The sequence below is a fragment of the Desulforamulus profundi genome (assembly GCF_002607855.1).
The window spans coordinates 1-57671 of sequence record NZ_AWQQ01000095.1; the positions used below are offsets into that span (position 1 = coordinate 1).

The following is a 57671-nucleotide window of genomic DNA, read 5'->3' on the forward strand; positions in this document are numbered from 1 at the left end:
ACGGTCCAGCCACTGGAGGTTTTCTTCTCCAGATATACTGTAGTGGTGATTTTACTAACATTGGTGTAAGTTTGGGTGGTACCAGATGCACCTATACTACTTCCATTCAGTGTGTACAGGCTGGAACAGTCAAATAGGTATTTGTAAGCCATCGGCGTTACTTTCACCTATATTACTCTTTTCCTCTTGTGCCATAACGGGTTGCCCTATAGTTAGGAACATCAACCCTACTAGTAGAATTGCAAGCGACTTGATTCTTTTGAACATTAAAGCTACCCCCTTAAATTATTTTTCAATACCTAGATACGGAAGGTAGCTTTTTTGGTTTCAAAAAATTTGTTATTTCCCAAAAAAGATACTCCCTGCTGAGGAGGTTTGAAAGAATTTTTTATTTAATAGATATCCTGTGGATCTATTGGCAATTTCCAACTAAATGTAGTATTCCTTCATAAAAACCAGGTCTTTTTCAACAGTAAGGGTAACTTTTTATAGTTTTTTCTCACTCACTTCGGGTGGTAACAGCTTCCTACACTACCCCATGACGGAGGAGAAACAGTACCTTCTTACCGTCATTGGCGATAGTTTGAAACATGGTTATTTACCGAAATTGGCAATGAACTGGTTACCGCCATTCAGCGTGGTTTGCTACAATATGACCTAAGATAATTATATCCAAACTGATAAGTTTCTAATATAAAAGCACTAGACAAAACTATAATCTATATGATATTATTCTTGTATCTAATTGCACTGCATATAAATCTACAGTACAAACTGAGCAGGCGATGAACTTATAAGTAAGTTCATGGGGCTGGGCCTAACTAGGCAGCGGGTAAATATAACTCGTGGGACAGTAATATGTTCCACGGGTTTTTTTGTACCTATTTTTGGACATATCTGAAGAGTGCAATGCCATAGAGCTATCTTTAATATATAAGAGAAAGTTGAGGTAACTTTTATGACAGATCAAAAAATCACTGAGTTGAAGGGGCTGACAACCTCAGAGGCAAAAAAACTTCAGGAGCAGTTTGGAAAGAATGAGCTAGTACCTGAAAAGAAAGAAAATATATTTCATAAGATTTTTCATGTCATCACCGAACCAATGTTCTTGTTGCTGATAATAGCAGCAGGGGTTTACTTTGTTCTTGGAGAACCTAAGGACGGAGCAATTATGTTAGTGTTTGTAGTTGGAATAATAAGCATCGAGGCAATACAAGAATGGAAAACGGATAAAACACTAAAGGCATTAAAAGATTTATCGGCACCACACGTTAAGGTTCTACGTGATGGAGAAGAAAAAACTATAAATAGTTCTGACTTGGTTCCTGGGGATATCATGTATATTGCCGAGGGTGTTAAGATACCAGCAGATGGAACGGTTGTAAGAGCAAGTACTTTATGTGTTGATGAATCGTCTCTTACAGGAGAGTCCCTTGGTGTCTGGAAATTAACTAGTGAGAACTATATTAATGAGAATAATGATTATTGGCGACGTGACTATTGCTATGCTGGAACTCTTGTTACTCAAGGAACTGGAACAATTTTGGTTGATAAAATTGGACTATCAACTGAATATGGAAAGATTGGTAAGGAAATTGCGCTTGCCCCTGTGGGAGATACACCACTTCAGAAACAGACAGGTAGACTTGTAAAGCTGTGTGGTACGATTGCAGCGGTTCTGTTTGTTTTGGTAGGGGTTGTAACGTTCTTCAATATCCCTGATCACGCTATTAAAAGCAGAATAATTGAAAGCATCTTATCAGGTATAACTCTTGCAATGGCAATGATACCAGAGGAGTTTCCCGTTATTTTGACAGTTTTTTTATCAATGGGAGCATGGAGACTGGCTAAAAAACAATCTCTTGTAAGGAGACTTCCATCGGTTGAGACTTTGGGTGCAGTTTCTGTGCTCTGTGTCGATAAAACAGGTACTATAACACTTAATAAGATGGCTGTTAGAGAAACCTATAGCAAATCGGGAGATGAAATATATATATCCAAGATAATGGGTATGGGATGTAAATCGGATGCATACGATCCAATGGAAAAAGCTATGATAGCCCGCTGTGAAGAATTGGGTATATCAAAGGATATTCTTTTTGGTGGACAATTGTTAAAAGAGTATGCCTTCACAGATGAAACTAAAATGATGGGGAATGTGTGGAGAAACGGCAATGATATTGTAGTTGCTGCAAAAGGTTCTCCAGAAAGAATTCTAACATTATGCAACCTTTCCTCTGAAGAAAGACAAATTGCAGAAGCTAAAATCTACGAAATGTCAAAACAAGGCCTTCGCGTTATAGCGGTTGGCCAGATGAGCATTAAAGTTGAAAATGAAATTCCAGATACTCTCACAGACTGTAGACTGGAGCTTTTGGGAATGGTAGGTCTTGCAGATCCACCAAGAGAGTCAGTAAAAGAAGATATTAATACCTGTACAAAAGCTGGAGTTCGAGTTGTTATGATTACTGGGGACAACGGAATTACAGCGAGTTCTATAGCAAAACAAATCAACATGCCTAATAGCGATCACATAATAACGGGTGATGAACTCAGTGAAATGAGTGATGACGAACTGAGAGAAAAAGTGAAAGATGTTAGTATATTTTCACGTGTTCTTCCTGAACACAAGATGCGGATTGTCAAAGCATTTAAAGAAAATGGTGAAGTTGTAGCTATGACCGGAGATGGTGTCAACGATGCACCAGCACTAAAATATGCTGATATTGGAATAGCAATGGGTAAACGTGGTTCCGAAGTTTCAAGGGAAGCAGCTGATTTGATACTTCTGGACGATAATTTTTCAACCATTGTGGATACCATCAAGGACGGCAGGCGAATATATGACAACATTAAAAAGGCGGTTGGTTATGTATTTACTATTCATATTCCAATAGCATTTGCTTCATTACTAGCACCTTTAATGGGAATAAGTCCCACAAGCCTTTTGCTACTTCCATTGCATGTAGTTTTACTTGAACTTGTAATTGATCCGACGTGTTCAATTGTTTTAGAGCGACAGCCAGCAGAACGCGATATTATGCAAAGACCGCCACGAAATCCAAAAGAAAAGCTCTTAACGGCTAAAATGCTATCTAAGAGTGTCATGCAAGGATTAGTGATCTTCGGGGCATCTTTTGCAACATACTACAATTTTATAAATATGTATCCAGAAAATGCGCCACTGGCGAGAACTATGGGATTAAGCATTATATTCCTATCCAATGTACTGCTTGTTCAAGTAAACAGTTCAAATACAGATTTTGCAATAAAAACTTTTATCAGACAGATAAAGGATAGAGTAATGTGGGCAGTTATTATTGGCACGTTAGCAGGTCTGTTAGTTATGCTCTACACGCCTCTTAGTGGATTTTTGAAATTGACATCTTTATCATCAAGGCAACTGCTACTTTCGGCAGGAATTTCATGTATAGCAGTATTGTGGTATGAGTTGGTTAAAGTGGCTAAACTCGTGATTCTGAGCAAGAATAAATAATGAATAAGTAGGAACATAAAACAATATAGAAGAAAGGGGCGTAAATTTATGAGTTTCTTTTCAAAGTCTTCAAAGAAAAGTCATTACAAAAATGGTAATCATGGTAGCACCCACTATCAGAAAAAAGGTATTCTAGGTGGTATCTTTGATATGTTAGCATCTGGAAGTCATTCGGGTGGCCAATATAATGACTATAGAAATCAAAACAATGATTCAAGACAGAGTCAAGCTATTCCAAACCAAGGTTCATTACAATGTAGCAAGTGTAGTAGAAATATTCCAGCGGGTTCAAAGTTCTGTCTGAATTGCGGTGAGCAGGTCAACGTGGAATTGTATTGCCAAAATTGTGGTGGAAAAATGCCACCCAATGCTAAATTCTGTAACAATTGCGGAAATAAATTGAATGGTTGAGCTGATACAATGCTTTAGAAACTTAAAGTATCGTGGGAAAAAATATGGGGAATATACAATTGAAGAGGTAGCTGGTGAAGGAAGATATGGCATGTGTTTTCATGCTAAAAATGACCTTCAAAAAAACGTTGTTCTTAAAAGATTCAAACCTAGCATCTTTGCACGTAATTCAACTAATAATGAACATGAAGCAGTGATTCTTTCAAAGCTCAGGGATTCTAGAATTCCTGAGCTTCTTGGGGTTATAAATGAGAAATCATTCTATGCGTTTGTATTAGAGTTGAAACCGGGGACGACATTGAAAGATATGATATTCATACATAATCATAAATTTTCAGATGAGGAAATATACGCTATTGGTATCAAATTGATTCAAATTATTATGTATTTGCATGAGAATGGTATTGTTCATAGGGATATACGGATTCCCAATGTCCTCATCGATCAAGAAGATGTATACCTCATTGATTTCGGATTAGCTCGCTTTGAGGATGGCAACGCTTATAGGTATGATATGGATTACTCATATTTGGGAGACTTGCTTCTCTACCTGATCTATTCCTCTTTTCAAAAGAAAGATAAGAACAGACAACCGTGGTATGAGGAATTGCCATTAAAAAGGATCAAAAGCAATTTTTAATGAGATTATTGGGCCTTGATGTTATATATTCAAGTCTGACCGAGATTGAGGCGGATTTTATCAATGCTTTTGATATTACAAGGGGTTATTATAGCCAGAAGCAAACTCAAGCTTGATTTAATGATAAAAGGATGGATAAGGTTGAAAATTTTAATTGTTGAAGATGAAATAAATATAGCGGAATTTATTAAACTGGAACTCGAACACGAAGGGTATGAAACAGACATTGCATATGATGGTAGGGAAGCACTGAATAAAGTAAAAAAATGCCTATTTGATATTATTTTACTTGATGTTATGATTCCATATATTAATGGAGTCGATATCTGCAAAAAAGTGAGAGAGTTTTCAAATATACCAATTATTATGCTTACTGCAAAGAGTGACCTTACTGATAAAGTGTTAGGATTAGACAGTGGTGCAAATGACTATATTACAAAACCTTTCCGAATTGAAGAACTTTTTGCTCGAATTCGTGTGGTGACAAGAAATCAAACTCAAAACTTAAATAAATTATCCGTTGGAAAGCTTACTATATGTACAAATAGCTATCAAGTATTTCTAGAGGAGAAAGAAATAAGCTTGACTAAAAAAGAGTATGATTTGCTTTATCAGCTAATTCTAAACAAAAACATCGTAATGAGTCGTGAAAAGCTTTTACAAAATGTATGGGATGAGAATTATTACGGTGATAGCAATGTTGTTGATGTCACAATTAAACACTTAAGGACTAAAATATTCGATGATAAGGGCATAATTATCAATACCATCCGTGGTATAGGCTATGTCATAAAGGATGTGAAAGATTGAATTTAGTGAAGAATTTCTCAATAACTAAACGTATGACATTTGTTTTTGCATTTATTTTCTCAATAACATTATTTTGCTTAAGTGCATGTGTTTTGTATAGTGTTGAGTTATATCAATTCTTTTCTGCGCATAATGATATTGAAACTACAAAAAAATACATACTCACTGATAATATTAAACTATCAGATATAGAAAATGGTGAAGCGCTTTATTCTAGAAAGGATATTTTAGTTGAAATTAGGAACAAAGATGGCATATTGTTTAAGACCACTGCATTTGTTGACGGTATAGAACACTCAGTGATTCCATATGATCGGATTGCAGTAAAAGAACTTGAGGATGAAGATTTTTTAATTGAAAAGACCAAATGTATCATTCAGGATATCACATATGACGCCGTAATAATTAAAGATTTACATGATGAAAAAGTCTTTCTAAAAATTTTATTCAGTATTTTAGCTTTGGTAGATCTCGTTGGGATAATGATTGCGTTGATATCAGGGTACATTTTTGCCAAGAAGGCTTTGAAACCTATTGATATTATTATAAAAACCTCAAGAAATATTTCTTATAAAGGATTGTCAGAAAGAATCCCTTTGCCAGAAAGTCGAGATGAACTTTATGAACTTTCATTAGTGCTGAATAATATGGCAGATAAACTTGAATGCATATTTAATAAACAAGCTCAATTTGTATCAGATGCTTCTCATGAGCTAAAGACACCATTAGCTGCAATTATAGGACATGCAAGTCTAATTTCAAGATGGGGAAAAGATGATCGAGAGGTATTAGAAAAGTCAATATTAGCTATAACAACAGAAGCTGAATATATGGAAAATTTAATTACGAAGCTGTTATATTTAGCAAAATTGGACAATGAAAAAGCAGTGATGATTGAGCCGTTTAATTTGTCGGAATTAATAGCTACAATTTACAAGGATGTTTCTATGTGTAATGAAAATTTCGAAATTATATGTACATGTGAACCTAATGTACAAATCAATACTGACAAGGCGATGACAAAGCAGCTGATTCTCATATTACTGGATAATGCATTGAAATTCACAGATTCAAATGGCACGATAGCGATTAACTGCATTAGTAACGATGATAAAGTTGTTTTAGATATTATTGATTCAGGTTGTGGAATGTGTGAGAATGAGCTTGCATTTATATTTGATCGTTTTTACACAAATGACAAAGCAAGAAATAGGACTTCTAGTGGCAATGGTCTTGGATTATCAATTGCTAAAGAAATTTGTGAACTGTTAAGTTTAGAAATCAGCGTTTCCTCAATACTTAATGAAGGTAGTAAATTTCAATTAATTTTCCCCAAATTTTAATCTGTTTTTCATTTAAAAAAATTACACTTAGATCATTAAATTGATGGAGGGTGATTTTATGAAAACAGAATTTGATCAAAAGAACATTGTTAAATTTATAGTTCTTGTATGTACGGGTGTACTATTAATGACAATTGCTTGGAATTATGGACCATGGATTATTGAGAATGCAAAGCAACCAGAAAAGATTAGAGATTATCTACTTTCTTTTGGAAACTTTGGTTTTCTAATCTATGTTTTGATCCAAGCATTGCATGTACTTGTGGTAGTAATACCAGGGGATTTGTTTAATATTTGTGGAGGGTACATTTACGGAACACCAATTGGATTTGTTCTATCAATTGTAGGCATTATGTTAGGCTCAATAACAGCATTTTACTTATCAAGATTTTTGGGATACGATTTTATCGCTAAATTTGTAGAAAAGGAGAAAATTGATAAAATCAGTAAAATGATAAATTCAACGCAGGGGATGATAGGAACATTCATAATTTGCTTAATTCCTTTTATTCCAAAAGATCTAATGATGTATATAGCTGGATTAACACCAATAAAACCGTCTAGATTATTTATTATTTATGGAATTTCCAGAATTCCGGGTACTATTATATGGGTAAGTGTTGGTGCAAATATGTATTCGAAAGACACATTTGGAATTGCAATAACATTAGTTGGATTAATTGTTTTTGCGTCATTGACATACATCCTTCGGAAAATATATAAACGTAAAAGCGAAGAGTTTTTCTGGAGTATTATTTGATTGTGATGTAGTTCGTGCAGCTTGACTTTTGAGTCATTGGTTATTTGATTATAGATTATAAATAAGAATAAATGGAGATATTTGATGACAATTGAGATAATTAAAGCCATCCTATTAGGTATTGTTGAAGGAATAACAGAGTGGTTACCAATTAGCAGTACGGGTCACATGATATTGGTTGAAGAATTTATACAGTTAAATATGTCTGAAGCGTTCAAAGAGATGTTTTTCGTTGTAATTCAACTGGGTGCTATACTGGCTGTTGCACTTCTCTATTTTAATAAACTAAATCCATTTAGTTCAACAAAAACTGAACAAGAGAAAATCAATACATTTAATATATGGTATAAAGTTTTGATTGGCATTATCCCTGCAGGCGTTATAGGTGTAGTGTTTGGAGATTGGCTAAATGATAACTTGTACAATTATCAAACGGTAACTATTACATTAATTTTGTACGGTGTATTATTTATAGTAATTGAAAATCGAAATAGGAACAAAGTTAGCAAAATAGAGGATTTTGATACTTTAAGTTTTAAGACAGCATTCTTAATTGGGTGTTTTCAAGTCCTTTCTCTTGTCCCAGGAACATCTAGATCAGGTGCGACAATTCTTGGGGGGATAATTTTAGGTACATCTAGAAGCATTGCTGCAGAATTTTCGTTTTTTCTATCAATTCCAGTTATGTTTGGTGCAAGTTTATTGAAGATTGTTAAGTTTGGTTTTAACTTTTCAACCACTGAGTTCATAGTCTTAGTGACTGGTATGCTAACAGCATTTTTAGTGTCAATTATTGCAATTCAAATCTTACTAAAATATATAAAAATCATGATTTTAAAGTCTTTGGATGGTATAGAATTGTGTTAGGAGCAATCGTACTATTATATTTTGGTTTCAAGTAAATTTGTGTTGAATTTGAGGGGAAGTGTGAAAATGCACTTGTATCGAGATAAAATATTTCCAATGATGATGAAGAAAAATATTGGGAAGAAATCAATTTTAGAACTTCGGAAAAAGATATTATCTGATGCTAAAGGAGAGATATTGGAAATTGGTATTGGTGAGGGAACAAATCTTACATTATACCCCGAGCATGTAGATCAGATAACTGCAGTAGACAACTACATTAGAAAAATTGACAGCTCGAATATCAATGTAAATTTAATATTTGCAAGTGCAGATTTTCTACCGTTTGATGATAACTCGTTTGATACTGTTGTATCAACATTTGTACTTTGTAGCGTAGAAAATTTAAGAAAGGTTCTTGCAGAGATTTACCGTGTATTGAAACCTGGTGGGCAATTTGTTTTTTTAGAACATGGAAAAGCTAAAGATAAATTGACGAGTATGATTCAAAATATGTTCAACCCGTTCTACAACATATTTGCTTATGGCTGTAATATTAATAGACAGTATAAATATGAAATGGTTCAGTGTGGTTTTCAACTGTTAAAATTTGAATGCGAGAAGGCTGATATATATCCACGAGTGTTGACTGGTTATGTATATACAGGTAAAGTAAATAAACCGGAGAAAATGGAGAAATTTGATGAATAGATTTATACTTTCAATATCTATGCATAAAAGCAAAAAATGTTTTTGTGAGAAATATGGTCACGATTGGTTTGATAATTTCAGAAAATTATCCTTCAGGTATTTTGATGATATTGTTCCAAATATCCCGAACATAGGGGAAAGTGTTTTTTCAATGAATTATAAGTTTGCACCTATTTATATTGCATGGTATAAAGCGTTGGAACAGCTCAAACTTGAGCCAAGTGAAATAGACAAAGAAATTTGGTTGCTAAATGAAAATTTTATGAAAATATTTCCCCAATTTCTATTAAAAATGAGTGGGAAAATATATGTAGATAGCTTTCGAAGTAAAGCAGCTAGACATATTGAACGGCAGAAACAAGGGAAGTTGCATCTATATGATTGGAAAATTAGTTTTAGAAACATAAATGATAACTGTTTTGAAATAGATATCATTGAATGCGCATTTAAAAAGCTGTCCAAAGACTTTAACGTTCCACAGTTGTTACCTGGGATTTGCCGAATGGATTATTTAATGGCAAATCTTATGGGTAATGGATTTACAAGAAGTAAAACGCTTGGTGATGGGGATGACTGTTGTAACTGCAGCTACTCAAAGATTGGTTATTGTGAATGGTCACCAGAAAAGGGGTTCGTAGAAAGAAAGTAAAGTGTATGAAAAATGTCTGATTGCAACTTCACTAAGCTCATTTATATAATTCGTTAAAAACTAGAGTATGACCTTTTATCTTAGGCATCTCTGAGAATTTCAATACAATTAATAATTGTGCCGAATAAATCTTTTAAGTTAGGTACAATTGTTTAAAGGTTTTATTGTGCACAATTTTTACTGACTGTAAAAGTTGTAGCAACACGATGGTATGCCGAACAAATTTGATGCTCTTTTGATCCTAAAAGAGTGGCGTCAGGTTTTCAAAAAATCGGATCTTAGTAATCCGTTTTCGAGAAAAACAACCCTCCGCCAAGGCACCAGTGGGTCTTCACGACATCAGTTTTGTCTACTCAAGCATACAGAGACGGTTTGTCTGCTTGAAAGGCCATAAAGTCTTGCAAATAAAGGGTTAGGACAGTATCTTACCAATCGTGAGTGGTGAGACCCTTGAGGATATAAAAAAGATGACATAAGGAATAAGACTCAGAAATTTCAATGCTTTATGATGAATTATCGAGGGTTAATTGAAGAGTTAATAAAACCGTGGCTGCTTGTCACGGTTTTATGTTCGTCCGGCATGTTTACTGAGCCGATGGGTTGAAAGAAACCCTGTCACCTAACCAGCGGGAAGACAACCCGTAAGCAAGGGCGTCACTGGCCAACGGTGGGGTCTGAAGGAAGCTGAAGGGGGAATCTGGAACATAGCGCAAGCGAACCGAGGTTGGCTCGTCAGGTGGGTAACCTTGCATAAAGTGGGAAAGCCCGAAAGCTGGATAACCTGAGGAGTTAAGACGGATGCGTTCAGATTCAGGCAGGTAAACTTAACCGGAGAAGCCCGGCATCATCCTTAGAGAGGGTAGGCCCAAACAAGTGGAAACACAAGTGCGGGACGAAGTGATGTGGGGTGGCAGATGACTCCGTAGTAGTGACAAACTCTCGGCCAATGAAAGCTGGTAACAGACCGGAGGGCAAAACGGGAGGACACTGCACCTAGTTGCAGTGGGGTACAGCAAGCCAAAAGCGGCTGTACTTGCGAAGGGAGAAAGATAAATCAAAGAATGCAACCAAAGTAGACAAAGGATGGGAAGAGAAGACAACTTTGGCTGGAAAGCCAAAGGGAACGGCTGAACCGGGGGTGACGAACCTGCTGGGCAGTACGTCCGCTCAGCCGGAGTAGAGTGACTGGAGAGGTAAGATTGCCAGAGAGCTAGAGACGCCTGAAAAGCACATGAAGGAACCGGCGCGAAATCCTGGACTACAGAGGAAGCATAGCGAAATGGGGTGAAGTGATTGAAGAAATGGTATAGCCTAATAGACAAAGTATACCGGATGGACAACCTGGAAAAAGCATACAAAGCCGTTAAAGCCAACAATGGCGCCCCCGGAGTAGACGGGGAGACCGTGGAAGCCTTCGGCCAAAACCTGCAAGAAAGGTTAAGCCAACTTCAACACGAACTCAAAACCGGCATTTACGAACCCCAACCGGTGCTGCGGGTAGAAATACCCAAAGCGGACGGCAGTAAACGCCCGCTGGGTATACCCACAGTAAGGGACCGGATAGTCCAACAAGCCCTCCTAAACATCCTACAACCAATCTTTGAACCCGACTTTCACCCGTCAAGCTATGGATACAGACCTGGGCGCTCCTGTCACCAGGCAGTAGCCAAGGCAGAGATGTTCATAAACAAATATGGACTGAATCATGTTGTAGACATGGACCTATCCAAATGCTTTGACCGGCTGGACCATGAACTAATCCTGGAAGGAGTCAACCGTAAAATCAGTGACGGAAGCATCCTGAAACTGATAAAGAAATTTCTGACTGTTGGAGTAATGAAAGACGGAGCATGGGAAGAAACAGACTTGGGGAGCCCGCAAGGCGGAGTTATCTCTCCCCTATTGACAAATATCTACCTGGACAGATTCGACCAGGAGATGAAGAAACGTGGCATAAGAATCGTCCGCTACGCGGACGATATACTGCTCTTTGCCCGGACCTACCAAGAAGCAAAGAAATATCAGCAGATAGCTACAGAGTTCCTGGAAAAGGAATTAAAACTAGTAGTCAACAGGGAAAAGACCCACCTAACTGACAACAAAAAGGGTGTAACCTACCTTGGCTTCGTAATCTACTCCAAGCACGTGACAATTAGCCCCAAGAAACTGAAAAGTTTCAAGGAAAAGATACGGGAGATGACTCCCAGAAATCACGGAATGAACGTAGAGGAAATGGTCAAACTCCTAAATCCCGTATTGCGGGGATGGGCAAACTACTTCCGGATAGCCAACTGTAAGGGAATATTCAAAGACTGATGGGATGGATAAGGCGCCGGCTGCGAATGAAGAAAATGAAGGAATGGAAAACCTGGAAGGGACTGCACAAGATGCTAAGAAGACGCGGTTACAAGGGTAAATTTGAGAAAATTTCCATGACCACATGGAAAAACTCAGCCAGTCCTTTAATAAGCATGGCGTTGCCCAATAGCTGGTTTGATGAACTAGGGTTAATAAACCTGGAAAAATACAATGTCGGCATTTTGCATCACTATAGGTAATAGTGACTGAGATTTATCAGGAGCCGTATACGAGGCCCGTACGTACGGTTCTGTGAGAAGGATAAAAGCCGAAGCAAATTACTTCGGCTTTACCTTACTCGGTTATTTGTAAGGGTTTATTTGTGAGGTTTAGTTTTCATATTGCGAATAGAACGTGTGTTTGGTATGATATATTTATGGAAGGAGATGGTAGTATGGAAAGAAAGATAAACGTTCAAGGAAATGAAATCAACATATTAAATTCCAATAGTGTGGAAGATTATATTTGCATTACTGATATGGCTCGCTATAAAAATCCAGAACGGACAGGGTTTGTTATTCAAAACTGGATGCGTAACCGTAATACTATCGAATTCCTGGGTATTTGGGAACAACTCAATAACCCAAATTTTAAACACCTCGAATTCGATGCCTTTAGAATGGCTGCCGGACTCAACAGTTTCATATTAACCCCAAAACAGTGGATTGAACAAACCAATGCTATCGGCATAATTTCAAAGCAAGGTCGTTATGGAGGAACTTACGCACATCAGGATATTGCTTTCGAATTTGCATCATGGATTTCGGTTGAATTTAAGTTGTACCTGATAAAAGAATTCCAGCGTCTAAAAGCTGAAGAACAAAGACAATTGGGTTGGGACATCAAACGAAATCTTGCCAAAATAAATTATCGTATACATACCGATGCAATCAAAGAGAATTTAATTCCACCTGAATTAACTCCTCGTCAGATTACCAATGTATATGCCAGTGAAGCAGATGTATTAAATGTCGCCCTTTTTGGCATGACCGCAAAACAATGGCGTGACAGCAATTCTGATTTAAAAGGAAATATCCGGGATTACGCAAATGTTTCACAGTTGGTTTGCCTCTCAAATTTGGAGAATTTAAATGCCGTTTTTATCAGTGAAGGAATGCCCCAGGCCGAAAGGTTGGTAAAGTTAAATTCCATTGCTATAAATCAAATGAAAATCCTTATTGAAGATCACAGAATATTGGCTTTGGAGGAAAAAACGGGTCAGAAAGAGGAATAATTAACTTGCTTTGAGAAGTATGTCAACTATCCGGAAAAACCAGACACCTACAACATAGTTCAAACCTGTCCCCTGGTCCTTGAACAGCGGAATAGCTGAGTTTGTGTAAAAATAGGTTTGGTGGTGTTATTTTGTAAAATCAGACTACTCATAACAATCATTATATACCACAATTTTATCTTAAAAACTGGAGCAAAGACGGTAATAGTATCTTTGTTTACAGTTTACTTGTACCTGATTCCAGAATCCCTTATTGGAATCATAGAAAAATAAAATCTACCGCTGTTTGGAATGATTTTTATACGCGAAATGAGGGAGAAAAGGAAATCGACGATTTTGAAAAATGGTTTGACCGAGAATTTGAAGCACCTGTAAAAATGGTTCTTGATAATCTATTAAAAGGTCATAGCTTGGATGAAGCTGAATCAAAAAAGCTCGCCCGCTTTATTGGCGCTCAATATATGAGGACACCCGCACGTCTTAATAATTTAATGGCACGGTGGCGCACAGAAATGCCTGTATTATTTGAAGATGTCTTGCAAAAAGCATCAAAAAAACTAGAAGTAAATCCTCAGATTATTAACAGTCAACCACAAGTATCTGAAGAAGCTAAATTTTTACCAATCAAAGTAACGGTTGTTAAAGATATGAACAAGGTAAAAGTTGATTCGTTAATAGGTAAAGGAATGTATCTATTTGCATTAAAGCATCTACTTACGAAAATGGTAAGTGTTCTGGAAAAACATAAATGGTACGTTATTCATGCCGCAAATGGAGTATCATTTCCAACCTCCGATGACCCAGTAATATGCTTGAATTTCAATAGTGAGCATAATTATGACTTCAAGGGTGGATGGGGCAAGAAAAACGGCAATATTATTATGCCAATTTCGCCCACTCGCTTACTGATAACTCAAATTGGCAGTAATATGCCTTTAGCACGATTAGACCATTCAGAGCATTGGAGTAAGTTTTTTCGTAAAATTATTATTGAACATGTGCATCGTTATGTATATGCAATAGAACCGCAAAAGGGAATGCTTGCTATCAATCCCAGGAGGATTGATGCAGCTCTGTTTGAAAAAGAGAAGAGCATAATGGCTGGTTGGCATGAAGAACAAATGGAAGCGGAGGCTCAACTAATATAGATTGCTAAACTGAGAAATAGAGTGATAATTGAAAATTTTAAGTGGCAAATTCAGCACCCAAAAGATACAGTAATGAGTAAAGGAGAATCAGGATGCTTAAACAGGAAGGTACAGTTCAAAGATCTGATTTGAATCTGCGAATTGAATATATTGGGCTTGAAACAGAGATTTATCAAACAGACACATACAAGTTTGCAATTTATTGTGCCAATTATAAAGGTGATTTTGAAGAATTGTCAAAGCATTTTAACTATTCGATAAGACAAGTTGGAACAAATGTAGTTTTAACCAATCGCCGGCCAACGGATTTTCTATATAGAATAGATAGCATTCCTTTATCGGACGTAGTAAACGGCTTTAGAGCAACCTGCGTGACTGAAGGCGATTTGGACAACTTTATCCGAAGCAAATTCTATGACATAGATATTTCAAGGATTACGATTCCTAAAAAAGGAATTGATTTTGAAATCCTGATTGAGGTCTCCAAGGAGACCGAAGAGTCCCAAATGGAAAAAATGAGGGGATTTCTCTTGGACGTAGACTTGGGCACTGACAAAATAATAGTTAAATATAAAAACGATAATAACAATAAACAACTGGAAGAGGATTTTCCAAAGATAAATGCAGAGAGCCAGGGAATTAAACAATATGAAAACAGCTTTAAAGTCATGCATTTGAGCCTGCATAAGGAACTTCCGTTTACGATTGCAGAAGCTGACTTTTGGTTTGAGCGTGCAGAAGATATATATACAGGAAAAGCAACAAGAAATGACTTGCCTTTTTATCGAGGAGACTCTTTAAAGTGCTTTCTCGACTTTTCTGTATTTGATAATATCGATCTACGTAATGTCTTATTGCTGTACGATACTGTTTATATAGCTCTTCCCATCGAAGAACGCTTGGCTAGGTTTTTGGAACAGCAAAGCATTACTCCCGCAGAATTGATTGACCTTGTAGATATGGGTAAAGTCGTTTTACTTTTGCCTAACCTGGAAACCAGATATGACAAAAAACTTCTTTTGGAAGTATATAAACGAAATCCTGCTGCTATTGTGGGCAGGCGCGGTATCAATACATTATTGGCATCTTACCTGGCAGAAACAAAATATCAATATGAAAGGCGTTTGCCGGGTATATACAAAATCGCATCGGATATTTACATGAAAGGTGTAGAACAGAGAGAGTCTGGCGTACAAAATATAGCACGTTTAATAGCTTGGCCGATTACGGCAGCTGCAGATAGTTTTCGATATCTAAATCAAAGCAGCCCGATGGCGGTGAGCAACTTTGGCATTAACAATGTGATTTATGATAACATAATTAAAAATGATGATCAGGATAAAATATCGTTCGAATTTACTGTAAATTCATTAAGCACACACATTGCTGCAGCACTCAAAGCCACATATTTTCCATTTCAGCAGCACGGTGAAGATGGATCGAAATATTCTGACGCAGGAGTCTCAAATATCCTGGGAGACTTTTTAAAACTTTATTGGTATGACGCGGATAATATACAGAATCACTAGCGTTGCATAAAACTTTCGCATAAATTAAAAGGTAATAATTGGAAGATATAATTGTATAATTTTGTAATTATTTGGGTGTATACACCAATTAACCCATTTTACTTTATGCTAAAGGAACAACCACTTAAGAGGTAGTCCTTTAATCCACATTTTTACAAATGATGTAATTCCTAGGCTATTATCGGGTCGTAAGTTAAATCATCCAGGTGGTCTGCTTCACCTTGTAGTACCTGTTCTACTGTAAAGTTGTAGATTTTTTATGGTCTATCCACCGTCGTCCTCTTGAACTGCGACCTGACTTGAGGTGGAGTTTTCGTACAAACTCGCTGAATTCTACGTAAAGACATGTGTGAAGCAACATTTTAATTTTTAGTAATGGGCCTTCATAACCTGTTTTTATTTTAAGCAACATCATCAAGCAGTAGGTAATCAGTGCTATCAATAATTGGTTTTCCACAGCCTGTTGGCTTAAACCATAAAAATGTTTTACACAGAAATGTTGTTTGATCCACTTAAAGAATAATTCTATCTGCCAGCGGTAGCGATATATGTCGCTTAGTTCTTCGGCACTTAACTCAAAGTCGTTGGTAATGATAATTACAGGCTTACCTTCGGTATCCTCTGTTTCTATTAGTCGCAAGGGATGTTGCATTTTGGTTGTGCCGTCTTTGCCTAGGATTACCTTGTGGTCTTTTTTGATTAGGCTATCCGGGTTTGTTGGAAATTCCTCTAATGTTTCAACTATTGCGTTACTTTTTAAACGGCTAACAAATCTGGTGCCGTTATTACAATAACTGTCGAATTTTTTGTAATCCAGGTAGCCACGGTCAAAGACGTTAAGGGCATCTTTTGCTACAACCAAGGCATCCATTTGTGTTTTGTCAGCAGGTTTGGCCGGTTTAATTATGGCTTTGTCAGGTAGAACCCCTTGTTCAAACAGCTGGATACGGAGGTGTAGTTTAACTCCACTTTTAGTTTTTCTGAACTCTGCCCAGCGGTATCGGGATAGACAAAGGCTTATAGTTGAGGAGTCTATCAGATAAATACGACCTAGTTCCTGCCTTATTGATTTAAAACCGATTTCAATACCAAACTGATAGACTATATCAGAAAACAGAGACTGAACTAATTCAGGCGATAAATCTCTTAACTTACGGGACAACTGTGACGCACTGATTGAATTTATACCTACTGCCGCACTGAAATTATCATCGTTCAAACTGTTACTGATATGGCGCAGACCTTCAAGTTGCTCTAACTGAGCATACGCAACCAATTGGATTAGTTTAACAACGGTTAGCTTTTTCGCGTAAGCATCTACTTCCGATTCTTTGACATTGCTTAAAAATTTTTCGTTATAAATTGCTTGAAACAGTTGATTATATGTGGATTTATTGGTATCCTTGTCCATGCGATGTCTCCTTATTTTTGAGATTATGGACAGGACTACCTGTTATACCTCAATTATAAGGAGATTTTAATCATTTTTACAGGATATTGCTGGAAAAACAATGATTTATTGGTTTTTTTCTAGAATTTTAGATATTGACATTTTGGAAATTTATTTATGCAACGCTAGTGAAAAAGCTTTTTAAATATAGACATAGTAGCCCCCTAAGAGGTTTGGTAAATTTTATGTAATATTTCTACACATTGCGATTAGATTCCTCTCATTAATACAAGTGCAGATAATGTCGCAATAAGGCGATAGATTTTTAAAACCAAAACCACCTTCTTTTTATCTAGTAATTAAAGGAGGTGATTTATGTTTTAGCTAGCTAGAATTCAATATATAAAAAATATTTAAAAATTGGATGGTTTACTATGTTTAAAAAAAGTAAAAAAATCATAAGTATTATCTTAACTATCTGTTTTATTTTTTCTATGTGCATACAATCCACCTATGCTGCATCCCCTCAAAGTGAACCTGAAACCTTGACAATGGATGGAAAAACCATAACCGTACAGACTCTAGTTGACAATGATACTATCAGAAAAGTGATTGCTGTTGAAGATAACAAAAAATCCTATACATCAACATATAACAAGAAAACAACAGACTTAAAAGTAGAGGAAACTGATTTAGCAACACAAACTACTAAGGTTATTGCAAATACAAATGTTACAAAAGCTTTAAAAGATGCTAAAAATCAAAACATTATAATTGATTCTCAAGGTAACATAACAGCTACAGCTACAGTTATTGCTAGAAATACAGGACAATTTTGGCCCACAAGTTATACGTATTGGTCAGATAAAAATGGCTTATAATTAACAGTAAACGTGCTGGTAAATATGCAACAGAAACTTCTAGCAATAGTTCCGATTTACTTAGTTTTAAATCATCTGTTGACTCGCAGTGTAACTACGAAGTAGCAGCAGCCTCTGCTACAGGAGCTGCAATTTGTGCTGCAGCTGTTGCAGCGGTTACTGCACCTACCGGGCTGGTGCATTTGTAGCAGCCATAACTGCCCTAGGTGGAGTCGGAGCAGCTGGATATAGTTTATATTCGGCTTGGCAACAAAAAAATAATTGTGACTTTTATTATTCAAGAGTGAGATAAATATAACATGAAAATATACTTTTTATTGGCTCCGGTATTTATAACAATCTGTATATGTTATACCATGTATCACTATTCCATGTTTAATCCTGATAAAAAATACCGGCATTAATATTGTGTATATTAACTATTCTTTTTAACTTAGCTTTTTTCGGAGTTGTAATTTATACTTTATTTAGAAATAGCTGAAGTAAAGATTATTGTTTATTTCTCTAAAAAACTAAGAATAATTCTACCAATGATACGTCGTTTGTTATAGAGAATTATTTAAAGCCCTAGGTGTTATACCTAGGGCCTAACTTTGCTGAATGTCTTGGCCATTTTTACAGGATTGCTCAAATACAGTAACCTGCTCTGAGAAGGTGGCTCCGAAGTTATAAACAAGTTTCCTATATTAATACCATCTACTTTAAGGGTGTTGTAAGTTATTAACAGCTTCGCTGTTGTCATTGGCATCGTTGTTTATGAATTACCCATTTCTAATGGCAATAATAGATTTTCTCTTGCTCACTGCTCAACCCAGATGACAGTTAAATAGGCTCATCTTCCATGCTCTTGCGTACAATATCAGCATCAATGGTGGGACTGTCAGCTTCTATGGCTGCAATGATTGCATAGCGGCAAATGTTGTTGATGCGCCGGGGAACCCCCTTTGAGAACTGATAAATAAACTGGATAGCCTCTTCTGTGAATACCTGCCGATCCAGCCCGGCTACACGCAGATGGTGGAAAATGTAGGGACTGATCTCCTCTTCACCAAGGGTAGGTAGTTTGTATTGTACTGTGATACGCTGGCGGATACATTCAAGAATCTGCAAGCGTAGGGTTTCTGTAAGTTGAGGTTGCCCAATCAGAAGTACAGTTAAGGGAGAATAGGAGTCCGCCTGGTAGTTTAACACAAAACGCAATTCGCCCAGCATCTGAACTGAGAGTTCATGGGCCTCATCTATTGCCACTATGTGTTTTACACCTTTCTGGCTCCATTCCAACATTGATTGGCTTACCAGGCGCTTGTTTTCTGACATTCCCCGTCGGGGTTGGACATTGATTTGGTAAAGTAAGTTTTTGTAGAATTCTCCTGGTGTCAGCTCTGAATGGGCAATGTAGATAAATCGGTACCTAGATGCATCTAGGTTATGCATGGTGGCCCGTAGAGCTGTGGATTTACCTGAGCCCACATGCCCTGTAACGACAGCCAAACTGCCAGTTTCAATAGCATGGCGCAGACGAGCCAAAAGTTCTTGGTGCCCCCGGGAGATAAAGATTTCTGAAGCCGGCAAGTTTCTTGAGAAAGGCTCACGTTCAAAGGAGTAGTAAGGGCTATTCACCTAGCTTCACCCCCATAACCCTGGCAAAGGAAACTCCAGCTTTAGTTTTGGCCTGTGCTGCATGTTCAGCAGCAATAGCTTCCATTGCTTGGTTTAAGGCCTGATTAGAAACTTCCTGACGTTCCTGTACCCGTTTTTCGGTGAAGTTTTTCATGAGATAAGGCTTTGCTTCACAGCAAAATTCCCCCTCTGAGTAAATTAACATATGGTTCAAGTTGTAGGGGTTGTAGCGCACCTCCACGTTTTTGCCCATCAAGTTTTCCGCCACTTCATACTGGTTACCGTAGATTTTGATGGTGGCAAGGGAGGTAACTTGGCGGCCTTCTCTCCACAAGAAGGCTTCCCTTGCGGTTTCTGGTTCCACTTGCCGAGATAAAATTTTTCCTTCGGTAACGGCCTGCTCCATTGCTTGGGCTGGACTGATTTTTAAACTACCATGACGGCRGGTATGATATCGTTGTTCTACCCAAGCTATTAAGAACCGGTTAACCTCAGCTAGGTTTTGAACTTTCCCGGATTCCATTTGACTTCGTAGTAGGGGCTCAAATTTTTCAGCTACTGTTCTAAACCAACGTTCTATTCGTCCGCGCCCTTGGGGACGGTAGGGTTTGCTATGGTGGATTTGAAAGCCTAATTCCGCAGCTATTCTTTTCAGGTGTTTGGATTGGAAAATCCTGGCATTATCACAATAAAAACGTTCGGGTAAACCATGTGTCAGAATCGCTTTAAGAAGGGTATCCTCCAGGCAAGGTCGGTTTTCGTGATAATAGAATTCTGACTTGATAATTATTCGGGTATGGGCGTCCATAATGGCAACTAGTCTAAGCCGTCGCTTTTTGTTCTGCACTGGATCAAAGAGAAGTGGCCCATCCCATATATCACATATCCACAGTTGGTGGGCACCCTCCACAGTGAGTAGGTGATAACGCTTGAGGGGTTGGCGTTTCAAGGCTGGTCGATCTTTTCCTAGTCGTCGAAAGTGACGGTTAAGGGTACTGACGCTTATGCTTTCTGCACCGGGTATTTGGTTTGTTTTCAATACATCGATGATACTGTCGGCTGATAACTCGGGCTTTGTTAACCGCAACTGAATGGCTTCATTCAGGGCTTCTTGTGGGAATGCTTTTAAACTGTTCTTTTCGGGTCTTACCTGTGGCTTTAAAGCTTCCAGACCACCTTGCCGGTAGCAAGCAACATAACGTTCAAGGGTACGCTGCCCTACTGTTATGAGGTCTTGATTCTCTCCCACATGAAACATTGATGCCAGATCTCGAATTAATGCAGTTTTTACTCCCCTGGGCAATTCTCTGGTTACCACTGGAGCAATGATGTTAAATCTCCACAGGGCAGTCCGGGTTCGGTCATCTTCTGTCCAAATTTTCATGGCCATTCCTCCGTTTCCTTCATTTTTAGGAAGTATACATGTACTAACCCAATCATGAAGGAAATCACAGAAAATGGCGATAACCAGGGTTTGTTGGAAAAACGCCTTGCAAAAGCAATTATCATGGGGACCGGTCAACTATTTCCCTGCTGTATCTACAGCGACCAACGGCCCCGCCCCAGACGATTAAATCTCCGTTTCTTAGCACATTACATAAACCCATCAGCCTGAAAAGGCGTGGGAATAAAGTTAACTCTGCATATCGATACAGCCATGCTAGGAGTTCCTTAACCACTTCCGGAGCTAATACAGAAGAAAAGGGTAGTAATTCACAGGCCAGATATTGCAAAAGCTTGGGGATTATCCGGGGAGCTATGAAGAGAGCCTGATTCAGCACCCTTTTTATCCACCGACTGATAGATCGTGGGTCATAACCAAGTTCTTCAGCCATTTCCTTAATGGGCTTCCCGTTCAAGTTTTCAACTACTACTAGTTCGTGAGTATCTATTAACTCGGGTTGATAGGGTAAGATAAACTCCGGCCAGATGCTGATGGACTCTTTACAATCCGGGCAATACAACCGAAACATGGGCATAGACAACTTGTTTACATGATCTGGAGTTACAAATCTCCACCAGCCAGTGTGCCAGTGAGGTTTGTGGGCTGGGTCACGTAAACATTTTATCTCTTTTGGCAAAAATTCTTTTGGATTCTCTAAATAACTGTTGATATCTGGGCAATAAATTGTTATTCTCATTTTAAGTTGTGGCTTTCTAGTCACCACGTATTAGGCAGCATGGGGTGAGCCGCCAAAACTCTGTTCCCCATGCTGCGTCCATGATCACAAAAGCCGCCTCCTGCTTGGATTATGAAGCATGAGACGGCTTTTCAGCATTAGTTGTCGTTTTTCCTGCATATCTACATAATTTTTCATCCATGCCATTGGCACTTATTCCTTTGTTGCCATTCTGCGTGGGTGGTAACAAACTGATGTTAAACGATAACACTGTATCCAAGCTGCATGAGATGCGACTTAGTGTCATGGCACAGGCATTCCGTGAGCAGTTAAAAGACAGCTCCTTCCATGAATTATCGTTTGAAGAGCGGCTAGGTCTGCTTGTTGACGCGGAGTGGGCGGTACGTAAGAATARCCGGATGGCCCGGCTCATCAAAAAGGCCGATTATGCTATCAGTGGCGCGTGCGTCGAGGACATTGAGTACCACCCGGACCGAAAGCTTGACAAGGCACAGATAATCAGACTGGCTACCTGCAACTACATCCAGGAATATCACAATGTAGTCATTCTCGGGGCGACAGGAAGTGGCAAAACCTACCTCTCTAATGCCTTCGGAATGGCGGCCAGCCGTAACTTCTACACCGTGAAATATGTGAGATTACCAGATCTGCTGAGCGAGTTGGCAATCGCCCGCGGCGAAGGAACCTACCGCAAGGTTATCAAGCAGTACAAGCAAGTGAAATTATTGATTTTAGATGAGTGGCTGCTATTTCCTCTCAAAGAGAGTGAAGCGCGGGATCTGCTTGAAATCGTCGAGGCAAGGCATAAAAAAGCCTCCACCATTTTCTGCTCCCAATTTGATGTTGCCGGCTGGCATCTTAAAATCGGTGAGCCGACGCTTGCAGACGCTATCTGCGACAGAATAGTCCACGACTCTTACAGAATTATGATTGAAGGAGACTCCATGCGCAAGAGAAAGGTATTATGGAATAGATCTGTCTTTTGGGGAACTGGTGTCGGGGCAACCGGCACCAGGATTCCAAATTAAGATACTATCCTCTAGCTACCGTGATCAGTTGTAACGAAACCTATGCCCAATATCAGCGGAAGGTGCACAACGTCAAACGGTTAACGTGCACTCGCGCACCGAAATATTCAGCTTCGTCGGTTCTTCACTTTCGTTCAGCTTCATGGCACTCACCTGACTAATATATTAGCCTTTTCCTTTTGCGCTCAGCACCACAACTTTTGGTTGCAGCACCCAAAGGCGGTTTGAAATCTTCACCTGAATGCCGATTTCGAGGGGCCCACCCTCATCTCTTACAAAGCACGAAGCGATTGCTTGTTCCCCCCTTTCTAGGCAATCACTTCTTCAGGACACACTTTGACGCTTACTTTTTATGCAAAAGATTAAAAAAACGTGGCTGACGCCACGGTGATGAGAAAGGAATAAATATGGTTATATTATGAGATTTTTTAGTACTAAGGCTGGGTTTTCCGCTTTTTCTTTATACGAGGGCATTTTTTCAGTCAAAATCCGCTTTATTTTATCTTCATTTTGCATCATGTTTTCAAACATTGAGAGTAAACTGTAATCATTTTTGAAGCTTTGAAGCGGCAAAACGTAATCTCCAAGTCCCAAATCTGCTGCGATACCTTTTGACTTTACCGAATAACCCATAACAATCGCTGGGATGCAGGAAGAATAGGCGGCTATGGACGCATGTGTTCGTGCAAATACACCGAAACGGCACTTTGATATGATATATTTATACTCCGCTGCGCTAAATTTCTCGCTGATTAAACAGATCCTCTCTTTGTCGGCAGTCGGGTTATAAATATCCTGCAATAGCTTAAAATCATTATCTGCAGGCATCGTAACATGAGGAATCAACGCCACATTCATATCCGTATTTTTAATAATTGATTGAATCAGATTTTCAATATTCCTTAGAATAATTCCGCCAATGTTCTCTCTGCGAAGAATCAGCGGGCTTATATTCACCGCAACGGTATTGCCTGGAATAAAATGATCCGGAAGATTGCTCTCCTTTGCCTCCAATAGAAACGCGATGTCAGAACATGGGATGACATTATCGAGTCCCTTAGCTTTTAAAGCATTGAAAGTCCAAGATTCTCTGGCTGTAATCATGTGGTGGGTTCTTAAGGTGCCGATCATTTCATTGCTGATCATTGACGGTTCTATGGAACAGCTCCATAATATGCTTAAGGCTCCGCGCTCAAGGGCAGTTTCGTGTATGATCTTCCACTTCCGCCAATTATCATAACAATAGTTGTCGCCGCCGACAGACAGGCAAATTGTATCTTTGGTTATTTTATCAAGCGTGGATTTGTAGATCAGTCCGTCATATTTTCCTTTTTGCAAGGAATTCTTATCCAATTCAAGATAATCGGGATCACGTTCGCAGTATTCATCTGCCGGCATGTCGAACTCCAGATCCTGATCTTTGAAATGGGTTGACAGAATGATTTTACTGCCCGAATAGAGCTTATGAAGCAATTTGACCGTGCATTTTATAATTGCTTCCGCGCCGTGGTTGTATGCGCCGCCGTGTCCATACAGCAAAAACTGTTTCATTGCGTCAACCTCTTTCTTAACTCTATGAAATCCGTATCATTGGGCAGAATCTCGTCCCAGTCTGCAAGTTCATCCTCGCCTCATCGGTTCGGGATAAATCAATGAGCAGCGAAATCTGTAATTTCTTGAAATAAATATAATCGTCCGTATATTCCAGCTTGGCCGACAGGTTCAGCCCAAGTATCAAAAATGCCTCTATGTACTCGACAGGGATATCTGTTCCTTGCGCTATCTTATCCTCAATTTGTCTCAGCGCTTTTTCCTCTTCCTGCTGCAGGATTGAAAAAACGATATCACGAAAAAATATCAAAAATCCGGCATCCAATCCGGCTAGCAACGGCGACTTGGAAGTGCTTGAAACGATCTGCGCATCAGCGATTCCCATTTCCATCCGCCTATCCTTTATTTTTGCCAGCAGCAGGAACACCCCGCTGTCCTGCCAGCCGCCGATCTGAGTGGGATAAATGCCCATCGTTGCAAGCATTTCGGCGGCGAGTTCCATTCCCGTTCCGCTGCGAACCTCCTCCTGCGAGAGTATCCACTGCGCAACCTGACCGAACAGCATTTTTTTCTGCTCCTCCGCGCCACCCGTCCATTGGGCAAGTTTTTGCGTTTGCTGGCTTTGGAAAATATCTTGCAGCCGGTATAGTTTGTCTGTAACGCTCAACTGCGCATTTAGCAGGACCTTCATTGTGTCCTGGATTGCATTGAGATATACATGGAACAGAAAATTTAAGTTTTCATGACTGACCGCACCGCACTTTGAAAGTAAAAAATCACAAGCATTATCAAAAAGTATCGGATCGGAGGCTATGCGTTTGTCGTCGAACTGTTGAGAAACAGATTTCGGATACATATAGTATTTGTGCAGAGATTCAGCCAAAACTCCAACACGACTGGCATTGCGAAAAGCTTCCACAGCAAAAAGAGTGTCGCTTCCATAGATAATGCTTTTTTATTTTCAAAATTACACCTGCGAAGCACGGACAGAGAATACATTTTGCCCCATACTGTTCGCATAAACTGATGATACAGAGGGAAATGCTCATTGAATCCGTCGCCTTCCACAATGAGGTTTTGCTCGAGTTTTCTCGTTCCGAGAAATCGGTTTGTCGGTGCGTCGATAAAGTCATGTCCGCAGGCGGCAACTTCCAGGTTATGTTCCTCTATGAACACGAGTATTTTTTTAAAGAAGTCCGGGGCATATTCATCGTCAGCATCGAGATTACAGAACCACCCGCCATCATTTCCGTAATTATTCAGTAACAATGGTAAAAAACGTTTAATTAGAAAATGTATATCATTCCGTTCATTGGAAAACGGGATAATTCGCCTGTCGTAAAGAGCATATCTTTCAATTATCTCCATTGTTTTATCGTTGGAGCCATTATTACAGATCCAACAAATGAAATCGTCATGGGTTTGAGATAATATACTTTCAATTGACCTGTGCAGGACCTTTTCAGCATTATAAGCTTGAATATATACGAATACGCACTTTTCCATAACTATCTCCTTACATCTGTTCTGCGGGAGCAAATCTTTCAAAATTGTCGCAAAATCCATTGCAATAGTCACAGGCTGCAAAAAACTTACGATTGAAGAAGTTCTTTACTTGTTCTTTTTTTGTTCTTTTGACAACAGATCATCGAATAAGTCAATCCTATCAATATGAGCATTGACAAGATTTAAACTTTCACATCTTTTGCAAACTGCGCAAATATACATTTTTCCGTCTACGATAAGAAATCGCTGAAATTTTTCGGAAAATATGCACCGTTTATAAACACTTTTGTTTTCATCTTCTGTCCGATGCCTTTTGGATAAATCGGACATATCAATCCAACCGTTATAATAAGCGTCCTCACCATAGTATTTTCTGACTATATGTTTTATACCGAACGTATTTAAGGCGTCAGTAATTTGTTGCACACTTTTCGATAATGCCGGCCCGTAATTATCCACGATAATGCCGACTTTATTTGAACGGCTCAAACTTTTTAAGGTCCTCTCATCCGGCACGATAGTTCCGTTGGTTATTATATCTAATATCCCAATTCTTTCATTATAAGAAGAAGCTAAGAAATTTACCAATTCAGCCAGTTACGGATGTAATAGCGGTTCACCGCCGCTGAGTGTAAATTTCTCGACATAATCCACAACTTCAAAATATTTAATGACACTCTTTGCTAAATCATCGTAACCCCAATGAGGCGTGGGAGAATAATATGGCGAGTATGCACCACACAGTTTGCATCTTAAATTACATCTGTGTGTGATAGTTAATTCTGTTCGTTCGCATTTTATTATGTCATTCATAGGAAACCCCCTTAAATACCTTATAATTGCTCCGCAGGAGCATAGCGTTTAGAATCCTCACAAAAGCCGTTGCAATACTCGCAGGCGGAAAAAAATCTCCGATTGTAAAAATTTTGTATTTGTTTTCTCTTCTCCTCAATCGGCTCCGAATCGCTTGAAAAATCCACATATTCGCTTGGATTATCCGGTATAATTCCCAAACTCTCACAACGTTTATAGACGCCGCAAATGTATGCTTTCCCATCAAAAATAACAAAGCACCGAAACGGTCCCGGATAGGCGCAGCGTTTATAAATATTTTCTGTTTCGTCGGCGGTCCTGTTCTTTTTTGACAAGTCCAACAAATCAACCCATCCGCCAAAATGAGCATCTTCGCCGTAATATTTTCTGACACGGTGCTTGATGCCGGCCTCATTGAAATCCTCGACAATCTGAGGTACTTTTGCTGACAGCTCCGGCCCGTAATTGTCTACCAAAATGTCGATTTTGCCCGAACGGCTCAAACTGTTCAAAAGTCGCTTATCAGGCGCAACCGCGCCATTGGTTATAATCTCCAGCGTTCCTATTCTATCAATATATTTAATTATGAAATCCATGATATCCGGCAACTGTGGATGCAGCAGCGGCTCACCGCCGTTAATGGTGAATTTATCAACGTTATCGACAACCTCAAAATATCTCCTGACACTCTCTATTAAAGACTCAAGGGAATAGTGAGTCGGCACAGTGTAATAAGGCGCACTTACAGCGCACAGCTTGCATTTTAAATTGCACCTGAATGTGACCACCAAAGTAGTATTCGAGAGATGCAGTGTTTGTTCCATTTGGATATCCTCCTTGCGGTCTTTCATAATTGTTCTGCGGGCGTGTACCGCTCTGCATCCACACAGAATCCATTACAATACGAGCAGACAGATAGCCGTCTGCGATTTCTCAGGCTTATTAGCTGAGCCTTTATATCTGTTGCAGATAAAGTATCGTCCATTAAGTCAACATACTCGCTTGGATCATCGGATACAAAATCTAATAACTGTTTATTGATATAGCACATATGTGCCGTTCCGTTGATAATGAAAATGTGGTTTTTAAAAGTTGTGGTATACATACAGCGGGCAAATAGTTCCTCATTTTCTTTTTCGGTTCTTTGTTTGTCTGAAAAATCAGAGATATCAAGCCAACCGCCGTAATGCGCGTCTTCGCCGTAATATTTTCTGACGCGATGTTTGATACCATACTTTTTAAATGCATCAACAATCTGTGGGACCTTCGTAGACAGTTCCGGTCCGTAATCATCCACCATTATATCGACCTTATCAGAGAATCTAAGGCTCTGCAGCAGCCGCTCACCGGGAACAACCGTGCCGTTGGTAATAATTTCAAACAATTCGATTTGATTAATATAAGCCGCAAAGAAATCCACCATTTCAGGAAGCTGCGGATGTAAGAGAGGTTCACCGCCGCTGATTGTAAACAGCCTGACATGATCAATACTATTAAAAAAGCGCTCAACACCTCTTGTTATTTGCTCGTAGGGATAATGGCAGGGCGACGGATGAATCGGCGCATAAGTAGCGCACAATTTGCACTTCAATGTGCATTTTGATGTAATCAGTGCGGTTAGATTCATTTTATTTGATGTGTCTTCCATTTTTATAACCATCCCTTTCGCTTCGCTCAAGGCTCAAAACGCTATGAAAATTGTTGCCTGTGCGTTATCCTTTAATTGGTCGTGCAAGTAAACTACAGAGCACGGGGAGGTGAGTGCTGTTGTTTTTAATTCTCTTGAGCATTTTCAGATTTATTCTCCCGTCGTTTTCATATTTTCCATAACATCAGTAAATCGATCATTGAGCATATTCTTCCAAAATATATCTCTCATTTCGCTTTGCTTGGCGCAATTCAGCAAACAAGTGTTAAAGGGCACTAATTCCGCCAGCATATGTTTTTCATAATGCAAGTATGGTTTAATTCTGTCAAAGACCTTTTGGCCTCTTTCGGAATGAAGCATTAGCATAGATACGCCACAGTCCGTGTCGTCGCTGCTTTCCCGCAGTCTTATTCCCCAAAAGTCCCCGAGCGTAATATCAACAGGGCGCTTAACCCCCTTGAATTCGCACTGTCCGCAGCTTGGCCGCATATACAGGTTCAAGTCTTTTTTAATGTATCCAAACATGAACGGGTCTGTATCGCGTCCTCCGAGATACTCCTGCCCATCCTCGAAAATTATTTTTGTACAAAACCTATTCCAACCGAAAGTTTTGTTTTTAAACCAGACCAGTTTGATGCGTGAGCCGTATTCCGATTCCAGATCATCAAGATATTTCAAATACACCATCGGCGAATTAACACCGCGGCAGATAAAGTCACACAGGATTAGGTTGTCATACGGTTTTTGCAGAAAGACTTTCAATCCGGCGCATTGACAAGGCGTACCGACAAATAAAACAGGATTGCCTTTTTTGAGCACCGCTTCGATCTGCCTATAAATATCTTTCGTTTCGCTCTGCACATATTTCGATTGACGCAATAGGGCAATATCCTCACTTCGGTCAATCATGGCGTGTTCAACCAAATGCCTGTCATTGTATCTTGCTCCGGCAACATAGCCATTTTGCTGCAGCACAGCTTTTGCAAGTTCCGTGAAAATCCCGCCGGAGGTGCTGTTGTATCGCGTTTCCTCGTCAATGGTCCAGGCGGCGTAAACCTGTGGGGCTTCTTGATTCTCCGGTATTGTTGGCGGATTAATAACAGGGCAGCAGGTTACGCAATTTCCGCAGTTATTGCATGCTGAAGAGTCAACAGATGGATATGGAAAGCCTTCTTCATCAGCTTTCATAGTGACACTTCCGCCAGGGCAGGCATTCACACATGCACCGCAGCCTGTACAGCGGCTTTTTTCAATGTATTCAACCGTCTGCGTAACGATCACTTCCAATCAACATTTTCTTTCATCACTTTCGCAGGATTTCCCGCCGCAACGCACCCTGGCGGCACATCACGAGTCACGACAGCACCGGCAGCTATTATCGCACCGTCTCCAATCGTAACGCCTTTTAAGATAATTGCACCCGCGCCGATCCAAACATGGTTTCCTATTAAAACAGGAGCGGTCGGGTTCATTTGGTTACCCTGCTCGTCGATAATTCTATGGTGGTCGCTGTCGTAGATGAGGACCCCGCGCGCAATGGCGGCGCCGTCTCCGATTGTGATACGGTTCGCACAGGCAATCACACAATCCGAATTGATATAGCCGTTTCCCAGCGTTAATACCCCGCCGGGAAAAACCTCAATGCTCGAACCATAAAATACCTTGAAATTACCGTTGACAATTAAACCGGATTCGGCATGCATCTTCAAATAGGTTTCGGCATTTGAGCCTGTCCTCAGATTATGTCCCATACTGAGATGGGCATTCAACTCTATTGAAGCGGTAGGGTGCAAATCAAAAATGACCCTTCCCGAAGTTGAAATGTGGTCTTTTTGCATGCCTTTGATTATTTTACATACTTCTCCATCCATTCTTTTTCAAACCCCTCAGTATAAATGCCATTATAAAACTCATTCCAGTGCTCGCGCAATTCCCGTCGCATAAACGCAAGCGGCTCGTCACAGGTCGTCAGCCCATACCTGTGAATTTTCTCTACCATGGAGATCATATACGACCATTCGCTGTAAAGAGCCAAATCTGCTAGCTGCGGCAGTATTCCGCTGATATACTCGGTCCGCTCCCGGAACGCCTCAAGGTATTCGCGGAGCTGAACAGGATTGAGCAGGTGGTGTTTGGTCGCCGCGCTTGAGTTGTTCCCCGGGTGCCGGTAGAAGGTATATTTCGGAACACCGTGTGCCGCGACTGTTTTCGCATTGGCAAAATAACGGTAGGTTGTCGAAATGTCGTCATAGCTACCCGTATTTGAGAAGCGGATTTTATCGAACAACTCACGCATGATCAGCTTTGTCGGCATAGCGGCATTGTAACGTATGCGGCGCAGATAAGCATCGGCCGATTGTACCGCGTCCATGATAAAAAGCTCGTCATAGGCGTAAATGTGATTGGGCGATACCGCGCCGTTTTCTTCTTTATTCGAGCCGCACACGGCAATATCCGCACCGTGTGTCTTTGCAAGTTCGTATAAGAACTCCAGAAAATCCGGCTCGGCGTAATCGTCATCGTCAATGAAGGCGATGTACTCACCTGTGGCGGCATCCAGCCCCGTATTACGTCCGCTTCCGATGTTACCGCGTTGGCGGTGGATCACATGGATTCGTGAATCTTGCGCGGCATATTCGTCGGCAATCGTACCGCTTGTATCGGTGGACCCATTGTCGACAATGATAAACTCAAAGTCGTTCAGTGTTTGATTCAGAATGCTCTCAACCGCTCTTCCGACGAGTTCCTGGCGGTTGTATGTAAGCATGATTACGCTGATTTTCGGCCGCTGCAAATCTCAAACCCTCTCTTTATACTGCGTAAAGTACGGTGTCAAATATTCCGTCGGCGCACTGTCTCAAAGTGAATTGATAGCTTGGATCAATTTCAGAGATCAGTTTCGGCGGTTCATAGATATCTTCCGGCTTGTGATATACGCAAACCGCAAGTTTGGGGTGCTTCTGTCTTATGACGTTTTCTGCGCCGATAAGAGCTTCTTTTTCCGCCCCCTCTATGTCCATCTTGATAAATGTGGGCAGCTCATCACTGGGTTTGCCCTCAAAAAAACTGTCAATCGATGTAACGGGCACCGAAACGGTGCGAACTCCCGTTACAAAGGTTGAACCGGCATTTCCGCCGTCGCTGAAGAATTTAAGCTCCGTGTCACAGATCCATAACCCCTTGCCAATCACATCAATATTTTCATATTTTTGGAGGTTGCGAATCGCTTTTTCGCGAGCTGATTCATCAGGCTCAAAAGAATAGATATGGCGATATCCTCCCGTGTTTTCGATTTTTGTCTGCTTGATAAATTCCTCCGCCGTGTCGCCGATGTAAGCACCGCCGTCAACAAAGACCTCGTTTGCTCCGAGGCTGATGATTCCCGGTTCGAAATAGATCGGCGCAGCCGAAGTTTGGGAAAGTTCGGCTGCGGTAAGATACATCCTTATTCTGTCTATCAAGAGCTTTTTTGAAGTATCGTCTAAAAAATGGTACGCCCATTCGTATCCCGCAAGGTGGTCGCGGACGAAATCCAATGGGTGTATAAAACTAATTTCTGATGATGTGGACTGGTAAATCCTTGTTTCGGGGAATCCCAGAGAGTTCAGCTTTCTTTTAATTTCATCCGCAAATATATAGGAACAGATAATTACATTCGCATCCGGATATTCTTCCTTCAGTTGATTCGGCGAGATAATTTCTAATCCGGTGTCACCATATATGCCCGTCTTATAGGTATCGCATACAGCTGCGATTTTAATATCAAAATCCTTGCATACCGATACAACAGAATTCCGCAGCCATAGAGGACAAGGGGATTTTTGGAAAAAATCTCTTTTCGGTCCGCAAGCGCTCTAAAAGGGTTTTCGGCAAAATAAGCCGCTTCGATTTTTTCAAATTCTTTTTTGAAGTTGTCCATACTCAGTCATTCCACACTTTCCACAATGCATTTCCCTGTCCCCAGAGATTTTCAAGCAAATATTTATCTCTCTGCGTGTCCATACACTGCCAGAATCCATAGTGCTTGTACACACCGAGCTTGCCCTCGGTGCTTAATCTTTTAAGAGGCTCTCTCTCCAATACCGTCATATCGTTATCGATATAGCTGAAAAGCTCCGGCTCCATTACCATGAAGCCTGCATTGACCCAGCCGCCGTCCTCCTGCCCTTTCTCCCTGAAGCCGATCACCGTTTCATCGCTGCTGTCTATATCAAGTACTCCGAAACGTCCGCCGGGCTGTATTGCCGAGAGCGTAACAGTCTTGCCCGACTTATTGTGTTTTTCTATAAGTGCAGGCAAATCTATATTGCTTACGCCGTCACCGTACGTCATCAAAAAAGGATCATTGCCGATGTACTTTTGAATACGCTTAATGCGCCCTCCTGTTTGTGTATTGAGCCCCGTATCAACAACGGTAACTCTCCATGGCTCCGCAACATTATTATGTATAGTCATATAGTTGTTGTCAGAAAAGTCGAATGTGATATCTGACCTGTGCAGATAGTAATTGGCAAAATATTCTTTGATAATATACCCTTTATATCCGCAGCAGATAATAAAATCATTAAATCCAAAACTGGAATAATATTTCATAATATGCCATAGTATCGGCGCATCTCCGATTTCAATCATCGGCTTTGGCTTTAAATGGCTTTCTTCACTGATTCTTGTACCCAGCCGCCGGCCAGAATAACAACTTTCATAATACTTCCACCTCATCTAATATCCTGCAGGAAACCGGCATCTTTTAGCCGACAGTTCATATATCGACAAAAACCGGCAATACTTTATTTGAAATAATTGTAATCACTAGCGTTGCATAAATAAATTTCCAAAATGTCAATATCTAAAATTCTAGAAAAAAACTAATAAATCATTGTTTTTCCAGCAACTCCGTATCCAGTTGTTTGAACAAGGGGTTCTACCTGACAAAGCCATAATTAAACCGGCCAAACCTGCTGACAAATTAATTTATGCGAAAGTTTTATGCAACGCTAGTGTCATGCAGCAGTCCTTTTTAACCAATACCTCAATATTTTCCTTGAACTTCTTTTTATAAAACTCCAGTTCCATCGTGGTCAACCTCTGCCTCCTCTTTCAAGCCTCCAGATTCAAAATATTCTTCATTTTCCAATATCTCGTAAAACCGCTCAGGCAAGCTGTACTATCCACATGGCCGGTGCACCAGCGTAAGAACTGGTATATTTCCCCTTTCCGATAACCGTGTTCAAAAGCACTAACAAAATATTGGACGGCGCTATAGTAGTCCCATAACTTATAATAACAATAAGCAACCGCAGAGAGTACCTTGGCCTTCTGTTCAATTGCAAGGCCACTGTCTGACAACTGTTCCAGATAATGAGTTAAAGCCAAATGGTATTCTTTATGTCGTAGAATAAATCCCCTATATAGCCGGTAATATCAACTACAAAATGACGCTTTGCTTCAATCAATGCCGTCAGTGAATCCGGACCAGCCAACAAAAGCACCCGTTCCAGTATTTCAAGATAAGGTGGTATGTCTTCACTTGCCAGGATAACAGACCTACCCAGATAAAGGTCAGCTATTTTTTGTAAGGATGCTGGCACGTGTTGATATATACTGTTTATAAGGCTTTCTTTACCGCTTAATATTGCTGTTGAAAACGCCAGTGTAGCAAAGAGGCGGCGGGTGTCCCCGCCATTATCATTAAGGTAGCAATCTAGGGCAACCTGGGAAGTCCTTTCATATTGACCGTTGGCGGCCAGCATATACAACACCCAGTAATCTTGCTTCTGGAACTTTTTCAGCCGGAGGTTTGTGTAATAGGCAAGGACCAGTGGTAACCGGTGATTATCTGCTAATTGATAGACCAAAAAATCAATTTCTTTCTCCAGTTCGATGTTATAAATTCTGTTGAGTAAAGCAATAATGTCCCGGGGCTTTTCCTGCCGCAACAGAAATAACAAACGGTTTAAATAATCCGCATTTTATTTTTCGAACTTCAATGATTCCAGGTAATGCCGCACTGCCTGTGCATCGTCGTTGCGGTTTTCGGCAATAATGCCTATGTAATAATAAACGTAATGCATTAGGGACAGAACATAGTTTATTTCTATGTCATCATAAGCAGCCTGCAGTTCGATAGTTTTTTATAATAGCCTTAGGCTGAATCAAGCTATTTAAGTTTAATAAAAAATTAGCCATATAAAAAGCAAAAGACAGTTTTGAAAAATTTTTATATGGCAATTTCAATTTCGCTAAGGATTTAATTTCTATCCGCGCCCTAGCGCGGCAAAGAGTCTAATTGCCCTAGAGCAGCAAGTTTTTCTTTATAATATTTTTTAACATTATCAGCATCAAGTTTAGCAAACTGAATTGCTAAAAAGTACATGTCTTTAATAGAATTATCTTTATATATTTGCCTTAAAAAGTCAATGATTGACTGTTGGTTTTCATATTTAATTAATATCATCATTAATTTCTGAAATGCTACTTCATTATAGATATCCTGTTTTAAAAATTTTACGTAGTAATAAACAGCCTTATTAAGGTCTTTCTTTTCATAGTAATATATATCACCCAACTTTTGATATATATTTTGATAATCATTTATGTTTATATTTGAAACATACTTTAAACCATCCTCAAAATTTTTACTCAAGAATCCCTCTAATTGCTGAACAACCTCGTCAATGTCGCCTTTTTGTAAAAGGCACTCCGCCAACAATAGGTAACCATCAGGAAAATTCGGATGCTTATTTATACATTCATAACACATATCTATAAGCAGGTTAATATCATCTCTATTTAACTTCAAACTAGCTTTAATATAATTTATATAAGCAGATGCCTCTTTGCCCAATATAGTTATGCCATATTCCAGAGCTTTTCTTGAGTGATGCAACACCTTTTCATAGTCTTCCATCGCAAGATATTGAAGTGATAAATAGAAATGAGTATTTCCGTCGTTTGGTCTTTCTTCAAGGTCTCTTAGTAAAAGAGATAAGTTTCGTTCATTTTTATTTTTTTTATCATATACAATTTTATTGTAGCCTGTATGGAAAATCTCAATGATATCTGTACAATCTACAATAGTAAATTGGCCTTTTTTTCGCAAGTATTCATGAATCCTACCTTGATATCGTATCTCCGGTCTATTTCTAAAAATTCTAATAACTGCAAATTTGTCTTTTACTTCCCCTGAAGACAATAAAATATTGTAACCATTTATCATAAAGGCATCTGCCTTACCGTTTTCCTCGTCAATAGTTTTTCTTATATTTTTCAGACTTCGTTCACTGAAGTATTCATCGGCATCTAAGAAGATAATCCATTCCTTGCTTGCTTTGGAAATCGCAAAATTTCTGGCAGCTGCAAAATCATCTTGCCAGGTATAGTTATAGACTTTGTCTGTGTATTTCCTGGCAATTTCTATCGTATTGTCCGTTGACCCGGTATCTACAATGATTAATTCATCTAGGATTGGCAACATACTCTTAATACATCTTTCTAGGGTTTCAGCTTCATCTTTGACAATTAAACAACCTGATATCTTCTCTTTTTTCATTGAAATCACCTGTCTTTATAGTAAAAGGCGGGATATATATGAATCCCGCCTTTTACTGAATTTATTAGCGAAGCAGTTGTAATACACCCTGGGGTTGCTGGTTTGCCTGGGCCAGCATAGCTTGAGCAGCCTGGGTAAGGATGTTGTTTTTGGTGTACTCCATCATTTCCTTGGCCATATCTACATCGCGGATACGAGATTCTGCAGCAGACAGGTTTTCACTGGAGGTACCCAGGTTATTAATGGTGTGCTCTAAGCGGTTTTGGAAGGCGCCCAACTTCGCACGTTCACTTGAAACGTCACGAAGAGCTTGTTCAACCGCTGAGACAGAGGCTTCTGCTCCTTTTTGAGTAGCAATATTGACCGTATCAACTTTCAGTGCCTTGGCACTCATATCACTGACATCAACGCTAATAGTCTGAGTTGAGTTTGCACCAATTTGGAAAGCAAAGGACTTATCCGCGTCAGCAGCTACAGCCTTACGGGCAACAATGGCTACGCTGTCGCCTGCCGAAATAGAGTTGGCACTAAAGGTCAATGTAACACCGGTTGCGACAGTAAGTGAGGTGGCGGTGTTAGCAATGGTACTAGAAGTAATAGTATTTCCTGCCTCGTCAGTGATTGAGTAGTTAAAGGTGCCGGCTGTGGCTGTTTCACTACCAACCTTGAATAAATAAGTTTTATCAGCCGCAATAGTAGAATCACTGGATACGGTATATTCGTTGGTATTGGAAGCAAGAATTTCTGCGCTGAAAGACTTAGCTACAATATTGGCCTTGGAGCATCAAGCAACTTCTGGTTGTTAAACTCAGTAGTATTGGAGATTCTGTCAATTTCTTTAATTAACTGGCTTACTTCTTTTTGAAGTTCATTACGATCGGTATTGGTGTTGCTGTCAGAGGAAGCCTGAACAGCCAGTTCGCGCATACGCTGGAGAATGGAGTGGGTTTCATTCAGGGCACCTTCAGCGGTCTGGATCAGAGAGATACCGTCCTGAGCGTTGCGGGAGGCTTGATCTAAACCACGGATTTGGCCACGCATTTTTTCCGAGATGGCCAGACCGGCAGCATCGTCACCGGCACGGTTGATGCGCAGACCCGAAGACAGTTTTTCCAGAGACTTGGAAGCATTAATGTTGTTAGCGGACAGAGAACGATAGGTGTTCAGAGCCGCTATGTTGTGGTTAATTCTCATTTGTTTTCCTCCTTGAAATGTTTTGTTCACCGCAGTCCCTTGCGGTGATAGGTTTTAGGTTAAATCCCGTCGGCCGCCGGGATTCCTTTCCACTTTTATTATCGGTAATTCGGAGATAAAGTTTAGGGGACAACGATAAAATTTTATCAGTCGAGCATTGGAATCATTCTTTCTTTGCTGGCAAGACCTACTTAGTTGTTTTGTTTTTCTGCAACCACAGTCCAGCATCCGGCTGCACTTTGGGGGCCAGGTCCGGTGGTGCAGAGTTTTTTTAAGACGTTCCAGTATTTCATCCAGTGTAGCTAAGGCTCTTTCCAGACGGCTTATGTGAAAAGCGAGTTCTTCTTTTTTTGTTTCCATATCTCAATGCCTTCTTTTAAGGCAATGCGTACAAAGTCAGGGGCAAGGTTGGAGAAGTCAACTAAATCAACGTGCGGGGATTGGCATTTCCTCTAATTGTTCCTTTAAACCTGACAGAATGTGGGCGGGAATTTTTTTTTCGGTATAATACCCAATATCATAATCTGACTTTGGGTGTGCTGTCTTGGTCGCTGTTTATATTATACCACAATACACTACCATCCAATGGAGCTGATTTATACCAATTCTGAAAACCATCAAGATTCAAAAGAAGAACCGTCCCTGTGAGTCTATAGTAACATTTTTTTCTGCTTTTTTCTCCCTGCAGCCAGCAGCGTTGTCCTAAACAAAAACCGCTCTTTATTGAAAGCGGTTTGTAACTTGCAATTTTAATGGCCGGACAATATTGCCCTCAGGCATAATCGTCCAGGTGCCGTCCCTTTGTTTTTTCCTGCGGCTCGTCGGTTTTTACCAGCAGGGCCAGGGCTTCCTCCGGGGTTAGGTCCCGGGTCTGGCCCTTGGTCCTGTCTTTCACCCTTACCCTGGTCACTTTGCCCTGTTTGATTATTGCAAATTCCAGGGCCTGGTTTAATAAATGGGCCAGGTGGTTCAGCTGTTCCACCGCCCGGTTGAGGTCACGGTGGAGCAGGTTCTGGGCCATGTCCCGGGCCTGCATCACCGCGGGGTCCGGCAGGGGCTTGCTCCTGGCCGCGGCGTCCCCCTGCCGGGCGATTGCATCCTGGGCCGCCAGGGACTGCAGCCCGCCGGCGCCGATTTTCATAAGCCAGCACCTCCTCGGGGAGTTGGCCTGCGGCAGCTACCGGCTTCCAGGCGCTGTCTCTACTTCAGGTACTGCAGCAGGCTGACGTTAAGTAGGTTGGATGCTGTCATTAAGGAAGCTTGGTGAACCAGTTGGTTTTGGGCCACTTCTACCGTTAATTTGGCTATGTCGGCTCCTTGGATATCTACTAGAATACCCTTAAGTTTTATTTCCTGGTCCTCCAGTTGTTCTTTCACCGCTTCCAGGTGGCGGGTGCGGGCACCTACCCCTACACGATGTTTAAGAATAGTATCGTGCGCGTCATCCAATTCAGACAGGGTTTTATTTAGCGAATCTACATCGCCATTGCGTAAATCTGCAGAGAGCCTTCGCAATACTTCAAAGGGCCCACCGGCAACTTTAACCATTTTTTGGCCGTTATTCATAGGGTCATCAATTAAATTGGCAGGGTTATAAGGGTTTGTTAGTTTTCCAAAAACCCCGCCGCCGGGTGCACTAGCGCTGCCTCCAAACAGAATGGTATGGCCTGTGTTAGCACCATCAGCAAAGATGCTAAAGGTTTCTTGTTTATGTTCAGCCCTTTGCTCGCCGCCGAAGATGGCAGTATGACCGGTATTGGTACCTGACGCCAAGACTTTAAATTCGGATACTCCTCCGACGGTAATTAACCGAATGTGATTGTTCCCGTCATCCCCAACAATTATTTTATTAGAACCAAATTGGTTATCACATTCTGTTTGAATAGCGGTTTTTATATCTTGAAAAGTCGTTAAGGTATATGAGGATAAATTAATGTCCTTCTTAACTCCGTTTAATTCTATGCTGAATATCTTATCCTCCGGCGCAAATGCTCCCCCGCCGCTGCTAAGGTCTGCCGTTCCATATAATGCATCCAGTGGTTCCGCAGTTAATTTGAGGTTCCCTTTACCGTCATCCTTAACATCTACCAGCCCCGGACCAATCTTGTTGTTTAATGCGGATTGAATTGCATCCTTTACCTGACTTAATGTATAGCTGCCACCCGTTAATCTTTGTGCAATGTCGGGATCTGATGTTAAATCAATTGTGGTTTTAATGCCGTTAATCTCTACCCCAAATACTTTCTCACTATCTGAATTGAAAATAACTCCCCTGGATAAATCTGCATGTCCAATGAGAGTATTATCCGCTGCACCGGCAGCTACCACTTCATAACTGTAACCAAAAATAATTTCCCTGCTTATTAGTTGAGTGTTTCCCCGGTAATAAACATCTCCAGTCTTAGGATCCCGGTAAAAGGGCGGCTGACCGTTCTTCGTCCCTGCAAAGAGGTACTTCCCTCCCAGCGAACTATTTGACAGATCTACCAGGGAATCCACTTGTCTGTCGATCTGGTTAGCAATGGCATTCATATCTTCTTGTGTTAAGGTACCGTTCGCTCCCTGCAGAGCCAAAATTTTGGCATCCTGTAATGTTTTACCGACAGTGTTTATGGCAGAATCACTTTGATTGAGATACCCTAAACCATCCTGAATATTTCGCAGGTATTGCTCATTACCAATGAGAGTAGCATTTACTGCCATTAACTGACTTATTTGACTGGGGTTATCCGAGGGTCTGTTGATGGTCTTACCCGTAGAGATATGTTCTTGCGATTTAGCAGACCTTTGCAAATTGTTCTGGATATAATTACGCAGGTTGTGCGCCATTAGCATGTTGGAAATCCGCAGCATGTAAACTCAGCCTCCTAAATCATCGTATACGGTTGATTAAATAATCCAGCATTTCATCCTGTAGGGCTATCATTCTGGCACAGGCTTGATAGCCGTATTGGAATTGAATTACTTTTGTAAGTTCCTCATCAACCGACACACCGGAAACCGATTGTCTGAGGGCTTCCACCTGCTGGCCGATGGCCTGCTGGTTTTCCAGCATTTTATCATGGTGGTCGACAGCGGCGCCTACCTGAGCCACAATCCCTTGGAAATATTTTTCGAAGGTTGTGTTGAGCACGGTGGTGCTTATAACTGTAATATCTGGGTCATCTTTTATGGCGTTTCCTCCGAAAAGAACATCATTGCCCTTTTTGGAGGCGATCTCAAATTTTCCGTCCCCTTTTTTCAAAGAGAAACTTAGACGGGCATCTTCGTTAAGGCCAACTCTAATCTCATCTTTACCAAATTTTTTATCCAATGCGTTTTGGATAGCAGCCTTTATTTCTTCAGGAGAATAAAGGGTAGATACCGTTAAGCCACTATCTAATCCAAGGTCGATATCTTTGCTGGTGCCATCCGGTAACGTAACGGTAAACTTCATCTGGTCATTGTTGGTAAAGGTGATTCCCTGGCGTAGACTTATCTGGCCGTCAAGAGTATTAATAGGCGTACTGCGCAACCGGGCAACTGCTAAGGCGTTTTCACCAATAATCTTTTCCGGATCGGCTTTTATTACTTCATTCAGTGTAATATCTGCCGCGCTTGTTCCTTGAAAAAATGCCGGTGGAGGATAAACATCTCCCGGCCTGGGTACTCCCGCCGCCCGGTTAATATTTTCGATAATGGAAGCGGCCAGGCGATCTAACTTGAGGGATACCGCCTCATTTTCCAGCCTGGCGGATTCTTGCCCAAGGATACTCCCTTTACCGGCTCCTTCGGGCGCTTTGCTGTAGTAATCAGCCAGGGCTGTGAGATTGATAACATCCATCCCATCCACCGACAGGTGGTTTTCGTTTCCTAATGCACCAGCACCTGTAACAAGGTTTACTTTGGAAGCGACAACTTTGTCGTAGCCGTCATTTTTCAGTAGGATAGCTGCGGACTCGATAAATCTTACTTCAATCATCCCGTTATCCTGGGTTGTCACATTAATGTGGCCGTATTTAGCCAGTTGATCCAGCAAATTGTCACGCTCGTCCAAAAGGTCGTTGGGTTGTGCCCCGTTTCGTATGACGTGAATAATGGTATTTGACAGGTCCGCTATCTTTGTGACCAATTGGTTAACTTGATCTACCTCATACTGAAGGGAACCGTTAATACTTTCATTAATGGTGGCCAGTTGGCTGTGCATCTGTCTGAAAATGGCAGCCAGCTCGTCACCGGATTCCTTGACTGCTTTTTTAACGCCAGGATCCTGGGGGTTGTTATTGAGATCTTGCCAGTCATTAAAAAAATTAAGCAGGGTTGCCTGCAATCCACGGCCATCGGGCTCCAGGAATACGGTTTCCATTCTCTTGGCCATATCCAGTTTCTTTTCCCAGTAGCCTTCATAGCTGCCGGAATGACGCGACTGGACATCCAGATAGTAGTCACGAATGCGTCGTACTTCCGTTACGTCAGAACCGGTGCCTAATTGACCGGGCAGCATTTTGGTTGAAAGGTCGGGTCTGGCCCAGGGGGTTGTAGGAGTTATAACGGCCTCCTGTCTGGAGTAACCGGGTGTACTGGCGTTGGCAATGTTGTGTCCGGTTACGTCTAAAGCTTTACGGTGCACCATGGTTCCCCGCTTAGCAATTTCTAATCCAAACCACGTTCCTGGCATATGAACGAACCACCTTTTATTCGCTATTAGCTAATCGATGTTTGCTTTTTACTTAAAGTTTATACAGTCTTATTCAGCAGTGAAGCGGATTGCTGGTTGGCAGCAGTCTTACCTGCGGGATTGTAAGTTGACTGAGCAGGTTTCATAACTTTTAAAAGAACGTCATTAAAGTTTAGAGCCTGCTTTGCAAGAATCTTGCTGAGTTGAACCATGTCATTGATTGTGTTGGTTGTTTCCCGCAGGGATTGAGCAGCTGTATGTAAATCCTTTGATAGCTGTTCAGGTGCGTAGGAAATGGTTTCACTTAAAGTAGCACCTTTGGGCAACTGGAGCTTTTGCTCCAAGGTATATTGTATTTCTTCCCTCTTCTTATCCAGAAATTTTGCCCCGGCTGAAACGTTTTCCAATTCTTTAACTGCCTCTTTAATGGCCTCGATATCGTTGTTCCGCAAGGCAAGATTATGCTTTTCCGTGGCCTTCAGCATTTCAGCCAGCTTGTCATTTAGCTCATTCAACACCTGCAGCAGGTTAAAAAATAAAGACTCCATCTGCACCATCCTTTAAACCTTTTTGTCCAGGAGCCTCTCTTGAAGAATGCCATCTGCAATTTTATCGGTATCCGGCTTGTAAGTACCGGCTTGGATGTCTTTTTTAATGCGGTTCACCAGGTCTTCCCGAACTTCCGGCAGGTTTTTCAGGGCAGCCTCAATTTCTTTTTTAAACCTGGCTTCGCCGGAAAGCTGCACGGAATCACCTGCGGGCCAGTCCGCCTTGTTTAACTTGCTTTTTTTATCCGCCTGGTTCCGGTCGTAGGCCTTGAGCACTTCTCCGGCGGGTTTAAATCCTGATATTTTCATCTCGATCACCTGCATTTTCTCTCTACTGGTTTATATATCGGCAGGCCAAGGCCTTTTCTTTATACTATTTTTTAAAATACTGCCTGAATTTCCCGGGCAATTTGCGGCAGGGGCACGATTTTTTTAGCTGCTCCCAGGTCCACTGCTGCTTTGGGCATGCCGTAGACCACACAGGTGCTTTCGTGTTCGGCGATGGTGGGGCCGCCCTGTTCTTTAACGGCCAGCATGCCCTGGGCGCCGTCCCGGCCCATGCCGGTGAGGAGCACGCCGAGGGTGCGGCAGCCGTAGACTTCGGCGGCGGATTTCATGACCCAGTCCACCGAGGGGCGGAAGCCGCCGGGCGGCAGGGGGGCTCCCTGGTTGCTCAGGGTAACGACGGCGCCGTTGCCCCGGGGCTTAAAATTCAAGTCATAGCCCGCAGGGGCCACCAGGACCTGGCCGGGTTTTATTTCGTCGCCTTCTGCGGCATGGCGCACCGCAATGACGCTTTTTTTGTCCAGGTGTTCTGCCATGGATTTAGAGAAACCCACCGGGATGTGCTGGACAATCACCACGCCGGCGGGCAAATCCGCAGGCAGATAGGGAATGATTTGCTGCAGGGCGGCGGGGCCGCCGGTGGAGCAGCCGATGACCACCAGGTCGATTTTGCCGCAAGCCTGTTTTCTTGGCGCGATAGCCGGCCTGCGGGGCGGTGCTGCGGGTTTGGCCGGTGCCAATGGCGGCGGCGCCGGTGGAAGGACAGTGGCTTTCACCACCCGGCGCAGGGAGACCCTGGCGGCTACCTTTATTTTGGCCTTCAGGTCCTCCACCATTTTCGGCAGTTCGGCGGAGGCGCCCGGTTTGGGCACAAAATCCACCGCTCCGGCGGACAGGGCATCCATGGTGGCCCTGGCACCCTCGTGGGTGTGGGCACTGAGCATCACTGCAGGTGTGGGACATTCCACCATCATGCGGCGCAGGGTAGCGATACCGTCCAGTTTGGGCATTTCCACGTCCAGGGTGACAACATCCGGTCTGAGGGCTTTGATTTGCTGCAGGGCTTCTAAACCATCCGCTGCGGTGCCAACAACTTTAATGTCCTTGTCTTCCTCCAGCAGACGGCTGATCAGCCGCCGCATGAGGGAGGAATCGTCTACGACAAGGACTTTAACCGGCAGCATAGGCTGCCTCCTCGGCACCCAGCTTTTTCACCAGTCCCCGCACATCGGCAATCAGAGCCACTTTGCCGTCGCCCAGGATGCAGGCGCCGGAGAGGCCCTGTACCTGACCGAGGTAATCGCCCAGGGACTTGATGACGATTTCCTGCTCACCCAGCAGTTTATCCACTACCACCGCGATTCTCTTGTCACCGGAACCCAGGATCACCACAAACATTTTGGTAGCTTCCACACAGTCCGGGCAGTTGAACAGCCGGCCGAGTCTTGCCAGGGGGAGGATTTTATCCCGCACCACAATGACTTCGTTGTTGCCAATGCGGCGTACATCTTTGTCGGTAATGCGAATTGTTTCGGACACGTTGGTTAAGGGGAAAGCATAGACCTGCTTGCCCAGGGTAACCATCAGGGCCCGGATGATGGCCAGGGTCAGGGGCAGGCGGATGGTGATGGTGGTACCGGCGCCGGGTTTGGTATCCAGTTCTACGGTGCCGTTGATTTGCTCGATGGCGGTGTTCACCACATCCATACCTACGCCGCGGCCGGATAAATCACTGACTTCATTATTTTTAGTGGAAAAGCCCGCTCTAAAAATCAGCTGCAGGGCCTCACGGTCACTCATGCGATCCACCGTTTCCCGATCGACAAACCCCATTTCCACGGCCTTGTTTCTGATTTTATTGGCATCGATGCCCCGGCCGTCGTCCTGCACGGTGATGACGATATGGCTTTCGGCATAGGAGGCCTTCAGCAGCAGGGTACCCGTGGCAGGCTTGCCGGCTGCCAGACGCTCTTCAGGGGTTTCCATACCATGGTCGATGGAGTTGCGAATCAGGTGGATGAGGGGGTCTCCGATCACCTCGATGACGTTACGGTCAAGCTCGGTTTCCTTACCTTCAACCACGAAGTCAATTTCCTTGTTTAACTTCTGGGCGGTATCCCGCACCATGCGGGGGAACCGGTTAAACAACTGGGCCACCGGCAGCATGCGGGCCTTCATGATTTGTTCCTGCAGGTCCCCGGTTACCTGGCCCAGGTGGTTGGAAATTTCGTTAATGGACTCCACCAGATCATCAGAACCAAAGCGGGATTCAAAAATCTCAGCAAAACGGTTCAGGCGGGTACGGTCAATGACCAATTCACCCACCAGGTTCATTAAATTGTCCAGCTTATTTACGTCCACCCTGACGGTTTTGACGGCTTTCTTATCGGAATATTCCTGTTTGAACGCATTATTTTCCTGGATGGCAGGCTGGGCCCCCGGGGCTTCTTTGGCCTTGGTCTGCCCGTTCATGTTTTCTGCGTTGCTCAGAATCAGCGGTTGAACTTCAGCCTCGGTTACTTCCGAAATGGTAATCATTAAATTCTTGATGCTGTCGGGGTCTTCTTTGGTGATCAACACCACCTGGAAGCCGACATCGTATTTGCCTTCCTGAATGTCCTCCGCAGAAGGCTCACTTTTGATGATATCGCCCACCTGCTGAAGGGTTTCAAAAACCAGGAAGGCCCGCACGTTTTTCATTTGGCAGTCCCGGTCGATATCCACGGCCACTTTAAAACACTGGTAGCCCCTTAATTCTGCTTCCCGAATCACATTTTCTTCTACATCACCTATTTCCAGCCACTGGCGGGAAGCCAGGGTACTCTCGGCGGGAGCCTTTGGGACCGGCGCCTCATTCATTGCCGAATTTTGTACCGGGACTTCGCCGGCTGCACCGCCGCCTTCAACAAAGTCTTTGATCTTGGCCACCACTGAAGAGGTATCCACGGCCGGTCCGTCCCCGGTGACTTCCTCCTTTAAGGCCTTCAGGGTATCCAGGGCCTCAAACAGCACATTAACCATGGCGGAGGTTACATGTATTTCGCTATGGCGGATCTTGTCAAAAAGGTTTTCCATTTCGTGGGTAAGGTTGGCCATGTTTTGGTAACCCATGATGCCGGAGGAACCCTTTATGGTATGGGCGGCACGGAAGATCTCCTGGATGATGTCGGGATTTTCCTCATCCCGTTCCAGGGCCAGCAAACCATCGTTAATCACTTGAATTTTTTCTTCCAGCTCGTCTATAAATACGCCAATTTCAAGATCTGAAAACATGTTCTGTCCCTCCTAGGCTTGGTTCCCAGCAATATTGGGCTGCAGCAGCTGATCCTTTTCTTCTTCCATAAGAATTTTGTTCTGATCCAAAAGGATAATTAGTCTTTCTTCCAAAATGGCGATGCCCCTCAGGTAAGCCGCATCGATACCGTTAACCATCGGCGGGGGAGGCTCAATGGCGCTGACGGGAATCCGCAGCACTTCCTGCACGGAATCCACAATCATGCCGATGGTTTGTCCGGACACCTCAACAATGATAATACGGCTGGCCTGAGTTCTTTCGTTTTGACCCAAGCCAAAAAGCACGCTGAGACCGATCACCGGGATGATGCGTCCCCGCAGGTCAATAACACCCTCCACAAAATGAGGGCTACGGGGTACTTTGGTGATACTTTCCATGCGGATAATTTCATAAACAGAGTTGATATCTATGCCGTAGACCTGCTCCATCAATTGAAAAACTACGATTTGTTCTTCCTGGCTGCTTTGCATGATGTTTGCCATGTCCGATCACTCCTTATTGAGTCGCTTGGTTTACAATAGGTTTATCAACGGCCTCCGGTTCCACTTCCTGGAACTTAGTTCTTAATACCACAATATCAACCCGCCTGTTCTGCTGGCGGTTTGTATCCGAATCATTTGGCCTTCTGGGCCGGTACTCCCCGTAGCCGGTGGCGGAAAGCCTGTCCGGGGGAATATCGCTGAACTCAATTAACCGGTGAACCACGCTGGCCGAACGGGCCAGGGACAGTTCCCAGTTGGAAGGGAACTTGCTGGTGCGGATAGGCAGATTGTCGGTGTGTCCTTCCACCCGGATGTAATTTGGGGTCTGCCGCAGGATCGCCCCAACTTTATCGACGATATCCCTGGAGGAGGGATTAAGTTCCGCAACCCCCAGAGGGAACAGCACCACATCCTGAAAGCTAACCACAACGCCCCTTTCCTCAATGGACACCGTCACTTTTCCGGATAATCCGTTTTGATCGACGTACTCCTGGATTTGCCGCTTAATCTTCTCCATGTTTTGTTGTTCCAGGTTTTCCATTACGGTATCCAGTTCTTTACTTTCGCTGGCACCGGGAACCATGGAGGGTCCGCCGCTTTCCATGATGCTCTGGCTGCCACCCATGGTTTTGGCCAGGGAGGAAGCGATGGCGTAATATTTGTTAGCATCAATCTTACTGAGGGTGTACATGACCACAAAGAAGATTAATAGCAGGGTAATTAAATCCGCGTAGGTAATCAACCACCGTTCGTGGTTTTCCTTTTGAGGTTCTTCGCGTTTTTTCATTACGCTTCACCTTCATCCGCTTGGGGCTTAATTTGCCCCGGTTTAATAAAGGCGTTGAGTCTTTCCCGAATGATGGTGGGGTTGTAACCGGCCTGCAGGGCAAGGATGCCCTCGATCATCATCTCACGCAGGAGCAGTTCCTTTTTGCTCAGGTTCTTTAATTTGGCACCAATGGGAAGCCAGAAGACGTTGGCAGAGGATACACCGTACAGGGTAGCGATAAAGGCCATAGCTATGGCCGGACCCAGGCTGTCCGGGTCGGATAGGTTGCCCAGCACGTGTACCAGGCCCATGACGGTGCCGATAATGCCCATGGTGGGGGCATAACCGCCCGCCGATTCAAAAATATGTACGCCCACCTGGTGTCTTTCATAGGAGGCATAAACTTCCGTTTCTAAAATACTGCGCACCATCTCCGGGTCAGTGCCGTCAACCACCAACTGCATGGCTTTCCGGAGAAAGGGGTCTTCAATGGTATCCAACTGACTGTCGAGATAAAGTAAGCCTTCCCGGCGGGCCTTCTCGGCCAGTTCCACAATCAGGTTGATGGTTTCGGTAAAATCCGGGAGTTTTTTGGTTATGGCTGTTTTGATTAAATTAGGTATGGAAAGAACTTCGCTGGTGGAAAAGGCGATTACCGTTGCCCCCACAGTGCCGCCAATTACAATGATGAAAGCAGTAGGAGCCACAAGGCACTGGCATGTCCGCCTTCTAAAAGAAAACCGGCAATCAAACAGGTGACTGCAAACAGAATCCCTGCTGGGGTCATTATTTCCAAAGGAAGTCACATCCTCAACGAAAAATAGAATTATTACCTAAATTACGACTTATTACCTATAAAATCCTGCAAATGAGCTTTATTTTAAGAAAAAGTAGTCTAAACTTAATAAATTCGTATTAATACCGTCACACACGCGACATCGGAGAAATTTTAACCCCCTTCTTTATATAATATGTGGTAGTATTTAGTGGTAGTATTATAGTGGATCATCCTGGATGGAAAGGGTTGGTAGTCATGAAGATTTCTCTTGTTCCCACTGCCGCAGATATCAGCAGGGATGTCCTTACTAATAAATCGGCAGTTATGTTCGACATCTTAAGGGCCAGTTCTACAGTTTCCACAGCTCTGGCCAACGGTTGTAAAGAAGTGATTCCGGTGGTGGAGGTGGACGACGCCTTTGCCCTGGCAAAAACCTTACCGGAAAACACCTTTTTATTGGGCGGTGAGAGGGGGGCCGTAAAGGTGCCGGGGTTTCACCTGGGCAATTCCCCCCTGGAATATAATGTAGGCACTGTCGGGAACAAAACGGTTATTTTAACCACCACCAACGGCACGCAGGCCACCCGGCGCGCTGCTGAGGGCAGCGGGCAGGTTTTTATCGGCAGTTTGCTGAATGTCTCTGCCGTAGCGAAGAAACTTATGGAAATGGAACAGGATATCGTACTTGTCTGTGCCGGGACCAGGGGGAAATTTTCGCTGGAAGACACGCTGGCGGCAGGCATGGTTGCCAGGGAACTGGTGAGGCTCTGGCAATTGAAGGGTCAGATCTCCCCTGCCCTGACAGAGAACTTGCCGATTAACGGTGAGTTTTACCTGGACGAGACACCTATGGTTTCAGGCAATGGCCTGGTATTGGAGGATGCTGCGGTGGCGGCGCTGCGGCTGGCTGAATACTATGAAAACAACCCGTTACGGGCCCTTTATGACTCCCTGCACGGCCAAAAACTGGCTCAAATTGGTCTGGCCGCCGACCTGGCCTACTGCGCCCAGGTGGATCTTTTTGATGTAGTGCCTGTATATAGGGACGGAAAAATTGGAATAGACTAGACAGGTTTGAACTTATAACTGGTGGAGGTTGAATATATTACCTTATATGAAAGAGACCTTTCGCAGTATATATGGATTGAAAGTTTGGGGGAAATTAGATAATATAAAGAAGAAAAGTATTGGAGCATGTGTGGCAGGCTTCTTGGTTGCCGACCGGAAGCCTGTTTTTATTGATGAGGTGATAACCTTGAAAACCTGGTATGTTGAAGATGCCGGCGGTGGCTGCCAGGCCTTTGGGGAAGTGGTGGTGCTGGTTTGCGAGGAGACCGGAGAGGTTTACTCCGCCCGGGTCCCCGTGACCTGGACCAATAAATTGGGCTGGGAAGAACTGGTTTGTCATTTAATGACGGATTTGATGGATAAAGCCAAGGTAAGCAGGGATGACCAGTTTTTTGTCTGTTCAGGCAATATTTTTCACACCTATCACAAGTGGCTGTCCGACCAGGGTTATAACTGGCAAACCCATAAAATGGACGGCCTGGCCCATGATGCGGCGGAGAATGAATTTCATCGCATGGTGGTGGAGGCAGGTTTCCCGGCGAACATCAAACTGGCGGACAGGGATTACCGCAGTTTTTATACCGAAATCGAAAAATGGGTGTCCTGTAACCCGGGGAGGAAACAAAAATACTGGAAAGACCGGGAGGTTCGCAAAAAACCGGCCCAGCCCAGGTATGTGCTGAAAAGCACCATGGGAAGGGTGCGGAATTGTCATCAATGCAACCAAAAGATCCCGCCCTTCAGCCCCGCCGTGGAATTAAAATACCGTAAGGACGGTCGCAAGTTGAGGTATTTTTTTCACCCGGAATGCTGTCCGGTAAAACCCCTCAAATCCCAACTGGACCAGTTGGAGGTTGCCTGGAAGGGCGGTAAACTGACGGGTATTCTGGTGCCCTGCCAGGAACAGGTCCATTGTACCGTTTGCGGCAGGCCGGTGGAGCCCGGGGAAAAGACCTTTTATGCCTATGAGGAAGACCACCTGGTCTGCGGTCATCCGAGCTGTTTTGCCAAAACCCGCTCCGGCAGCGGCATCTGTTAAAAATGTTGGAAAGGGCACCGCTTACGGTGCCCTTTAGTGGTAGGTGGTGGACTGGGACTGGGTTCCTTCCAATATCAGCTGAAGTTTCGCCAGTTCTTCAACGTCCTGGTTAACGGATACCAGTTCCTTGACATGATTATACAGTTTTTCCAGTCCCGTATGTACATCCCGGATCAACAAGGCATAGGCCGGTACTCCCCTTCGGCTTCTTCGTATGCCAGGGAGGCTCCTTCCTCCAGCTCACTCCAATCCCCCAGGATGACGATATTTTCCTTCTGGTCAATCAAATTAATAAATTCCCACATTTCCGAGGTAAAAGCGACAATTAATCCTTCCCCCTGGTCCCAGTTGATTTCTAAAACCACCAGGTATTCTGCGGTATTGGTCACCACCAGGTCCCAGGAAAACCAGTAGTCAATCTCTTCTCCCGAGTGGAAACGTTCAAATAAGTCGCCCATATCCTCTTTTAATGACGGGATGATAATAACCACCGCTATTTCAGATTCCCCCAGAAACTCGGGAAACACCACCTGCTTCACCAAAATTGATCTCCCCTTCGGCCCATGGAAAGTATCTAAAAACAATATCCCCGGTTCTTCGCCGGGGTAGTCATGCAAGCCTTTAAAAGGAATTATAACACAAAAACGAGTTCGTAATAAGGTTTTTCATAGAAGGCTAAAAGGGTTTTTTGCACAAAATTGTATCTTGTTGTCAAAGATTGTCGGCTATGCTACAATTGTATACATGATACGATTCTGTCTCCTTAAAAATATACCAATGTTTAAGCCTGCCACTCTCTAGAGGCAGGCTTCTTTCAAAAAATTCTGCAGCTTCTTTACTACCGGAACATCGGCTGCCGTGAAATCGTAGTGGTTCATCTCGGCGGGGGTAACCCAGCGGAAGTCCTGGCAGTCCCTGGCGGCGGGTTTTTGTCCAAGGTACCGGCAGGTGTAACATAACAGCAGGATATGCCTTTCTCCGTAAAGCTGGGAGACAACCTCAAAAATATCCTTTACTTCGATTTCCATGTCCAGCTCTTCTTTTATTTCCCTTTGCAAGCCCACCCTGGGATCTTCGCCGAAATTCAGTTTCCCCCCGGGAAACTCCCATTTCAATCCATGGTCCACATTCTTTTTGCGCTGGGCAATCAGTATTTTATCCTCTTTATGAATAATGGCGGCGGTTACGATAATGGTATGCATAGACTCTCCTTTGATGGGCGGCAGTGTTTTTTGGGTTGTCTCTATTTTACCACGTCGTGTTTTATTATAGGCTCTTTTCTTAAAATTGTTGCTATTGAGTATAAGGTCAACATGTTTTATTATAAAGGCAGAAATCTATGGGAGTTCTACCAGACCGTGAATGAACGAGCATCCACTGCCCTGGCCAGTTCTTTCAGGGCCTCGGGATGAGAGAAATAAGCCAGGTGACCCTTCACCGGGTTATATTTTTCCAGTTCACATTCTATAGTTACATCCGGCCCGCAGGTACTGTAACCTACCAGGTGAGGGCATGCGACGTCAATGCGTACCGCCAGGTTGGTCCAGAGGGCTGGGCCGGGGGGTTTGGAGAGCTGGGTCCGTTTGTTCAGCCATTTGCGAAACCAGAAGATAGGACTGCCCAGGGTAATGAAATGGCTTATTTTAGCGGCCAGTTCCGGTCTCTGCTGCTGGGCACAAAAGGAGATCATGGACCCGAGGCTGTAAGCCACCAGGGTAATAGGGGCCGGCGTTTCTTCGATGGCCCGGTAAAAGCGGTTGTTTACCTGCTGGTAGACCTGATCGTTCAATAAGTAAGAAAAGATGTCGCCAAAATTGTCTGCCACCAGGTTAATAAACCCATCCACCGGTCCCCTTCCCAGGGTCTCTCTGATATCCCCGCCGCGAACCGCATGCTCCCAGAGATCTCTTTTCATTTCCTGCCTGACCTCCCTCTGGAAGAAGGGGGTGATTTTTTCCACCCGTCCCCGGGCTCAGGCACCAGGTCGTAGTAGTAGATGCCGCCAAATTGAATATTTGCAGGGTTGCTGCCCTGCTCAACCAGGCAGGGCAGCAGCCTTTCCGCCCAGACCTTCCAATACTGCCGGTTCGAGTCATGGCCCATACCGTGGATAAAAAGAATAAAACCCATGGCCTGCACCTTCTTTCCGTGCTTACCCATAGGTTATGTTATTTAGGTACGGTTGGTGTATCCGCCGGATTATGAACTATAAGCTTCCAGTATAGGGATTAGGTCTTCCCATTGTTGCAAAATACGATCCGGTTCGCGCCTGAGGAGTTCGTCTCTCTCAGACATCCCCCAGGTTACACCGATGGAAGTAACACCGGCCCTCTTCGCAGCCAAAATGTCAAAGGGGCTGTCTCCCATGTACGCGGCGGTTTCCACAGGCGCCTGCATAAGTTCCAGGGCCTTCAGCACCGGGTCGGGCTGGGGTTTGTGGCGGGTCACGTCTTCCACTGCCACAGTGACTTCCATATAGCGGTCGATGCCCAAAAAACCAATGCTGCGCAGGGCCACCTGGCGGGTTTTTGAGGTGACAATGCCCAGCCGGAATCCTCTGGATTTTAACGTCTCCAGCATTTCCAATGTGCCGGGAAAGGGTTTTGTCAACTCGTCATGCTCCAGGGCATAGTGGTGCTGGTAGAGTTTGAAAAACTCCGGGTGCCTTGCTTCTCCGGCAAAGGTCTTGGCGATATCCACCAGGGGCAGGCCGATATGCTTCATGACTTGTGCATCTCCCCAGGGAATATTCATTTCTTCAAAGACCTTCTCGTAGGTTCTTCGGATAAGCGGCAGCGAGTCGATCAGGGTTCCGTCCAGATCGAACAAAACAGTATTAATGGCCATAGAAATCCCTGGTTTCTGAAAGCTAAACATATCTGATTTATACAGGATAATCCAGATTTATTTAGGTTTCTCTCCCGCCTACTAACGAGAGGCAGTATCACAGGATTCAACTGCTAGGCCATAAGCTCTCGCTTATGTTCCGGGTGGATCACCCCGCAGGTTCCCCGCCGCTGCCTAAAGCAAACGTACTGCCCGGAGAAGGTGTTGCCTCCGCCTGGGTTCTGACTTGTGACAACGGCCTTTCACAACGTGTACCGTGCCACCCGCAAAATCTAAAGGCTCAAGGTTTTAACCCCTAGCACATTTTCCCGGTGAACCTGCCATGAAACCAGGCTTCTCACCTTCCTTTTCGTTAGTTTGTTAATCTTAGCCAATACAACCTTTTTAACTGCTGACCATTGTTTCCAATTAGCCATTTGCTTGAATTCAGATTTCTTTTTGATCAGTTTATCAAGCAATACTTTGGGTATCTTCTCATGTGTGAAGCCCAGACTACGTCTTGCTATAACATAACCTGCTGATTCGTGATTAGATATGCCGTACACGTGCTGGTACTTTAGAATGCCCGTGACCGATGTAAAGGCCGGTTTTACCTTTATTACCGGCACACCCTCACGGGCAGCACACCGGTCAATATATGCCAGAAACTTTGACCAGACAAAACCATGGCTCATACGGTTAAACTTAGCCGTTACGGACTTGTCGTTTTTAAATTTCAAATCCTCTACTGCCAGGGCGTAGCCTGTTTCTTTTGCCAGAGCTACTACCTTCTTGGCCGTTTCACCGATAAGGTTGTTCCTTCGGTTGCCTCTAGCATAAGTCCATTCTCCCTGTCTTAACCACTGACTGCCCCGGTACTGCCCCAGGCAGTCTGTCAGGGCCATCCCTAAGCCGTCAGGGTTGGTGTCCACTCCTACGGCACCGTGGGCATGATAGGGAACCGGGATCTCTTCTTCGATGGTAACATAGATATAGTACCTGCTGTCCTTACGGATTATTTCTACTTGGTAGGCGGCACCTGTTTTAAGGTAATCCAAAACCATCTGCCGGTAGTTGCGGCCATTGATTTTACCTGTCTTTTTTGAGGGTTTATGGGCCAGGTAAACCGGAACGGTGATACGCTTATATCGGCCTGTGCCGGTTGGCTCGGCGGCTATATCCAGCTAGATTTGTCCGTTCATCTCGTACAGGCGTGTGTTCAGGTTGCCGCCCTTGGTCTTGTCTCCCCGGGACAGGTAACGGTTGCTTCTGGCTTCCTGCCACTCTTCCCGGGTGATATTGCCCTTACATCTTTCCTGAAACAGTCTCTTTCCACCGAAAACAACTGCCGGAAAGGTCTTGGCTGCCAAATGGTTTTGCCAATATGACAGCTTTCTTTGTTCTTTTTTCAGCCGTTTTTGCAGGTTGGCTTTTTTCTTGGACGATTTGGCTTTAGCTATTCGCTTTTGGGTAAACTCTACTTTGGCCCGGGCATTGGCGCAGTGTAACTTTACCAATTCATGTTGCTTTTGATGGTGTTTTGAGCTTCAAACACCGCATCATTAGCCTGCCGAGAGTTGATGTTAAACTTGACCTGTACGCTTTTGCGGATGTCCTGGATTTCTTTGCCTTCCAGCAATCTTTTAAAGCTCCCCCTGACTGCTGCACAGTAACGGGCCATGAGATTATCAAGGTAGGCTTGTTGGGTTTCGGTGAGTTCAAGGATTACTCCCATCGCCGTCGTTTTCACCGGCAGCCACCTCGCTTTTAATGACCTGCACCAGCTTTTCTGCCACTCTGCCGCCGCGTTTCGGCTGAAAAACTGGTTACTATGGCTATCATGTCTTCTACCAGTTCTTCTTGCGGTGATTTATCTTCGTCTGATTCCATAATATCAATTTCAATGCCGCATAGCCGATAGTATTGTTCCAGGTACTTATAGCCAAAACGGGCCAATCGGTCTTTATATTCGATAACAATAACGTCTATTTCACCCTTTGTGGCGGTTTTGGCCAGCTTGGCAAGTTCCCGCCTGTTCTCGTTTAAACCGGAAGCAATTTCACTATAAACAGCTTTAACCTGATAACCTTTTTCTACCGCATAAGTTATTAACCGCTCTTTTTGCCGCTGTAAATTTCCGGCTTCGGCTTGTTTTGCAGTGGATACACGGGCATAAACAGCGCATTGCTTTGTTCCTCTTTCAGTTATCTCTTCACCAATCAAAGCCATTATCTGCGATTCTTTATAACGCCTATGACCGCCGGGTGTGCGCAGTGGTTTTAATTTCCCTTCTCTTTCCCAGCGGCGCAACGTGTGAGGCCATACGTTTAATAGCTTTGCTACCTGATGAGATGTTAGCATCTTTTCCATTGACACCACCTCTTACCATTATTTTAATTAGAACTCTTGTTCGATGTCAATGGATTATTGTTTTTTATTTACTTTTGTTTAATTAATCTGTAACTGTTGCTTACCTCCTGTTGTCACAAACATTTTGCCACCATAAGGAATGTTATCAAAAATGAACTTACCGTTAATTATAAGTCAACACGGTACAAAATTCTCAATCAAACCTTAAAATATTGTAAATTTGACATTAAGTAACATTATATCGCAAGGAGATTGTTACCCACAGGTAGAACTTGTTAATAGAATTGTTACCGGAAGAAACGTACGGAGGCAGGACATGGCTGCGACAGAAGATATGCTGAACAAGTATAAAGCCCTGGTAAAGGTGAATGAAAAACTTACCCAGCTGCACTGGATTTTGGCCCAGGTGGCCGGTGAGAATGACCTTCATACCATGCATAATTTAATTTTAAACGGCTTTATGCAAATTGCCGAGGTTGCCGGCTGCCATTTTATTCTTTTGGACGAAAACGGCTACCCCGGTGAAATTATCAAACGCAATCCCGGGAACAGCCCCTTCGGCTCATGCAGCGCCTATAAAAAATCCTCACACAGGTAAATCACATCAAAAATGAGGATTTAACGCTACCCCATGCGGTTTTCTGTGAAGACTGCCAGGAGCACTGCGGCCTGGGGATTTTACAGATATTAACCCTTTATGGCAAGCACGGCAACCCCCTGGCGGTGATCCTTGCCCAGCATCACAACAGGCCCAGCCCCTGTGAGGAAGCCAACATGATCTTAGAGCTGTTTACCATTCAGGTGAGCCTGACCCTGGAAAATGCCATGTTAAATAAAAAGTTTCAGAATTTATCCATCACCGACGCCCTGACCAACCTTTATAACCACCGTTATTTTGCCGAAAAAATGCAGAAGGAGATTTCCCTCTGCTGCTATATGAAAAAAGAAATGTGCCTTATTATGCTGGATGTGGATTTTTTTAAAAGCTACAACGACAACTTTGGCCACCCCGCCGGCGACATGGTTTTAAAAACCATGAGTAAAATTTTCTCGCAGGTTGTGCGGCCCAAGGACATTGCGGCCCGCTATGGCGGTGAGGAATTTGCTTTCATCCTGCCGGAAACCACCCTGCGGGACGGCATCGAGCTGGCGGAAAAAATTCGGCAGTCCATCGAAAATACCGTCTTTCCCCACCGGCCTGTGACCGCTTCCCTGGGCATTGCCAATTACCCGGCCCATACCACAAATGCGAAGGAATTGTTGGAACTGGCAGATAAAGCCCTGTACCATGCAAAATCGGCAGGCCGTAACAGGGTTAGCGTAGCTCCATCAGTACAAAACAATTAGGTTGCAGGTAAAAGAAGGTGGTTATGAACCCCGGGCGGGATCACAGCCACCTTCTTACTCGTTATGCGTTTTGTTTTTTCTCTTCTTCCACCAGGTGACAGGCCACCCAGTGGCCGGGCTTAATGCGCTTAAACACCGGCTCGTGGTGCTTGCAAATGTCCTGGCAGCAGAAGCAGCGGGTATGAAACCGGCAGCCTGGGGCGGGTTCACCGGACTGGGAACGTCTCCGGTGAGGATGATCCGTTCCTTTTTTGCCCTGGGATCGGGAATGGGAACCGCGGACAGCAGGGCCTGGGTATAAGGATGCAGCGGGTTGCTGTACAGTTCGTCATCCCGGGCCAGCTCCACCATTTTGCCCAGGTACATGACACCGATGCGGTCACTGACGTGCTTGACAACATTTAAACCGTGGGCAATAAACAGGTAGGTCAGCCCAAATTCCTGCTGCAAATCCTTTAACAAGTTTAACACCTGGGACTGGATGGATACGTCCAAGGCGGAAACAGGTTCGTCACAAACAATCAGTTTGGGGTTAAGCGCCAGCGCCCTGGCAATGCCCACCCGCTGGCGCTGGCCGCCGCTGAACTCGTGAGGGTATCGCCGGGCATGGTAAGACGCCAGACCCACACAGGACAGCAGGTGTTCAACTTTTTTCTGCACCTCCGGTCCTGAGGCCAATTTGTACAGCTTAATGGGTTCGGCGATGATGTCTCCCACCGACATGCGGGGGTTCAGGGAGGCATAGGGGTCCTGGAAGATGATTTGCATGTCCTTGCGCAAGGCACGCACCTCCCCGGAAGTCGCTTCAAAAACGTCGGTGCCTTCAAATTCCACCCGCCCTGCTGTGGGTTCCAGCAGGCGCAGGATAAGGCGCCCGGTGGTCGATTTGCCGCAGCCGCTCTCCCCTACCAGTCCCAGGGTTTCCCCCTGCCGGATGTCAAAGGTCAAGCC

General features: G+C 43.1%; 53 protein-coding genes, 7 pseudogenes and 1 riboswitch (1 of these 61 running past the window's edge). Of the genes and pseudogenes, 21 read left to right on the forward strand and 39 right to left on the reverse strand.

From position 1 onward, the window contains the following. Positions 1-764 precede the first annotated feature (764 nt). A riboswitch (NiCo riboswitch) is annotated at positions 765-856 on the forward strand. 102 nt (positions 857-958) lie between these two features. The 14 genes and pseudogenes from P378_RS14850 to P378_RS14915 all read left to right on the forward strand — a co-directional run bounded on the left by P378_RS14850 (position 959) and on the right by P378_RS14915 (position 15935). Then, a complete protein-coding gene (locus tag P378_RS14850; RefSeq protein WP_099083799.1) occupies positions 959-3496 on the forward strand; it encodes a cation-translocating P-type ATPase in 2538 nt (845 codons plus the stop codon). Between the two features lie 48 nt (positions 3497-3544). Continuing rightward, on the forward strand, positions 3545-3907 hold the full coding sequence (locus P378_RS14855) for a zinc ribbon domain-containing protein (protein WP_099083800.1): 363 nt from the start codon (positions 3545-3547) through the stop codon (positions 3905-3907). After that, positions 3900-4547, forward strand: a complete 648-nt coding sequence (locus P378_RS14860; protein WP_238473283.1) for a protein kinase family protein — start codon at positions 3900-3902, stop codon at positions 4545-4547. The genes P378_RS14855 and P378_RS14860 overlap by 8 nt, the downstream gene beginning before the upstream one ends. A 120-nt stretch (positions 4548-4667) precedes the next feature. Then, on the forward strand, positions 4668-5357 hold the full coding sequence (locus P378_RS14865) for a response regulator transcription factor (RefSeq protein WP_099083868.1): 690 nt from the start codon (positions 4668-4670) through the stop codon (positions 5355-5357). A gap of 5 nt (positions 5358-5362) precedes the next feature. Continuing rightward, entirely contained in the window at positions 5363-6700 is a 1338-nt protein-coding gene (locus P378_RS14870; RefSeq protein WP_238473302.1) for a sensor histidine kinase, read from the forward strand. Positions 6701-6758: 58 nt separating this feature from the next. Beyond that, on the forward strand, positions 6759-7460 hold the full coding sequence (locus tag P378_RS14875) for a TVP38/TMEM64 family protein (RefSeq protein ID WP_180261132.1): 702 nt from the start codon (positions 6759-6761) through the stop codon (positions 7458-7460). 81 nt (positions 7461-7541) lie between these two features. Beyond that, a pseudogene (locus tag P378_RS14880) lies at positions 7542-8362 on the forward strand (undecaprenyl-diphosphate phosphatase). A gap of 31 nt (positions 8363-8393) precedes the next feature. Beyond that, positions 8394-9017: a class I SAM-dependent methyltransferase gene (locus P378_RS14885; protein ID WP_099083803.1), complete on the forward strand. Its 624-nt coding sequence runs from the start codon at positions 8394-8396 to the stop codon at positions 9015-9017. Next, entirely contained in the window at positions 9010-9666 is a 657-nt protein-coding gene (locus P378_RS14890) for an L-2-amino-thiazoline-4-carboxylic acid hydrolase (RefSeq protein WP_099083804.1), read from the forward strand. The genes P378_RS14885 and P378_RS14890 overlap by 8 nt, the downstream gene beginning before the upstream one ends. 997 nt (positions 9667-10663) lie before the next feature. Beyond that, a complete protein-coding gene (locus P378_RS14895) occupies positions 10664-10846 on the forward strand; it encodes a hypothetical protein (protein WP_099083805.1) in 183 nt (60 codons plus the stop codon). 113 nt (positions 10847-10959) lie between these two features. Then, positions 10960-11982 carry a group II intron reverse transcriptase/maturase gene (gene ltrA / locus P378_RS14900; protein ID WP_238473284.1) on the forward strand — a complete coding sequence of 341 codons (1023 nt, stop codon included), beginning with the start codon at positions 10960-10962 and terminating at the stop codon, positions 11980-11982. Between the two features lie 436 nt (positions 11983-12418). Beyond that, a complete protein-coding gene (locus tag P378_RS14905; RefSeq protein WP_099083806.1) occupies positions 12419-13258 on the forward strand; it encodes a KilA-N domain-containing protein in 840 nt (279 codons plus the stop codon). A gap of 164 nt (positions 13259-13422) precedes the next feature. Then, positions 13423-14406 carry a DUF4238 domain-containing protein gene (locus P378_RS14910; RefSeq protein ID WP_099083807.1) on the forward strand — a complete coding sequence of 328 codons (984 nt, stop codon included), beginning with the start codon at positions 13423-13425 and terminating at the stop codon, positions 14404-14406. Between the two features lie 92 nt (positions 14407-14498). Continuing rightward, positions 14499-15935: a hypothetical protein gene (locus tag P378_RS14915; protein WP_099083808.1), complete on the forward strand. Its 1437-nt coding sequence runs from the start codon at positions 14499-14501 to the stop codon at positions 15933-15935. Between the two features lie 170 nt (positions 15936-16105). Here the strand turns inward: P378_RS14915 and P378_RS14920 are convergent. Further along, positions 16106-17346 (reverse strand): annotated as a pseudogene (locus P378_RS14920) (IS4 family transposase). Between the two features lie 413 nt (positions 17347-17759). Between P378_RS14920 and P378_RS14925 the strand changes: the two are divergent. Beyond that, positions 17760-18206 (forward strand): geobacillin-26 family protein, encoded by a 447-nt coding sequence (locus P378_RS14925; RefSeq protein ID WP_099083809.1) that lies wholly within the window; start codon positions 17760-17762, stop codon positions 18204-18206. Further along, complete coding sequence (locus tag P378_RS24310) at positions 18206-18394, forward strand: geobacillin-26 family protein (RefSeq protein ID WP_420796013.1); 189 nt, start codon at positions 18206-18208, stop codon at positions 18392-18394. The genes P378_RS14925 and P378_RS24310 overlap by 1 nt, the downstream gene beginning before the upstream one ends. 634 nt (positions 18395-19028) lie before the next feature. On the opposite strand, the gene P378_RS14930 is transcribed toward P378_RS24310, so the two are convergent. From P378_RS14930 to P378_RS14940, 3 genes are read right to left on the reverse strand one after another with little or no spacing between them, the layout of a single operon-like run. Continuing rightward, a complete protein-coding gene (locus P378_RS14930) occupies positions 19029-19826 on the reverse strand; it encodes an ExeA family protein (RefSeq protein ID WP_099083810.1) in 798 nt (265 codons plus the stop codon). Beyond that, complete coding sequence (locus P378_RS14935) at positions 19819-21348, reverse strand: DDE-type integrase/transposase/recombinase (RefSeq protein ID WP_099083811.1); 1530 nt, start codon at positions 21346-21348, stop codon at positions 19819-19821. Before P378_RS14935 ends, P378_RS14930 begins: the two co-directional genes overlap by 8 nt. Beyond that, positions 21332-21967: a helix-turn-helix domain-containing protein gene (locus P378_RS14940; RefSeq protein WP_143338508.1), complete on the reverse strand. Its 636-nt coding sequence runs from the start codon at positions 21965-21967 to the stop codon at positions 21332-21334. The genes P378_RS14935 and P378_RS14940 overlap by 17 nt, the downstream gene beginning before the upstream one ends. Positions 21968-22200: 233 nt before the next feature. Here P378_RS14940 and istB point away from each other — a divergent pair, with 233 nt between their 5' ends. Continuing rightward, the gene (gene istB, locus P378_RS14945; RefSeq protein WP_099083813.1) at positions 22201-22995 is read left to right on the forward strand and encodes an IS21-like element helper ATPase IstB; all 795 of its coding nucleotides are present in this window, start codon (positions 22201-22203) and stop codon (positions 22993-22995) included. Positions 22996-23406: 411 nt separating this feature from the next. On the opposite strand, the gene P378_RS14950 is transcribed toward istB, so the two are convergent. The 26 genes and pseudogenes from P378_RS14950 to P378_RS15090 all read right to left on the reverse strand — a co-directional run bounded on the left by P378_RS14950 (position 23407) and on the right by P378_RS15090 (position 48088). Next, positions 23407-24546: a polysaccharide pyruvyl transferase family protein gene (locus P378_RS14950; protein WP_099083814.1), complete on the reverse strand. Its 1140-nt coding sequence runs from the start codon at positions 24544-24546 to the stop codon at positions 23407-23409. A 22-nt stretch (positions 24547-24568) separates the two neighbouring features. After that, a complete protein-coding gene (locus P378_RS14955) occupies positions 24569-25429 on the reverse strand; it encodes a hypothetical protein (RefSeq protein ID WP_143338510.1) in 861 nt (286 codons plus the stop codon). Next, positions 25357-26052, reverse strand: a complete 696-nt coding sequence (locus P378_RS14960; RefSeq protein WP_180261133.1) for a glycosyltransferase family 2 protein — start codon at positions 26050-26052, stop codon at positions 25357-25359. The genes P378_RS14955 and P378_RS14960 overlap by 73 nt, the downstream gene beginning before the upstream one ends. A gap of 597 nt (positions 26053-26649) precedes the next feature. Next, a complete protein-coding gene (locus P378_RS24315; RefSeq protein ID WP_099083818.1) occupies positions 26650-26865 on the reverse strand; it encodes a radical SAM protein in 216 nt (71 codons plus the stop codon). A 20-nt stretch (positions 26866-26885) separates the two neighbouring features. After that, complete coding sequence (locus P378_RS14975) at positions 26886-27689, reverse strand: radical SAM family protein (protein WP_180261134.1); 804 nt, start codon at positions 27687-27689, stop codon at positions 26886-26888. Positions 27690-27712: 23 nt separating this feature from the next. Further along, the gene (locus P378_RS14980; RefSeq protein ID WP_180261135.1) at positions 27713-28513 is read right to left on the reverse strand and encodes a radical SAM protein; all 801 of its coding nucleotides are present in this window, start codon (positions 28511-28513) and stop codon (positions 27713-27715) included. Positions 28514-28663: 150 nt separating this feature from the next. Beyond that, positions 28664-29794 (reverse strand): Coenzyme F420 hydrogenase/dehydrogenase, beta subunit C-terminal domain, encoded by a 1131-nt coding sequence (locus P378_RS14985; RefSeq protein WP_238473304.1) that lies wholly within the window; start codon positions 29792-29794, stop codon positions 28664-28666. Beyond that, on the reverse strand, positions 29791-30384 hold the full coding sequence (locus P378_RS23150; RefSeq protein ID WP_099083822.1) for an acyltransferase: 594 nt from the start codon (positions 30382-30384) through the stop codon (positions 29791-29793). Before P378_RS23150 ends, P378_RS14985 begins: the two co-directional genes overlap by 4 nt. Next, positions 30360-31307: a glycosyltransferase family 2 protein gene (locus P378_RS14995; protein ID WP_099083823.1), complete on the reverse strand. Its 948-nt coding sequence runs from the start codon at positions 31305-31307 to the stop codon at positions 30360-30362. Before P378_RS14995 ends, P378_RS23150 begins: the two co-directional genes overlap by 25 nt. Before the next feature lie 16 nt (positions 31308-31323). Continuing rightward, a complete protein-coding gene (locus P378_RS15000; protein ID WP_099083824.1) occupies positions 31324-31956 on the reverse strand; it encodes an FkbM family methyltransferase in 633 nt (210 codons plus the stop codon). Positions 31957-32213: 257 nt separating this feature from the next. Then, positions 32214-32432, reverse strand: coding sequence for a hypothetical protein (locus P378_RS15005; RefSeq protein WP_099083825.1), 219 nt, complete (start codon positions 32430-32432; stop codon positions 32214-32216). A 2-nt stretch (positions 32433-32434) separates the two neighbouring features. Beyond that, positions 32435-33216, reverse strand: a pseudogene (gene rfbF, locus P378_RS15010) (glucose-1-phosphate cytidylyltransferase). 660 nt (positions 33217-33876) lie between these two features. Then, positions 33877-34449, reverse strand: coding sequence for a hypothetical protein (locus P378_RS15020; protein ID WP_143338514.1), 573 nt, complete (start codon positions 34447-34449; stop codon positions 33877-33879). Between the two features lie 329 nt (positions 34450-34778). Further along, positions 34779-36062 (reverse strand): TPR domain-containing glycosyltransferase, encoded by a 1284-nt coding sequence (locus P378_RS15025; RefSeq protein WP_099083828.1) that lies wholly within the window; start codon positions 36060-36062, stop codon positions 34779-34781. Between the two features lie 64 nt (positions 36063-36126). Then, positions 36127-37256 (reverse strand): annotated as a pseudogene (locus P378_RS23155) (flagellin N-terminal helical domain-containing protein). A gap of 54 nt (positions 37257-37310) precedes the next feature. Next, positions 37311-37616, reverse strand: a complete 306-nt coding sequence (locus P378_RS15035) for a hypothetical protein (protein ID WP_099083829.1) — start codon at positions 37614-37616, stop codon at positions 37311-37313. Positions 37617-38028: 412 nt separating this feature from the next. Then, a complete protein-coding gene (locus tag P378_RS15040; RefSeq protein ID WP_099083830.1) occupies positions 38029-38397 on the reverse strand; it encodes a flagellar protein FlaG in 369 nt (122 codons plus the stop codon). Between the two features lie 59 nt (positions 38398-38456). Then, positions 38457-40109 (reverse strand): flagellar hook-associated protein FlgL, encoded by a 1653-nt coding sequence (gene flgL, locus P378_RS22140; RefSeq protein ID WP_238473285.1) that lies wholly within the window; start codon positions 40107-40109, stop codon positions 38457-38459. Positions 40110-40128: 19 nt separating this feature from the next. Beyond that, a complete protein-coding gene (gene flgK / locus P378_RS15055) occupies positions 40129-41913 on the reverse strand; it encodes a flagellar hook-associated protein FlgK (protein WP_099083831.1) in 1785 nt (594 codons plus the stop codon). Positions 41914-41972: 59 nt separating this feature from the next. Next, positions 41973-42461 carry a flagellar protein FlgN gene (locus tag P378_RS15060; protein ID WP_099083832.1) on the reverse strand — a complete coding sequence of 163 codons (489 nt, stop codon included), beginning with the start codon at positions 42459-42461 and terminating at the stop codon, positions 41973-41975. Positions 42462-42473: 12 nt separating this feature from the next. Then, the gene (gene flgM, locus P378_RS15065; RefSeq protein ID WP_099083833.1) at positions 42474-42770 is read right to left on the reverse strand and encodes a flagellar biosynthesis anti-sigma factor FlgM; all 297 of its coding nucleotides are present in this window, start codon (positions 42768-42770) and stop codon (positions 42474-42476) included. Positions 42771-42841: 71 nt separating this feature from the next. Next, a complete protein-coding gene (locus P378_RS15070; protein WP_099083834.1) occupies positions 42842-43930 on the reverse strand; it encodes a protein-glutamate methylesterase/protein-glutamine glutaminase in 1089 nt (362 codons plus the stop codon). Then, positions 43917-46019, reverse strand: coding sequence for a chemotaxis protein CheA (locus tag P378_RS15075; RefSeq protein WP_099083835.1), 2103 nt, complete (start codon positions 46017-46019; stop codon positions 43917-43919). The genes P378_RS15070 and P378_RS15075 overlap by 14 nt, the downstream gene beginning before the upstream one ends. Before the next feature lie 12 nt (positions 46020-46031). Beyond that, the gene (locus tag P378_RS15080) at positions 46032-46469 is read right to left on the reverse strand and encodes a chemotaxis protein CheW (protein WP_420796014.1); all 438 of its coding nucleotides are present in this window, start codon (positions 46467-46469) and stop codon (positions 46032-46034) included. Between the two features lie 67 nt (positions 46470-46536). Continuing rightward, a complete protein-coding gene (locus P378_RS15085) occupies positions 46537-47310 on the reverse strand; it encodes a flagellar motor protein MotB (RefSeq protein WP_099083837.1) in 774 nt (257 codons plus the stop codon). After that, positions 47310-48088: pseudogene (locus tag P378_RS15090) on the reverse strand (flagellar motor protein). Before P378_RS15090 ends, P378_RS15085 begins: the two are co-directional and overlap by 1 nt. A 237-nt stretch (positions 48089-48325) precedes the next feature. On the opposite strand from P378_RS15090, the gene P378_RS15095 reads away from it, so the two are divergent. Both P378_RS15095 and P378_RS15100 read left to right on the forward strand, forming a co-directional pair. Beyond that, positions 48326-49138, forward strand: a complete 813-nt coding sequence (locus P378_RS15095; RefSeq protein ID WP_099083869.1) for a 2-phosphosulfolactate phosphatase — start codon at positions 48326-48328, stop codon at positions 49136-49138. 178 nt (positions 49139-49316) lie between these two features. Next, positions 49317-50177: a hypothetical protein gene (locus P378_RS15100; protein ID WP_238473305.1), complete on the forward strand. Its 861-nt coding sequence runs from the start codon at positions 49317-49319 to the stop codon at positions 50175-50177. Between the two features lie 33 nt (positions 50178-50210). On the opposite strand, the gene P378_RS22145 is transcribed toward P378_RS15100, so the two are convergent. The 8 genes and pseudogenes from P378_RS22145 to P378_RS15130 form a co-directional block, all read right to left on the reverse strand. Beyond that, a complete protein-coding gene (locus tag P378_RS22145; protein WP_238473286.1) occupies positions 50211-50357 on the reverse strand; it encodes a hypothetical protein in 147 nt (48 codons plus the stop codon). Next, positions 50351-50716, reverse strand: a complete 366-nt coding sequence (locus P378_RS15105) for a hypothetical protein (protein ID WP_238473287.1) — start codon at positions 50714-50716, stop codon at positions 50351-50353. Before P378_RS15105 ends, P378_RS22145 begins: the two co-directional genes overlap by 7 nt. 258 nt (positions 50717-50974) lie before the next feature. Next, positions 50975-51379 (reverse strand): (deoxy)nucleoside triphosphate pyrophosphohydrolase, encoded by a 405-nt coding sequence (locus P378_RS15110; RefSeq protein WP_099083838.1) that lies wholly within the window; start codon positions 51377-51379, stop codon positions 50975-50977. 146 nt (positions 51380-51525) lie between these two features. Then, on the reverse strand, positions 51526-52092 hold the full coding sequence (locus tag P378_RS15115) for a lipase family protein (protein ID WP_238473288.1): 567 nt from the start codon (positions 52090-52092) through the stop codon (positions 51526-51528). Next, on the reverse strand, positions 52089-52307 hold the full coding sequence (locus P378_RS22150; protein ID WP_238473289.1) for a hypothetical protein: 219 nt from the start codon (positions 52305-52307) through the stop codon (positions 52089-52091). Before P378_RS22150 ends, P378_RS15115 begins: the two co-directional genes overlap by 4 nt. A gap of 69 nt (positions 52308-52376) precedes the next feature. After that, the gene (locus tag P378_RS15120; RefSeq protein WP_099083839.1) at positions 52377-53024 is read right to left on the reverse strand and encodes an HAD-IA family hydrolase; all 648 of its coding nucleotides are present in this window, start codon (positions 53022-53024) and stop codon (positions 52377-52379) included. A gap of 272 nt (positions 53025-53296) precedes the next feature. Continuing rightward, positions 53297-54753 (reverse strand): annotated as a pseudogene (locus P378_RS23725) (IS200/IS605 family accessory protein TnpB-related protein). Between the two features lie 17 nt (positions 54754-54770). After that, a complete protein-coding gene (locus P378_RS15130) occupies positions 54771-55373 on the reverse strand; it encodes an IS607 family transposase (protein ID WP_238473293.1) in 603 nt (200 codons plus the stop codon). Positions 55374-55689: 316 nt separating this feature from the next. On the opposite strand from P378_RS15130, the gene P378_RS22170 reads away from it, so the two are divergent. Both P378_RS22170 and P378_RS22175 read left to right on the forward strand, forming a co-directional pair. Beyond that, complete coding sequence (locus P378_RS22170; protein ID WP_238473294.1) at positions 55690-55971, forward strand: hypothetical protein; 282 nt, start codon at positions 55690-55692, stop codon at positions 55969-55971. Between the two features lie 176 nt (positions 55972-56147). Then, entirely contained in the window at positions 56148-56720 is a 573-nt protein-coding gene (locus P378_RS22175) for a GGDEF domain-containing protein (protein WP_238473295.1), read from the forward strand. A gap of 61 nt (positions 56721-56781) precedes the next feature. Here P378_RS22175 and P378_RS15140 read toward each other — a convergent pair. Continuing rightward, positions 56782-57671: pseudogene (locus P378_RS15140) on the reverse strand (ABC transporter ATP-binding protein) (it continues 39 nt past the right edge of the window).

Excerpts from the sequence above, each read along its gene's own strand:
- P378_RS14850 (WP_099083799.1), top strand. The coding sequence starts at position 959 with ATGACAGATCAAAAAATCACTGAGTTGAAGGGGCTGACAACCTCAGAG.
- P378_RS14855 (WP_099083800.1), top strand. The coding sequence starts at position 3,545 with ATGAGTTTCTTTTCAAAGTCTTCAAAGAAAAGTCATTACAAAAATGGT.
- P378_RS14860 (WP_238473283.1), top strand. The coding sequence starts at position 3,900 with ATGGTTGAGCTGATACAATGCTTTAGAAACTTAAAGTATCGTGGGAAA.
- P378_RS14865 (WP_099083868.1), top strand. The coding sequence starts at position 4,668 with ATGATAAAAGGATGGATAAGGTTGAAAATTTTAATTGTTGAAGATGAA.
- P378_RS14875 (WP_180261132.1), top strand. The coding sequence starts at position 6,759 with ATGAAAACAGAATTTGATCAAAAGAACATTGTTAAATTTATAGTTCTT.
- P378_RS14885 (WP_099083803.1), top strand. The coding sequence starts at position 8,394 with ATGCACTTGTATCGAGATAAAATATTTCCAATGATGATGAAGAAAAAT.
- P378_RS14890 (WP_099083804.1), top strand. The coding sequence starts at position 9,010 with ATGAATAGATTTATACTTTCAATATCTATGCATAAAAGCAAAAAATGT.
- P378_RS14905 (WP_099083806.1), top strand. The coding sequence starts at position 12,419 with ATGGAAAGAAAGATAAACGTTCAAGGAAATGAAATCAACATATTAAAT.
- P378_RS14915 (WP_099083808.1), top strand. The coding sequence starts at position 14,499 with ATGCTTAAACAGGAAGGTACAGTTCAAAGATCTGATTTGAATCTGCGA.
- P378_RS14925 (WP_099083809.1), top strand. The coding sequence starts at position 17,760 with ATGTTTAAAAAAAGTAAAAAAATCATAAGTATTATCTTAACTATCTGT.
- P378_RS14940 (WP_143338508.1), bottom strand. The coding sequence starts at position 21,967 with ATGAGAATAACAATTTATTGCCCAGATATCAACAGTTATTTAGAGAAT.
- P378_RS14950 (WP_099083814.1), bottom strand. The coding sequence starts at position 24,546 with ATGAAACAGTTTTTGCTGTATGGACACGGCGGCGCATACAACCACGGC.
- P378_RS14960 (WP_180261133.1), bottom strand. The coding sequence starts at position 26,052 with ATGGAAAAGTGCGTATTCGTATATATTCAAGCTTATAATGCTGAAAAG.
- P378_RS24315 (WP_099083818.1), bottom strand. The coding sequence starts at position 26,865 with ATGAATGACATAATAAAATGCGAACGAACAGAATTAACTATCACACAC.
- P378_RS14975 (WP_180261134.1), bottom strand. The coding sequence starts at position 27,689 with ATGGAACAAACACTGCATCTCTCGAATACTACTTTGGTGGTCACATTC.
- P378_RS14980 (WP_180261135.1), bottom strand. The coding sequence starts at position 28,513 with ATGGAAGACACATCAAATAAAATGAATCTAACCGCACTGATTACATCA.
- P378_RS23150 (WP_099083822.1), bottom strand. The coding sequence starts at position 30,384 with ATGGATGGAGAAGTATGTAAAATAATCAAAGGCATGCAAAAAGACCAC.
- P378_RS15000 (WP_099083824.1), bottom strand. The coding sequence starts at position 31,956 with ATGTATCTTACCGCAGCCGAACTTTCCCAAACTTCGGCTGCGCCGATC.
- P378_RS15005 (WP_099083825.1), bottom strand. The coding sequence starts at position 32,432 with ATGGACAACTTCAAAAAAGAATTTGAAAAAATCGAAGCGGCTTATTTT.
- P378_RS15025 (WP_099083828.1), bottom strand. The coding sequence starts at position 36,062 with ATGAAAAAAGAGAAGATATCAGGTTGTTTAATTGTCAAAGATGAAGCT.
- P378_RS15035 (WP_099083829.1), bottom strand. The coding sequence starts at position 37,616 with ATGGAAACAAAAAAAGAAGAACTCGCTTTTCACATAAGCCGTCTGGAA.
- P378_RS15040 (WP_099083830.1), bottom strand. The coding sequence starts at position 38,397 with ATGAAAATCGGCGCCGGCGGGCTGCAGTCCCTGGCGGCCCAGGATGCA.
- flgL (WP_238473285.1), bottom strand. The coding sequence starts at position 40,109 with ATGCTGCGGATTTCCAACATGCTAATGGCGCACAACCTGCGTAATTAT.
- flgK (WP_099083831.1), bottom strand. The coding sequence starts at position 41,913 with ATGCCAGGAACGTGGTTTGGATTAGAAATTGCTAAGCGGGGAACCATG.
- P378_RS15060 (WP_099083832.1), bottom strand. The coding sequence starts at position 42,461 with ATGGAGTCTTTATTTTTTAACCTGCTGCAGGTGTTGAATGAGCTAAAT.
- flgM (WP_099083833.1), bottom strand. The coding sequence starts at position 42,770 with ATGAAAATATCAGGATTTAAACCCGCCGGAGAAGTGCTCAAGGCCTAC.
- P378_RS15070 (WP_099083834.1), bottom strand. The coding sequence starts at position 43,930 with ATGCTGCCGGTTAAAGTCCTTGTCGTAGACGATTCCTCCCTCATGCGG.
- P378_RS15075 (WP_099083835.1), bottom strand. The coding sequence starts at position 46,019 with ATGTTTTCAGATCTTGAAATTGGCGTATTTATAGACGAGCTGGAAGAA.
- P378_RS15080 (WP_420796014.1), bottom strand. The coding sequence starts at position 46,469 with ATGGAGCAGGTCTACGGCATAGATATCAACTCTGTTTATGAAATTATC.
- P378_RS15085 (WP_099083837.1), bottom strand. The coding sequence starts at position 47,310 with ATGAAAAAACGCGAAGAACCTCAAAAGGAAAACCACGAACGGTGGTTG.
- P378_RS15095 (WP_099083869.1), top strand. The coding sequence starts at position 48,326 with ATGAAGATTTCTCTTGTTCCCACTGCCGCAGATATCAGCAGGGATGTC.
- P378_RS15110 (WP_099083838.1), bottom strand. The coding sequence starts at position 51,379 with ATGCATACCATTATCGTAACCGCCGCCATTATTCATAAAGAGGATAAA.
- P378_RS15115 (WP_238473288.1), bottom strand. The coding sequence starts at position 52,092 with ATGAAAAGAGATCTCTGGGAGCATGCGGTTCGCGGCGGGGATATCAGA.
- P378_RS22150 (WP_238473289.1), bottom strand. The coding sequence starts at position 52,307 with ATGGGTTTTATTCTTTTTATCCACGGTATGGGCCATGACTCGAACCGG.
- P378_RS15120 (WP_099083839.1), bottom strand. The coding sequence starts at position 53,024 with ATGGCCATTAATACTGTTTTGTTCGATCTGGACGGAACCCTGATCGAC.
- P378_RS15130 (WP_238473293.1), bottom strand. The coding sequence starts at position 55,373 with ATGGAAAAGATGCTAACATCTCATCAGGTAGCAAAGCTATTAAACGTA.
- P378_RS22170 (WP_238473294.1), top strand. The coding sequence starts at position 55,690 with ATGGCTGCGACAGAAGATATGCTGAACAAGTATAAAGCCCTGGTAAAG.
- P378_RS22175 (WP_238473295.1), top strand. The coding sequence starts at position 56,148 with ATGATCTTAGAGCTGTTTACCATTCAGGTGAGCCTGACCCTGGAAAAT.